Annotated in this window: 55 protein-coding genes; 25 read left to right on the top strand and 30 right to left on the bottom strand. The window is 71.0% G+C overall.

Features of this window, described 5'->3' with window-relative positions; all coding sequences use genetic code 11:
• Positions 1-936, bottom strand: a 936-nt coding sequence (locus tag QM595_RS08375) for an acyl-CoA dehydrogenase family protein (protein ID WP_415171090.1), incomplete at its 3' end; no start/stop codon positions are given.
• Between the two features lie 87 nt (positions 937-1023).
• Between QM595_RS08375 and def the strand changes: the two genes are divergently transcribed.
• A complete protein-coding gene (gene def, locus QM595_RS08380) occupies positions 1024-1617 on the top strand; it encodes a peptide deformylase (RefSeq protein WP_415171091.1) in 594 nt (197 codons plus the stop codon).
• A 173-nt stretch (positions 1618-1790) separates the two neighbouring features.
• The gene (locus QM595_RS08385) at positions 1791-2711 is read left to right on the top strand and encodes a DUF559 domain-containing protein (RefSeq protein WP_415171092.1); all 921 of its coding nucleotides are present in this window, start codon (positions 1791-1793) and stop codon (positions 2709-2711) included.
• 45 nt (positions 2712-2756) lie between these two features.
• Here QM595_RS08385 and QM595_RS08390 read toward each other — a convergent pair whose 3' ends face one another.
• Both QM595_RS08390 and cobA read right to left on the bottom strand, forming a co-directional pair.
• Entirely contained in the window at positions 2757-3581 is an 825-nt protein-coding gene (locus tag QM595_RS08390) for a TrmH family RNA methyltransferase (protein WP_415171093.1), read from the bottom strand.
• The gene (cobA, locus tag QM595_RS08395; protein ID WP_415171094.1) at positions 3581-4792 is read right to left on the bottom strand and encodes a uroporphyrinogen-III C-methyltransferase; all 1212 of its coding nucleotides are present in this window, start codon (positions 4790-4792) and stop codon (positions 3581-3583) included. Before cobA ends, QM595_RS08390 begins: the two co-directional genes overlap by 1 nt.
• Positions 4793-5030: 238 nt before the next feature.
• On the opposite strand from cobA, the gene QM595_RS08400 reads away from it, so the two are divergent.
• From QM595_RS08400 to QM595_RS08425, 6 genes are all read left to right on the top strand, one after another.
• Positions 5031-5558 (top strand): YbhB/YbcL family Raf kinase inhibitor-like protein, encoded by a 528-nt coding sequence (locus QM595_RS08400; RefSeq protein ID WP_415171095.1) that lies wholly within the window; start codon positions 5031-5033, stop codon positions 5556-5558.
• Between the two features lie 47 nt (positions 5559-5605).
• Positions 5606-7840, top strand: coding sequence for an EAL domain-containing protein (locus tag QM595_RS08405; RefSeq protein WP_415171096.1), 2235 nt, complete (start codon positions 5606-5608; stop codon positions 7838-7840).
• Between the two features lie 102 nt (positions 7841-7942).
• Positions 7943-9940 carry a hypothetical protein gene (locus QM595_RS08410; protein ID WP_415171097.1) on the top strand — a complete coding sequence of 666 codons (1998 nt, stop codon included), beginning with the start codon at positions 7943-7945 and terminating at the stop codon, positions 9938-9940.
• Positions 9941-9945: 5 nt separating this feature from the next.
• On the top strand, positions 9946-11619 hold the full coding sequence (locus QM595_RS08415) for an ArnT family glycosyltransferase (RefSeq protein WP_415171098.1): 1674 nt from the start codon (positions 9946-9948) through the stop codon (positions 11617-11619).
• Positions 11616-13577 (top strand): glycosyltransferase, encoded by a 1962-nt coding sequence (locus tag QM595_RS08420; RefSeq protein WP_415171099.1) that lies wholly within the window; start codon positions 11616-11618, stop codon positions 13575-13577. Before QM595_RS08415 ends, QM595_RS08420 begins: the two co-directional genes overlap by 4 nt.
• Before the next feature lie 36 nt (positions 13578-13613).
• A complete protein-coding gene (locus tag QM595_RS08425; protein WP_415171100.1) occupies positions 13614-14582 on the top strand; it encodes an alpha/beta hydrolase in 969 nt (322 codons plus the stop codon).
• Positions 14583-14588: 6 nt separating this feature from the next.
• Here the strand turns inward: QM595_RS08425 and QM595_RS08430 are convergent, their stop codons facing one another.
• From QM595_RS08430 to QM595_RS08450, 5 genes are read right to left on the bottom strand one after another with little or no spacing between them, the layout of a single operon-like run.
• Positions 14589-15017, bottom strand: a complete 429-nt coding sequence (locus tag QM595_RS08430; protein ID WP_415171101.1) for a TA system VapC family ribonuclease toxin — start codon at positions 15015-15017, stop codon at positions 14589-14591.
• A complete protein-coding gene (locus tag QM595_RS08435) occupies positions 15014-15265 on the bottom strand; it encodes a CopG family transcriptional regulator (protein ID WP_415171102.1) in 252 nt (83 codons plus the stop codon). Before QM595_RS08435 ends, QM595_RS08430 begins: the two co-directional genes overlap by 4 nt.
• A gap of 60 nt (positions 15266-15325) precedes the next feature.
• Positions 15326-16432 (bottom strand): SPFH domain-containing protein, encoded by a 1107-nt coding sequence (locus tag QM595_RS08440; RefSeq protein ID WP_415171103.1) that lies wholly within the window; start codon positions 16430-16432, stop codon positions 15326-15328.
• Position 16433: 1 nt separating this feature from the next.
• The gene (locus QM595_RS08445; protein ID WP_415171104.1) at positions 16434-16895 is read right to left on the bottom strand and encodes an NfeD family protein; all 462 of its coding nucleotides are present in this window, start codon (positions 16893-16895) and stop codon (positions 16434-16436) included.
• Between the two features lie 10 nt (positions 16896-16905).
• On the bottom strand, positions 16906-17736 hold the full coding sequence (locus QM595_RS08450; protein ID WP_415171105.1) for an ABC transporter ATP-binding protein: 831 nt from the start codon (positions 17734-17736) through the stop codon (positions 16906-16908).
• A 51-nt stretch (positions 17737-17787) separates the two neighbouring features.
• Here QM595_RS08450 and QM595_RS08455 point away from each other — a divergent pair, with 51 nt between their 5' ends.
• Together QM595_RS08455 and serB are read left to right on the top strand one after the other, a co-directional pair.
• The gene (locus QM595_RS08455) at positions 17788-18510 is read left to right on the top strand and encodes a hypothetical protein (protein ID WP_415171106.1); all 723 of its coding nucleotides are present in this window, start codon (positions 17788-17790) and stop codon (positions 18508-18510) included.
• Between the two features lie 13 nt (positions 18511-18523).
• Positions 18524-19744, top strand: coding sequence for a phosphoserine phosphatase SerB (gene serB / locus QM595_RS08460; protein ID WP_415171107.1), 1221 nt, complete (start codon positions 18524-18526; stop codon positions 19742-19744).
• Between the two features lie 73 nt (positions 19745-19817).
• Here the strand turns inward: serB and QM595_RS08465 are convergent, their stop codons facing one another.
• Positions 19818-21248, bottom strand: a complete 1431-nt coding sequence (locus tag QM595_RS08465) for an MFS transporter (protein ID WP_415171108.1) — start codon at positions 21246-21248, stop codon at positions 19818-19820.
• Positions 21249-21356: 108 nt separating this feature from the next.
• Between QM595_RS08465 and QM595_RS08470 the strand changes: the two genes are divergently transcribed.
• Positions 21357-21950, top strand: coding sequence for a TetR family transcriptional regulator (locus tag QM595_RS08470; protein WP_415171109.1), 594 nt, complete (start codon positions 21357-21359; stop codon positions 21948-21950).
• 10 nt (positions 21951-21960) lie between these two features.
• Here QM595_RS08470 and QM595_RS08475 read toward each other — a convergent pair whose 3' ends face one another.
• Genes QM595_RS08475 through fabG form a run of 3 tightly spaced genes read right to left on the bottom strand, consistent with a single transcriptional unit; the run spans position 21961 to position 23973 of the window.
• Entirely contained in the window at positions 21961-22449 is a 489-nt protein-coding gene (locus QM595_RS08475) for a SixA phosphatase family protein (RefSeq protein ID WP_415171110.1), read from the bottom strand.
• A 38-nt stretch (positions 22450-22487) separates the two neighbouring features.
• Positions 22488-23261, bottom strand: a complete 774-nt coding sequence (fabI, locus tag QM595_RS08480) for an enoyl-ACP reductase FabI (RefSeq protein ID WP_415171111.1) — start codon at positions 23259-23261, stop codon at positions 22488-22490.
• 1 nt (position 23262) lies between these two features.
• The gene (gene fabG, locus QM595_RS08485) at positions 23263-23973 is read right to left on the bottom strand and encodes a 3-oxoacyl-ACP reductase FabG (protein ID WP_415171112.1); all 711 of its coding nucleotides are present in this window, start codon (positions 23971-23973) and stop codon (positions 23263-23265) included.
• A 104-nt stretch (positions 23974-24077) separates the two neighbouring features.
• Here fabG and QM595_RS08490 point away from each other — a divergent pair, with 104 nt between their 5' ends.
• Both QM595_RS08490 and QM595_RS08495 read left to right on the top strand, forming a co-directional pair.
• Entirely contained in the window at positions 24078-24380 is a 303-nt protein-coding gene (locus QM595_RS08490; RefSeq protein WP_415171113.1) for a DUF3099 domain-containing protein, read from the top strand.
• Positions 24377-24580, top strand: coding sequence for an acetone carboxylase (locus QM595_RS08495; RefSeq protein ID WP_415171114.1), 204 nt, complete (start codon positions 24377-24379; stop codon positions 24578-24580). The genes QM595_RS08490 and QM595_RS08495 overlap by 4 nt, the downstream gene beginning before the upstream one ends.
• A gap of 157 nt (positions 24581-24737) precedes the next feature.
• Here the strand turns inward: QM595_RS08495 and moaA are convergent, their stop codons facing one another.
• Positions 24738-25730 carry a GTP 3',8-cyclase MoaA gene (gene moaA, locus QM595_RS08500; protein WP_415171115.1) on the bottom strand — a complete coding sequence of 331 codons (993 nt, stop codon included), beginning with the start codon at positions 25728-25730 and terminating at the stop codon, positions 24738-24740.
• Positions 25731-25857: 127 nt separating this feature from the next.
• On the opposite strand from moaA, the gene QM595_RS08505 reads away from it, so the two are divergent.
• On the top strand, positions 25858-26742 hold the full coding sequence (locus QM595_RS08505) for an SURF1 family protein (RefSeq protein ID WP_415171116.1): 885 nt from the start codon (positions 25858-25860) through the stop codon (positions 26740-26742).
• Here QM595_RS08505 and QM595_RS08510 read toward each other — a convergent pair.
• Entirely contained in the window at positions 26725-28323 is a 1599-nt protein-coding gene (locus tag QM595_RS08510; protein ID WP_415171117.1) for an ABC-F family ATP-binding cassette domain-containing protein, read from the bottom strand. The two genes, QM595_RS08505 and QM595_RS08510, sit on opposite strands and share 18 nt — an antisense overlap.
• Before the next feature lie 82 nt (positions 28324-28405).
• On the opposite strand from QM595_RS08510, the gene QM595_RS08515 reads away from it, so the two are divergent.
• On the top strand, positions 28406-29353 hold the full coding sequence (locus QM595_RS08515) for a neutral zinc metallopeptidase (protein ID WP_415171118.1): 948 nt from the start codon (positions 28406-28408) through the stop codon (positions 29351-29353).
• A gap of 3 nt (positions 29354-29356) precedes the next feature.
• Here QM595_RS08515 and QM595_RS08520 read toward each other — a convergent pair whose 3' ends face one another.
• The 3 genes from QM595_RS08520 to QM595_RS08530 are packed head-to-tail and all read right to left on the bottom strand — an operon-like array spanning position 29357 to position 31097.
• Positions 29357-29866 (bottom strand): hypothetical protein, encoded by a 510-nt coding sequence (locus QM595_RS08520; protein WP_415171119.1) that lies wholly within the window; start codon positions 29864-29866, stop codon positions 29357-29359.
• Complete coding sequence (locus QM595_RS08525; RefSeq protein WP_415171120.1) at positions 29850-30170, bottom strand: helix-turn-helix domain-containing protein; 321 nt, start codon at positions 30168-30170, stop codon at positions 29850-29852. Before QM595_RS08525 ends, QM595_RS08520 begins: the two co-directional genes overlap by 17 nt.
• A 21-nt stretch (positions 30171-30191) precedes the next feature.
• The gene (locus QM595_RS08530; protein ID WP_415171121.1) at positions 30192-31097 is read right to left on the bottom strand and encodes a phosphotransferase; all 906 of its coding nucleotides are present in this window, start codon (positions 31095-31097) and stop codon (positions 30192-30194) included.
• Positions 31098-31270: 173 nt separating this feature from the next.
• Between QM595_RS08530 and QM595_RS08535 the strand changes: the two genes are divergently transcribed.
• Both QM595_RS08535 and QM595_RS08540 read left to right on the top strand, forming a co-directional pair.
• Positions 31271-32491 (top strand): MFS transporter, encoded by a 1221-nt coding sequence (locus tag QM595_RS08535; RefSeq protein ID WP_415171122.1) that lies wholly within the window; start codon positions 31271-31273, stop codon positions 32489-32491.
• Between the two features lie 201 nt (positions 32492-32692).
• The gene (locus QM595_RS08540; protein WP_415171123.1) at positions 32693-33052 is read left to right on the top strand and encodes a hypothetical protein; all 360 of its coding nucleotides are present in this window, start codon (positions 32693-32695) and stop codon (positions 33050-33052) included.
• Between the two features lie 329 nt (positions 33053-33381).
• On the opposite strand, the gene QM595_RS08545 is transcribed toward QM595_RS08540, so the two are convergent.
• From QM595_RS08545 to QM595_RS08575, 7 genes are read right to left on the bottom strand one after another with little or no spacing between them, the layout of a single operon-like run.
• Complete coding sequence (locus QM595_RS08545) at positions 33382-33717, bottom strand: metal-sulfur cluster assembly factor (protein ID WP_415171142.1); 336 nt, start codon at positions 33715-33717, stop codon at positions 33382-33384.
• A gap of 59 nt (positions 33718-33776) precedes the next feature.
• Positions 33777-34235 carry a Fe-S cluster assembly sulfur transfer protein SufU gene (sufU, locus tag QM595_RS08550; RefSeq protein ID WP_415171124.1) on the bottom strand — a complete coding sequence of 153 codons (459 nt, stop codon included), beginning with the start codon at positions 34233-34235 and terminating at the stop codon, positions 33777-33779.
• Between the two features lie 4 nt (positions 34236-34239).
• Positions 34240-35511 carry a cysteine desulfurase gene (locus tag QM595_RS08555; RefSeq protein ID WP_415171125.1) on the bottom strand — a complete coding sequence of 424 codons (1272 nt, stop codon included), beginning with the start codon at positions 35509-35511 and terminating at the stop codon, positions 34240-34242.
• Positions 35511-36269, bottom strand: coding sequence for a Fe-S cluster assembly ATPase SufC (sufC, locus tag QM595_RS08560; protein WP_415171126.1), 759 nt, complete (start codon positions 36267-36269; stop codon positions 35511-35513). The genes QM595_RS08555 and sufC overlap by 1 nt, the downstream gene beginning before the upstream one ends.
• Entirely contained in the window at positions 36266-37447 is a 1182-nt protein-coding gene (gene sufD, locus QM595_RS08565; protein ID WP_415171127.1) for a Fe-S cluster assembly protein SufD, read from the bottom strand. Before sufD ends, sufC begins: the two co-directional genes overlap by 4 nt.
• Positions 37444-38862, bottom strand: coding sequence for a Fe-S cluster assembly protein SufB (gene sufB, locus QM595_RS08570; RefSeq protein WP_415171128.1), 1419 nt, complete (start codon positions 38860-38862; stop codon positions 37444-37446). The genes sufD and sufB overlap by 4 nt, the downstream gene beginning before the upstream one ends.
• A complete protein-coding gene (locus QM595_RS08575) occupies positions 38859-39545 on the bottom strand; it encodes a helix-turn-helix transcriptional regulator (RefSeq protein WP_415171129.1) in 687 nt (228 codons plus the stop codon). Before QM595_RS08575 ends, sufB begins: the two co-directional genes overlap by 4 nt.
• A gap of 156 nt (positions 39546-39701) precedes the next feature.
• Here QM595_RS08575 and QM595_RS08580 point away from each other — a divergent pair, with 156 nt between their 5' ends.
• Genes QM595_RS08580 through QM595_RS08590 form a run of 3 tightly spaced genes read left to right on the top strand, consistent with a single transcriptional unit; the run spans position 39702 to position 42233 of the window.
• Entirely contained in the window at positions 39702-40517 is an 816-nt protein-coding gene (locus QM595_RS08580; RefSeq protein WP_415171143.1) for an ABC transporter ATP-binding protein, read from the top strand.
• A 22-nt stretch (positions 40518-40539) separates the two neighbouring features.
• On the top strand, positions 40540-41325 hold the full coding sequence (locus QM595_RS08585; RefSeq protein WP_415171130.1) for an ABC transporter permease: 786 nt from the start codon (positions 40540-40542) through the stop codon (positions 41323-41325).
• A 5-nt stretch (positions 41326-41330) separates the two neighbouring features.
• A complete protein-coding gene (locus tag QM595_RS08590) occupies positions 41331-42233 on the top strand; it encodes a COX15/CtaA family protein (protein ID WP_415171131.1) in 903 nt (300 codons plus the stop codon).
• Between the two features lie 11 nt (positions 42234-42244).
• Here QM595_RS08590 and QM595_RS08595 read toward each other — a convergent pair whose 3' ends face one another.
• Positions 42245-43201, bottom strand: coding sequence for a heme o synthase (locus tag QM595_RS08595; RefSeq protein WP_415171132.1), 957 nt, complete (start codon positions 43199-43201; stop codon positions 42245-42247).
• A 118-nt stretch (positions 43202-43319) separates the two neighbouring features.
• On the opposite strand from QM595_RS08595, the gene tkt reads away from it, so the two are divergent.
• The 5 genes from tkt (at position 43320) to QM595_RS08620 (ending at position 51330) form a co-directional block, all read left to right on the top strand.
• Positions 43320-45467, top strand: a complete 2148-nt coding sequence (gene tkt / locus QM595_RS08600; RefSeq protein WP_415171133.1) for a transketolase — start codon at positions 43320-43322, stop codon at positions 45465-45467.
• A gap of 48 nt (positions 45468-45515) precedes the next feature.
• Positions 45516-46634 (top strand): transaldolase, encoded by a 1119-nt coding sequence (tal, locus tag QM595_RS08605; RefSeq protein WP_415171134.1) that lies wholly within the window; start codon positions 45516-45518, stop codon positions 46632-46634.
• A complete protein-coding gene (pgi, locus tag QM595_RS08610; RefSeq protein ID WP_415171135.1) occupies positions 46631-48301 on the top strand; it encodes a glucose-6-phosphate isomerase in 1671 nt (556 codons plus the stop codon). Before tal ends, pgi begins: the two co-directional genes overlap by 4 nt.
• Positions 48301-49035 carry a 6-phosphogluconolactonase gene (gene pgl / locus QM595_RS08615; RefSeq protein ID WP_415171136.1) on the top strand — a complete coding sequence of 245 codons (735 nt, stop codon included), beginning with the start codon at positions 48301-48303 and terminating at the stop codon, positions 49033-49035. The genes pgi and pgl overlap by 1 nt, the downstream gene beginning before the upstream one ends.
• A 141-nt stretch (positions 49036-49176) precedes the next feature.
• Positions 49177-51330: a sortase domain-bontaining protein gene (locus QM595_RS08620; RefSeq protein WP_415171137.1), complete on the top strand. Its 2154-nt coding sequence runs from the start codon at positions 49177-49179 to the stop codon at positions 51328-51330.
• Positions 51331-51377: 47 nt separating this feature from the next.
• Here the strand turns inward: QM595_RS08620 and QM595_RS08625 are convergent, their stop codons facing one another.
• From QM595_RS08625 to gap, 5 genes are all read right to left on the bottom strand, one after another.
• A complete protein-coding gene (locus QM595_RS08625; protein ID WP_415171138.1) occupies positions 51378-51737 on the bottom strand; it encodes an RNA polymerase-binding protein RbpA in 360 nt (119 codons plus the stop codon).
• 63 nt (positions 51738-51800) lie between these two features.
• Complete coding sequence (gene secG, locus QM595_RS08630; protein WP_415171144.1) at positions 51801-52031, bottom strand: preprotein translocase subunit SecG; 231 nt, start codon at positions 52029-52031, stop codon at positions 51801-51803.
• 31 nt (positions 52032-52062) lie between these two features.
• Positions 52063-52869: a triose-phosphate isomerase gene (tpiA, locus tag QM595_RS08635; protein ID WP_415171139.1), complete on the bottom strand. Its 807-nt coding sequence runs from the start codon at positions 52867-52869 to the stop codon at positions 52063-52065.
• Positions 52870-52871: 2 nt separating this feature from the next.
• On the bottom strand, positions 52872-54101 hold the full coding sequence (locus QM595_RS08640; RefSeq protein ID WP_415171140.1) for a phosphoglycerate kinase: 1230 nt from the start codon (positions 54099-54101) through the stop codon (positions 52872-52874).
• A gap of 4 nt (positions 54102-54105) precedes the next feature.
• A complete protein-coding gene (gene gap / locus QM595_RS08645) occupies positions 54106-55104 on the bottom strand; it encodes a type I glyceraldehyde-3-phosphate dehydrogenase (protein ID WP_415171141.1) in 999 nt (332 codons plus the stop codon).
• Positions 55105-55306: the final 202 nt, after the last annotated feature.

Genomic DNA, 55306 nt, shown 5'->3' on the forward strand with positions numbered 1-55306 from the left:
GCCGAGGACGGCGTCCTCGGCGACCTCGACGTCGGTCAGGGTCAGCGTCGTGAGGCCGGCCGCCCGCACCCCCATGGCGGGGTCGCCCTCGATGCTCAGCCCTGGCGTGGCCGACTCCACGAGGAAGAGCGCCGGTCGGCCGTCGAGGCTGGCGCCGACGACGAACAGCTCGGCGTCGGCGCCGCGGGCGACCAGCGACTTGGTGCCGGACAGGACGTAGCCACTCCCCTTCCGGGTTGCGGTGGTGGCCGGGCTCAGCACGTCGAAGAGGACCGTCGGCTCGTTGAGCGCCAGCGCCGCGGCGACGCCCTCGGCGAGGGCCGGCAGGTAGGTCTGCTGCTGCTCGTCGGTGCCCCACAGCCCGAGCGCGGTCGCGACCGCGCCGGGCGCCAGGGTGGCGACGGCCAGGCCCAGGTCGCCCTTCGCGAGCGCCTCGGCGACGAGGGTGCCGGCCATCGCGGAGCGCTCCTCGTAGACCCCGCCGAGCGACTCCGGCACGCCGAGGATGGGCAGGCCGATCTCCAGTGACGCCTTCAGCACGCTCTCGGGGGCGAGACAGCTCTCGTTGGCCTCGGCGGCGGCCGGGCGGACGATCTCCTCGGCGAACTCGCCGACGACGTCGACGAGCATCTGCTCGTCCTCGGTCGGGGTCAGGTCGAAGACCCCGCTCCGGCTGGCCGCCGGTGGCCGGGTGCCGGCCTTGCCGCGGTTGCCCGCCCGGGCGAAGGTGCGGCCCGCCCGGGTGGCGACCTTGAAGCCGCCGCGGGTCACGGTGAAGACGGTCTGCTCGGTCTGCCGGCGCACGCCGAGCCGGTCGAGCAGCGGACTCTGCGCGAGCTGGCTGAGCCCGGCGACCAGCACGCCGAGCGGGTCGCGCGACTCGGTCGAGGCCACGCCGAACCGGCCGCCGCCCTTGAGGCTGTTCAGGAGGGACATGAGGCAACTGTAACTCTGAGTTACACACCGCGCTACAGGGCTCCCGGTGTGGCGGGTCACAGCCTGCCGGGCCGGTAGGCTCCGGCCATGGCAGCACCCACGAAGGCACCCGAGCACGCGCCGTACGGCCCCCTCCCGGAGGGCGGCACGGTCCGCCCGATCACCCGTTGGGGCACGCCGGTGATGCATCATGCGCAGCAGCAGGTGACGGTCTTCGACGAGGCGCTGCGGTCGCTCGCGGCGGACATGACCGCCACCATGTACGCCGCCGAGGGCGTCGGCCTGGCCGCCTGCCAGATCGGCGAGGATCTGGCGATATTCGTCTTCGACTGCCCCGACGAGTCCGGCGAGCGCTGGGTCGGGGTGGTCTGCAACCCGGTGGTGACCCTGCCGGAGGGCCGCGACCGCCATCTCGATGACGACGACGAGGGCTGCCTGTCCTTCCCCGGCGCGTTCGTGGAGTGCGCCCGGCCCGACTGGGCTCGCGTCGACGGCGTCGGCCTGTCCGGCGAGCCGGTCACCTTCGAGGGCGGTGGCCTGCTCGCCCGCTGCTTGCAGCACGAGACCGACCACACCTATGGCACCGTCTTCGGCGACCGCATCTCCGCCCGCGCCTACAAGAGGCTCCAGAAGCAGCACGACAAGCTGGCCCCGGGCTATCCGCCCGACTGGCCCGCCTAGCCCGCCGAGAGGTCCCTATCTGCCCCTCGAAGGGTCTCTGATGGCCCGCCGAGACGTCTCGGTCCTCCCGAAATGTGCCAATTTCCATCCACAGGCGGCTCTGAGACGCGTGTTTTCCACAGCCGACCGGGCGATAGGAGCGGCCAGGGGTCGATTGCGTCCAGCCTGTGGGCATGACCGTGACAGACCTCCCCACCCGGCCCTTCTGCCTGGCCGAGCTCGCGACACTTGGACTCACCCGGAAGAGGCTGCGGCTGCTCGTCGCCGAGGGCGCCGTCCGCCGCGTGGCAGCCGGTGCCTTCGTGCCCGCCTCACTGCCCGACACGACCGCGACCAGAGCCGCCGCGCTCGGCCTGGTGGTGCCACGACACCACGTCGTCATCGACCGCACCGCCGCCATGCTCCACGGCATCGACACCTATGCCATCGGCGAACAGGTCGGCACGCCGGCCGTCGAGAGCTGCGCGCTACGCGGCAACGCCAGGCCACGTGCCGAAGCCGTCGACGGACACACCCGAGATCTGCGGCCGACCGACGTCATGCGGATCGACCGGGTCCGGGTGACCACGCCGCTGCGGACCTCGCTCGACCTCGGCTGCCAGCTCCGGCGGCGCGAGGCGTTCGCCGCGATGTGCCAGTTCGCGCGGGACCACCACGTCACCGCTGACCTGTTGACTCGGCAGCTGCCCCGGTTCAAGGGACGCCGCGGCGTCGTTCAGCTCAGGGAGCTGGCTCCTCTCGTCGAGCCGCGGGTCGAGTCTGCGCGGGAGGCGTGGACGCTGCTGGCCATCGTCGAGGCCGGGCTGCCGGTGCCGGAGCCACAGTTCTGGATCGTCCTCGGCGGCGTGGCGACGTACCGGCTGGACTTCGCCTATCCCCAGCGTCGAGTCTGCGTGGAGTACGACGGCATCGAGGCGCACGAGAAGACGTCGGCCCAGAAGGCACGGGATCGGCGACGTCGACACCGGCTGCGTGACCTCGGCTGGACGGTGATCGTCGTCAGGCGCGGTGACTTCACCGGCGACCGCCTCGATGCCTGGCTGCGCGAGCTTCGCTTGGCCCTCGTGGCGCCGTACTCGACGCGGCGGTGGTGAATTCGAGACGCCTCGGTGGGCCATCAGAGACCTCTCGGTGGGCCATCAGGGACCTCTCGGCGGGCGGCGGGTGGCATAGAAGGCGACGGCGGTCGCGGCGGCGACGTTGAGGGAGTCCACCCCGGGCGACATCGGGATCTTGACCCGCAGGTCAGCCGCGGCGGCGGTCCTGGGGTCGACGCCGGCGCCCTCCGTCCCGAAGACCAGCGCCATCCTGGGCAGGTCGTGCGCCACCAGCTCCTCGAGGCTGACGGAGTCCGCCGAGAGGGTCAGTGCCACGGTCGTGAACCCGCGCTCGCGCAGCACCGCCAGCGTGTCCGGTATCCGGGGAGTACGGGTCCAGGGCACCGAGAAGACATTGCCCATGCTGGTCTTGATCGCCCGGCGGTACAGCGGGTCGGCGCAGCGCGGGGTCACCAGCACGGCGTCGACGCCGAGCGCGGCGGCGTTGCGGAAGACGCTGCCCACATTGCCGTGGTCGACCAGGTCCTCCAGTACGACGACCCGGCCGGTGGTCACCGCGTCCAGCACCGCGGCCAGCGAGGGCAGCGGCCGGCGCTGCATCGAGGCGAGCGCGCCGCGGTGCAGGTGGAAGCCGGTGACGCTCTCGAGCAACGGCTCGGCCAGGATGTAGCAGGGCGCGTCGGAGTCGGCGAGCACGTCGGTCAGACCGTCGAGCCACCTCGGCGCCATCAGGAACGACCTGGCCGCGAAGCCGGCCTCGGCCGCACGTCGTACCACCTTCTCGCCCTCGGCCAGGAAGAGCCCGTGTTCGACCTCCAGGTGGCTACGCAGCTGCACATCGCGCAGGTCGCGGTAGTCGGCCAGCCGCGGGTCCGCGGCATCATCGACCGGGACGATCCGCGCCATCAGAACGCCTCGGGGAAGGCGATCCGGACCACCTCGCCGACGACGATGATCGCCGGCGGACGCACCGCCTCCTCGGCCAGCCGGTCGGCGAGCGTGCCGAGGGTGGCGAGCACGGTCTGCTGCGTGGGCATCGAGCCGTCGCGGACCACGGCGACCGGAGTGGCGGGCGGACGGCCGCCGGTCAGCAGCGCTGCGGCGATCGCCGGGGCGTTCTCGACGGCCATCAGCAGCACCAGCGTGCCGGCCAGCCCGGCGACGGCCGGCCAGCTGGTGAGCGAGTCGGGGTGGCCCGGCGGCAGGTGGCCGGAGATGACGGTGAACTCGTGGGCGATGCCGCGGTGGGTGACCGGGATCCCCGCCAGCCCGGGGACGCTGACCGGCGAGGTGAGCCCGGGGACCACCGTCACCGGAACGCCCGCCGCCCGGCAGGCGAGCACCTCCTCGTAGCCGCGGCCGAAGACGAACGAGTCGCCGCCCTTGAAGCGGACCACCGACTTGCCCTCGAGCGCTCGGGCGACGATCAGCGAGTTGATCGCCTCCTGGGAGGCCGCCGAGCCACGCGGCAGCTTCGCCACGTCGATGAGCTCCACGTCCGCCGACAGCTCCGAGAGCAGCTCACGCGGCGCCAGCCGGTCGGCGACGACGACGTCGGCCTCCATCAGTGCTCGGCGGCCGGCGACCGTCACCAGCGAGGGGTCGCCCGGGCCGCCGCCGACCAGGGTCACGCCGGCCACCCGGTCGCGATGGTGGCGGGCGACCAGCGACCCGTCGCGCAGCTCGGCGAGGATCGCATCGCGCACGGCGGCGGAGCGGCGCGGGTCGCGGTTGCCGAGCACTGCGACGGTCACGCCGGCCTCCCGGCCGACCGCCGGCGTCCATGCGGTGGCGGCGAGCGCGTCGTCGGAGCGCACGCAGAAGATCCGCCGCTGCTCCGCCGCTGCCGATACCGCCTCGTTGACCGCCCGGTCACGGGTCGCCGCCACGACGTACCACGCCTGGTCGAGGTCGCTCTCCTGGAAGCCGCGGGCCTCCCAGGCGATCTCGCCGGCACCGAGGAGTCCCTCGAGGGCCGGGGTGAGATGCGGCGAGACCACGGTCACGTCGGCACCGGCCGCGAGCAGCGCCGGGACGCGGCGCTGCGCCACCTGGCCGCCACCGACGACCACCACCCGGCGGCCGGTGAGGATCAGGCCCGAGGGATAGGGAGTCACCGGGACATTCTCCCGCGACGTCCTCGGGCCGGGTACGACGCCCAGCACCCGGACGATTGGAGACCTCTCGAGGGGCCATCAGGGACCCTTCGCGGGGCGATTGGAGACCTCTCGAGGGGCCATCAGGGACCTCTCGGCGGAATGGGGGGCAGCCGGGCGACGGCCTCCCGGGGTGGCAGCGAGGACGAGCCACTAGGTTGGCCTCGACAGCCCACGACCACGACCCCCAGGAGACCGCATGTCGCTCGACCGCCCCGTCGCCCCCGATCCCTACGAGCTGTTGCCGGCCGTGCCGTCGTTCGCGGTGACCAGCACCGACGTCAGCGACGGCCAGCCGCTGTCCGAGGCTCAGGTGCTCTCCGGCGGCAACACCTCCCCCCAGCTCTCCTGGGAGCCCGGCCCGGAGGGCACCAGGTCCTATGTGGTCACCTGCTTCGACCCCGATGCCCCGATCGTGAGCGGCTTCTGGCACTGGGTGGCCGTGGACATCCCCGCCGACGTCACCTCGCTGCCGACCGGCGCCGGTGCGAGCGACGACGCCCTTCCCGAGGGCGCGTTCCATGTCCGCAACGATCTCGGCACCCGCGACTTCGCTGGCGCGGCCCCGCCGGAGGGCGATCAGGTGCACCGCTACTACTTCGTCGTCCACGCGGTCACCGAGGATCAGCTCGGTGTCGAGGCCGACGCCACCCCGGCGGTGGTCGGCTTCAACCTGGCCTTCAAGACGGCGGCCCGCGGCATCCTGGTGGGCACCTACCAGCACTGAGGCGATTCCGGGCATGAGCCGCGGCCGCGGCGGATAGGCTCCTGACCATGCCTCAAGCCGCCCGGAGGCGTCTGTTCGACGCCGCCATGACTGTCGCTGCGCTGGTCATGGTGGCCCTCGGCCTCCTCGGCTGGCGCCACGGTGGCCCCGAGGTCGAGGGGTACGCGGTGATGACGCTGTGCCTGGTGGCGGCGGTCGCCCTGATGGCCGGCATCTTCCTGCAGGCCACGTCGGTGCGCGGGGCGGCGCCGGTCATCGCCGGGGTGGCCCTGGCGGTGCTCTCCACCGGGCACGTCGAGGAGAAGGTCGGCGTCTTCCCGCTCTGGGCGCTGGGCGTGCTGGCCGCCTACACAGCGCTGCTGCGCAGCCCCGGCGCCGGTGTGCCGCGTGGCGCGGTCGTGGTCGTGGCCGGCCAGGTGATGATGCTGGTCGCGCCGCTGCTGGACCTGGGCCTGCCGCCCTACGACCGGCTGATGGGCGGTTTGGCCGCCTACTTCGTGGCGTTCCGGCTGCTCGAGCGGCTGCGCTTCCTGCTGGGCGGCACCAGTGCCGCGCTGACCCGCCGGGTGGCCCTGCTGATGGTCCTCGGCCAGCTCTACACCGCCGGCTTGGACGCCATGGTGGTCTCGCTCGACGAGGCCAGCACCCGGCCCTGGCGGGCCGCGACCATCAGCACCGGGGTCGTGCTGGGCGGGCTCGCGGTGGTGCTCGCAGCCCGGATCCGGACACTGCGGCGGGTGGCCAACGCCCTCACCGAGGCTGCCGCGACGACCCCGTGGCCGAGGCAGCAGATCGACGAGGTGCTGCAGCGCCTGGTCAGCGGCAACGTCCGTGCCGACAGCCTGACGATCGAGCAGGGGCCTGGCCCGGCCGGCACCATCTCCGAGCAGATCACGCCGGGCAGCTATCTGGTGGCCCGGCGGGAGCCGGGCGACTTCGGCTTCAGTCATCATGACGCCCGGCTGGTCGCGGGCCTGGCCGCGATGGCCCGCGCCTCGCACATCCAGCAGGCGCGGGAGCACGCACTGTGGACCGAGACCGTCACCGACCAGCTCACCGGGCTCTGGTCCTACAACCACTGGCGCGCCGAACTGCGCGACCAGTGCCTGGGGCGTCAGGGCGGCGAGCGCATCGGCGTGGTCTTCCTCGACCTCGACCGGTTCAAGCAGGTCAACAGCGACTACGGCCACCTGCAGGCCGACAACGTGCTCGCCACGGTCGGGCTGCGACTGCTCGGCCAGGCGCCCACCTGGCAGTTCGGCCGGTTCGGCGGCGACGAGTTCGTCGGGATCGTGCGCCATGTCCACAACCGCGAGCACCTGGACACGCTCTGCCGGGCGCTGGCGGCCGCCATCGCCGAGCCGATCCAGACCGACGGGCAGACCATCTCCGTGGAGACCTCCGTAGGTCGCGCCCTCTCCGAGAGCGTCACCGACAACCCCGAGCTGGTCCTCGCCCACGCCGAACAGGACCTGCGGGAGCGCAAGCGCTCTCGCGACATCCGGCAGGCGATCAGCACCGAGGAACTGGTCCAGGGCCTGCTCCGGGAGGGGCTCGACGTCGCCTACCAGCCGCTCATCGACGCCCACACCTGGCAGGTCCTCGGCTGGGAGGCGCTGGTGCGTGGCAGCCTGCCCGAGATCGGCGCGCTGAACCCCGGCGTCGTCATCGACTCCGCCACCCGCACCGGGGCCCTCGACGTGGTGACCCACCGGGTCGCCGACCAGGCCATCGCCACCGTCGCGGAGGCCTCCCGCCGGCTCGGCAGCCGGATGACCGTCAGCGTCAACGTCGAACTCGACCAGGTGCACGACGGCGAGCTCGTCGACTGGCTCGTCGAGCAGGCCCGCACCGAGCCGGTGCACCTGCTGCTGGAGGTCACCGAGAATACCGACAGCGACCGGTGGACGGCGGCCCACGATCTGGCCGCGGCGAAGCTGGAGAGCGCCGGCATCGGGCTGGTGCTCGACGACCTGGGCTCGGGCAACTACCGCACCTCGCTGCTGGCCCGCCGCCATTGGGAGGCGGTCAAGCTCGACCGGGAGTTCCTGCTGTTGGGCGAGCGCGGCGAGGTGATGCTGCACCACACCGTCCAGATGCTGCACGGCCTCGGCCTCACCACCGTGCTGGAAGGCATCGAGACCGCCGCACAGGCGCGGCTGGCGCAGCGGTTCGGCATCTCGCTGGTGCAGGGCTTCTTCTTCTGCCGGCCGGTGCTGGCCGAGCAGATGCTCGCCATGGTCTCCGCGCACGGGGTCGACCTGCCCCGGGCCGCGAGCTGAGAGTACGACGCGAGTTCGGCCGACTGGCCGCGGGACGGTGCTCCCGCCGCTACCCTTGTCACGCGCCAATGTCTCGGTCGGGGGAAATCCAACATGTCATCTATGCCGCCTGCGCGGTTGCTGCTCGTCGTCTTCGTGCTGGCCGGTCTGCTGGCCTCGCTCGGCCAGCCGGCCGGGGCCGCCGAGGCCGACGGCGAGCAGCGCCTCGATCTCCAGACGACGTACACCACCGCCGCGAACTCGGCGGCCCAGCAGCTGCAGGTGCCGATCCCGAGCGGGATGACCCCGACCAAGGTCTCCGGCGACCTGCTCTTCGACGCCGAGGTCAGCGGCCGGGTGGAGGTGCTGACCGCGGCCGGGGTCGCCGCTACGGTGACCCGGGCCGCCGACGAGGCGACGCTGCCGGTCGAGTTCCCGGTCACCGCGGCCGATCTCGACGACGGCTACCTGGTCTTCTCCTGGCGCTTCCTCACCGACGACGTCACCGACCCGGCGCTGGTCTGCGTGGTCAGTGACGACGGCACCGTCCAGCTGCGCGACGTCCAGGTCGTGGTCAGCGGCGAGGAGACCCCGCCAACGACGCTCGCCGACTTCTTCGGCCCCGGTGTGCGCGCCATCTCCATCGTCGTCCCGGCCGACGCCGCGGCCGGCGTCCAGGAGGCCGCGCTGACCGCCGAGGCGGCGCTGACCCACCGCTACGACGCCGACACCGCCGTCACCGTCACCACCCCGAGCGGCGCCGACCGCGCCGCCGACGTCACCGGCGCCGCCGGCCGGCTGGTCGAGCTGGTGCCCGGCGAGGGTGCGCCGCGCACCGAGATCGGCGACCGCGACGGCGTCCACGTCCTGACCATCACCGGCGACCCGGACCGGCTCACCGAGGCGACCGCCGCGCTCGGGTCGGACCTGCTCGGCGTCGCCGACAGCACCTCGACCACCTCGCTGAGCGCCACCGGCACTAGTGCCGCGACCCCCGAGCTGAGCCTGGCCGACCTAGGCCAGCAGACCCCCACCCTGAAGGGCATCGGTCAGTCCGAGCTGGTCGTCAACGTCACGCAGTCCGACTTCGGGATGTCGGCCAGCAGCCTGAAGGTCCACCTCGTCGGCGACTACGCCGCGCTGCCGGACCAGCTCACCGCGGTGGTGTCCTACTACTGGAACGACAACCTGGTCGACTCCCAGGTGCTCGGCTCCGGCGAGGAGTCCGGTGACACCCACATCGACCGGACCATCGAGATCCCCCACACCCTGCTGCGGGCGGCCAACGCGCTGCGGCTCCGGCTGGACGCGGTGCCGGTCGGCTCCGGCTCCCGGCAAGGCATCGACTGCGGCGGGCCGCTCGCGCTGCTGCCGATCGAGGTGACCTTCGACGGCGCGGCCTCGACCCTCACCGCCACTCCGGGCGACGCGCTCGACCCCGGCTTCGCCCGCTTCCCGCAGGTGCTGGGCAATGTCGTCAGCGTCGCCTTCGGCGACGACGCCGAGGCCGACCAGGCGGTCACCAACGCCGCCACGGTGATCCGCTCGCTGCAGCTGCTCAACGCGGCGCCGCTGACCGTCCACGTGGTCACCGCCGACGAGTTCGTCGACTCCTCCCGCTCCGGCCTGGTCGTCGGCGCCTCCGCCGAGCAGGTCGACGCCCTGGACGCGCCACTGCGGATGGGCGAGATCCGCGCCATCGACAGCGAGGACGCCGACTTCGGCGCCGGCGTCACCGACCCGTACGCCGCCCTGCAGGCCTTCTCCCAGGACGGCCGCGACGTGCTGCTGCTGTCCTCGTGGGGCTCCGCCGAGGTCGGCAACCAGCTGCAGGACCGCCTGAGCGACGCGCTGGCCACCCAGGAGAACGGCTGGTACGACCTGGTCGGCGACCTGTTCGTCCAGCAGTCGCTGACCAAGGAGCCCGTGCTGTTCTCCACCAACGCCATCGTGCCGCAGGAGGAGCGGCTGAAGGGCTTCTCCAGCTACGGCTGGTGGGTCCTCGGCTTCCTGGTGCTCTGCGTGCTGCTGTTCCTGGGTCAGCTCTACTCGCGCCGGCGGCTGCACCGGCGGGCCGCGAGACTGGTCGACGCCCAGGAGCAGGAGGACCTCCGGGACTGACCCGCATGTCGACGACCTACCACGGCACCGTCCCGGTCGGCGCGGCCCGGACGCCGACCGGGCTGTGGCACGCGCTCGGATCACCGCCGCTGGGGCGCCGGGTGCCCGGCACCGTCCCGGTCGCCCTGGCGGCGATGGCGTTCATGACCGTCGTCTGCCTGGTCGTCGTACCGACGGGGGCGAACCTGTGGTACGCCGACGCGCTCTCCCACCTGACGGTGGCTCGCCGGCTCGCCGACTCCATGCTGCCGGGCTTCCAGCAGCTCGGCACGGTCTGGCTGCCGGTCCCGCACCTGCTGCTGATGCCGTTCGTGCAGACCATGTGGCTCTGGTCGACCGGCTGGGCCGGCGCGATCCTCGGCATCCTCTGCTTCGGCGGGTCCTGCGCCGCGCTCTACCGGATCTGCGCCCGGCTCGGCCTCTCCCGGGGTGGCCGGCTGACGGCGCTGCTGGTGCTGGCCTGCTGCCCCGACTTCGTCTACCTGCACACCACCGCCCTGACCGAACCGGTGTTGTTCGTCTCGATCCTGGGCACCGTGGCCGGCCTGGTCCACTGGGCGACGGCGGCGCGGCCGCTCAGCGGTGGCGAGCTAGCGGTCTTCGCCGGCATCCCGGCGGCCGCCGGGATCCTGACCCGCTACGAGGGCTGGGTGCTGACGATCGGCATGGTGATCTTCGTGACCGTCGTGGAATCGCGTCGCAGCCGCGGCCGAGTGACCCGGCTGTGGCGGTTCGTCGTACTGCGCCGGGTGCTGCCGGCGCTCGCCGCGCCGATCGCCGCGGGCAGCTGGTGGCTGGCCTACAACTACAACATGTTCGGCGACCCGCTGGATTTCATGTTCGGCCCCTATTCCGCCTACGCCCAGCAGCAGGTCGCCGTCGAGCAGGGCACGCTGACCACGGCCGACCACTTCGGGCTGAGCCTCTACGTCTACAACCGGGCGGTCTGGGACCTGCTCGGACCGGTGGTGACGCTCGGCGGGGTGCTCGGCCTGCTCGTCTGCATCGCCCGCCACGGCCTCGGCCTGATCACCCTCACCCTGGGGCTGCTCTTCGGCACCTACTGCTTCGAGATCGCCAGCCTCTACCTCGGCCAGACCATCATGCTCACGCCGCACTCGCTGCCGCCGGGGCTGTTCAACGTCCGCTACGGGCTGGCCGCCTTCCCGTTCTTCGCGCTCGGCACCGCCGTCGTCTTCGAGACCCTCCGGCAGGTGCGCCGGGGCCCGTTGACGGTGGCCGCGCTGGTGCCGGTGCTCCTTCTCGCCAGGCCGCTGTGGGTGCTGGCCGATCCGACGGAGCGCTCCCCGATGCTCGTCGAGGGCCGCTCGCTCGACGCCGGCCGCCCCAACCAGGCGGCGGCCTACCTGCGCGACCACTACGACGGCGGCGGCATCCTGATGGACGAGTCGGTCGCCAGCAATGGCATCATCCCGCTGGTCCGGGTGCCGGTGAAGGAGTGGTACCTCCGCGCCTCCGGCGACTATTACACCGCCGCCCTGGAGCAGCCCGCCAAGTACGCCCGGTGGATCCTGGTCGCCACCGATCGCGGCGGTCTCAGCCTCGACACCGCCGACCAGGTCTACGCCCAGATGCTGGAACATCCCGAGCTGTTCACCGCCTACGCCCCCGTCTACGAGGGCGAGGGCCACGCCATCTACCGCAGGAGCGACTCGTGATCGCCCCGATCGGTGACGGCAGGCGGATCGGCGAGATCCTGCTCGACGCCGGCCTGGTCACGCCACCGCAGCTCGACCAGGCGCTGGCCCGGCAGGCCGCCGAGGGCGGGCCGCTGGGACGCCACCTGATCCTGGGCGGCGTCGTGGACCGGCGCGCGCTCTACCAGGCGCTCGCCGAGCAATGGGGCGCGCCGCTGGTCGACCTCGTCGCCGAGCCGCCGACCGCCCAGGAGCTGCTGGAGATCGGCGACCCGCGGCGCTACGCCGACCTGGGCTGGCTGCCCTGGCGTTACCACGACGGGGTGCTGACCATCGCCACCTCGGTGGCGCCCACCGAGCGGGTCCTGGCCACCGCCCGGGCGCTGCCCGGGGTGCGCGAGGTCAGCGTGCGCACCACGACCGACTGGGACGTCTTCCGCACCGTGCAGGAGCTGGGCCGCTCCCGGCTGCTCTACGGCATCGCCGAGCTGATGGCCGACACCCGGCCCGACCTGTCGGCACGGATCTCGATGGCGACCTGGCAGAAGGTGGTGCCGCTGCTGGCGCTGCTGGCACTGGTCCCGGCGGTGTGGCGCTGGCCGAGCCAGACGGTGGTGGCCGCGTTCTGCGTGGCCAATGCGCTCTTCCTGGGCAATATCGTCTTCAAGGTCTACTTCGGCCTGCGCGCGCCGCTGCGCAACGGCGAGAAGGAGCGCTGGAGGCGGGCGGTCCGCGCCGAGCGGGCCCGCCGGGGGCACCCCGAGGAGTGGCCGGGCCGGGTCCCCGACCAGCTGCTGCCGACGTACACGATCCTGGTGCCGGTCTTCGACGAGGTCGCCGTGGTCCAGAAGGTGATCGCCAATATGGACCGGCTGGACTATCCCAAGTCGAAGCTCGACGTGATGATCCTGCTGGAGGAGAAGGACGCCAAGACCATCGAGGCGGCCAAGGCGTCCCGGCCGCCGGAGTACGTCCGGATCGTGGTGGTGCCGGAGGGCCAGCCGCAGACCAAGCCCCGCGCCTGCAACTACGGTCTGGAGTTCGCCAAGGGCGAGTACGTCGTCATCTACGACGCCGAGGACCGGCCCGAGCCCGACCAGCTGCGGGAGGCGCTGGCCGCCTTCGAGATGAACCGGCTGATCCGCCGGCGGCTCGACCCCACCACGCCGCTGCTGGCCTGCGTGCAGGCCTCGCTGATGTACTTCAACTCGGAGTACAACCTGCTGACCCGGATGTTCTCGATCGAGTACGCCCACTGGTTCGACGCGATGCTGCCGGGCATGGACGACTCCGGGCTGCCGCTGCCGCTGGGCGGCACCTCCAACCACTTCCGGACCGACATCCTGCGCCGGCTGGGCGGCTGGGACCCTTACAACGTCACCGAGGACGCCGATCTCGGCCTGCGGATCGCCTCCCAGGGCTACGCGGTCGGCACCATCGCCTCGGCGACCGGGGAGGAGGCGTGCTCGGAGACCTTCGCCTGGATCCGGCAGCGCACCCGCTGGATCAAGGGCTATATGGTCACCGCCGCGGTCAACACCCGGCACCCGATCCGCTGGCTCCGGCTCAACGGCGTCGGCGGGGTCATCTCGATGGGCGGCCTGGTGCTCGGCACGCCGCTGGCCTTCATGTCCTACCCGCTGGCGCTGCTGTTCACCGCGGCCACCTATGTCGGTGTGCGGACCGGCGCGGTCGGCTTCCCGCCGGCGATCCTGCAGGGCGGCGTGCTGATGCTGCTGCTCGGCAACAGCGTCATGATCCTGGCCTCCGGCATCGCCGCCTGGCGGCGTTACAACTGGCGGGTGGCCGCCTACGCGGTCTTCAACCCGATCTACTGGCTGCTGCACTCCCTGGCCGCCTGGCGAGCCGTCTACCAGCTGCTCTTCGACCCGCACCGGTGGGAGAAGACCCCGCACGGGCTCAGCGAGGACTTCGAGGACCCGGCGATGCGGCACCTCTCCGGGGCGCACTCGTTCTGAGCCCGCGGTGTCGGCGGCGGCTGGCACACTGGGGCCATGACGACCACCGAAGCGACCACCGGCCCGGTCGAGGACGTCCTCGGCACGCCGTACACCGCGGAGACGATCGCGCTGGCCGACGACGAGGAGGGCCGGGTCGTCGCCACCCTGGTCAAGCGGTCGGCCGCCGCGGTGGTCGACCGGGCGGTGCTCTACGTGCACGGCTTCTGCGACTACTTCTTCCAGACCGAGCTCGCCGAGTGGTGGAACGAGCGCGGCTACGACTTCTACGCACTCGACCTGCGGAAGTACGGCCGCTCCCTGCTCCCTCACCAGACGCCCAACTACGTCACCGACCTGACCACCTACTTCGAGGAGCTGGACGCCGCCTGGGCGCGGGTCACCGACCGCGACGGCCACACCAAGGTGCTCATCGCCGCGCACTCGACCGGCGGCCTGACCACGCCGCTGTGGGTGAACGAGCGCCGGCCCGCCGAGCTGACCGGCATGGTGCTCAACTCGCCATGGCTCGACATGCAGGGCTCGACCCTGCTGCGCCTCGTCGGCACCCCGCTGGTCAAGCAGCTCGGCGCACGCCGGCCCAAGTTCCACATCAAGCGCCACGTCAGCGGGGTCTACGGCCGCAGCCTGCACCAGGACCACGCCGGCGAGTGGGACTTCGACCTCAACCTCAAGCCGCTCTCGTCCTTCCCGGTGTACGCCGCCTGGCTGAGCGCCATCCGCGAGGGCCACGCCAAGCTGCAGGCCGGCCTGGAGGTGCCGGTGCCGGTGCTGGTGATGTCCTCGGACAAGACCCGCTGGACCGCGCACATGAGCCAGCACGCCCACACCGCCGATCTGGTGCTCGACGTCGACCAGATCCGGCGCTGGTCGATCGCCATCGGCCGGCACGTCAGCTATATCGCCATCCCGGACGCGCGCCACGACGTGGTGCTCTCGCTGCCCGACGTCCGGGCGCGGGCCTACGACGTGATCAGCCGCTGGCTGGATGCCTGGGTCGACTGACAGCGATCAGGCCAACGGGTTACGCCACGAGACGCCGACGAACCTGGCGAAGTCGGTGTCGTTGGAATAGACCGTGCCCTGAGTCAATCGGGCGTGGGCGGCGATCTGAGCATCGGTCGTGAGGTTGCCCCCTGCTCCGACCATCTCAAGCAGTTCCAGCGTGGTCGCGACATGCCTCACGCCGGAGACAAGCACGCGTACGCCGGGTCGCGCCAGCCAAGCCTCGACGCGCGCTGCCGGTTCACCGACGGCGAGCGGGCTGGTGATGACGCGGCGGTTCGTCGCCACTCGGACAAATCCGAACAAGACGACGTCCGGCACGCCCACGGGCGAACCGTCCGTCAGGACACCGTCCCACCAGGTTCGTGCCGTGTCATGCTGCGCGAACCCGTCGAATACCGAGTAGACGAGCAGGTTGACGTCGGGAACGATCACCGGCGCCGAAGCCTCGTCACGAGCTCCTCATCGAGCAGTTCGTCGGCAAGTCCGTTGATGTGGCCGGAATCGACGCCTGGCGTCGGGCCGCCGTGATGCGGCACTGTCCGGAACGGCTCGGAGTCCTTCGTCGACAGCGCCTTGCGCAAGGCGTCATTGACGACCTGCTTCATGGTGCTGCGCTGGTCGTGGACGGCGCGATCCACCAGTGCGGCGACGTCGTCGTCGAGAGAAAGAGTCGTGCGCATACCTACATCATGATGCGAGAAGGGTATGGCATCAAGATGTCCCGATCCCCTCGTAGGCGGCTACTCCTCGGCGGGCGGCTCGTCCGTCGGCGACTCCGGCGAGGTGAGCGGGTCGGCGGTGTGGCTCACCGGTGCGGTCTGCTGCGCCTCGGCGATGGCCGCGGCGACCGCCTCGTCGGCGGCCTTGCGGGACTCGTCGACGGCGCTGGGCAGCGGCGTCGACTCGAAGGAGACCCGCTTGGTCGGGGTGGCGTCGGCCGGGATGCCCTTGAGGTCGGACAGCGTCGAGCCGAGACCCTCCAGCGCCTTGCCGATCTCGCTGGGCACGATCCACACCTTGTTGGCGTCGCCCTCCGCGATCTTGGGCAGCATCTGGAGGTACTGGTAGGCCAGCAGCGACTGGTCCGGCGCGCCGTCGTGGATCGCCTGGAAGACGGTCTGGATCGCCTGCCCCTCACCCTGCGCCCGCAGGATCGAGGCCTCCCGGTCGGCCTGGGCCCGCAGGATGCGCGACTCCCGCTCGCCCTCGGCGTTGAGGATCGCGGACTGCTTGTTGCCCTCGGCGGTCAGGATGGCCGACTGTCGCTCGCCCTCGGCGGAGAGGATCATCGCCCGCTTGTCGCGGTCGGCGCGCATCTGCTTCTCCATGGCGTCCTTGATGGAGCCCGGCGGGTCGATGCTCTTGACCTCGACCCGCTTCACCTTGATGCCCCAGCGACCGGTCGCCTCGTCGAGCACCGCCGAGAGCCCGGAGTTGATCGCCTCGCGGCTGGTCAGCGTCTCCTCCAGGTCCATGCCGCCGGCGATATTGCGCAGCGTGGTCATGGTGAGCTGCTCGACGGCCTGGATGTAGTTGGCGATCTCGTAGGTCGCGGCGACCGGGTCGTTGACCTGGAAGTAGATGACGGTGTCGATGGAGACCGTCAGGTTGTCCTCGGTGATCACCGGCTGCGGCGGGAAGGTGACCACCTGCTCGCGCATGTCGATGATGTAGCGGAGCTTGTCGATGAACGGCACCACCACGTTGAGGCCCGGGGTCAGCGTGCCCTTGTACCTCCCGAAGCGCTCCACGATGCCGGTGCGTGCCTGCGGGATGATCTTGACGGTCTTCGCCAGCAGCACCACCGCGAAGATCACCAGGAGGGCGAGGACGATCAGGACTCCCATGTCAAGCCTCCAATGTCGGTGTGGGATGGACGTAGACGGTGGCACCGCGGACCTGCAGCACCTCGACGACGGTGTCGTCCTCGATGATCAGAGTGTCGTCATAGGGCCGGGCCGACCAGAGCACGCCCTCGAGACGAACCTGGCCGGGCTTGTCGGCGCTCAGCCGGCCGATGGCCACGGCGCGCACCCCGATGAGCGAGTCGGTCCCGAGGACGAGCTCCGGACCGGCGTGCAGCCGCCGTGCCAGGCCAGGGCGTACGACGCCCAGCATCGCCACCGCGACCACGACCGCGACGATCACCTGCACCGGCAGCGAGTCGGTGACCAGCGAGGTCACCACGCCGCCCAGCGCCCCGGTCGCGAGCATCGCCAGGACCAGGTCGAGACTCGCGATCTCGGCAATGCCGAGGAGGACCGCGATCGCGAGCCAGACGGCCCACGGATTGTCGCCCAGCCAGTGCATGGCTGTGAGCCTAGCCGGTGCTGGCGGCGGGTGCTGGCGGCTGCGGCTCGGCCCGCCGGGTGCGGCGACGTGCCGACCAGCGGCCCTCGTCGTACCGCAGCGTAAGCGGCATCCCGAAGGTGGCGGACAGGTTGGCCTCGTTGAGCTCGTCGTCGACCAGCCCCGCCGCGACCACGCCGCCCTGGCGCAGCATCAGCACGTGAGTGAAGCCCGGCGGGATCTCCTCCACGTGGTGCGAGACCAGCACCATCGCCGGCGCGGCGGCGTCGAGGGCGAGCGCCGAGAGCGCCGAGACCAGGTCCTCCCGGCCACCGAGGTCGAGGCCGGCGGCCGGCTCGTCGAGGATCAGCAGCTCGGGGTCGACCATCAGCGCCCGAGCGATCTGGACCCGCTTCTTCTCCCCCTCCGAGAGGGTGCCGAAGGTGCGGGCCGCGAGATGGCCGATGCGCAGCTCCTGCAGCAGTTCCTCGGCGCGGTCGTGGTCGAGGTCGTCGTAGGTCTCCCGCCACCGGCCCAGCACGCCGTACGCCGCGCTCACGACGACGTCGTGCACCGATTCGCCGCGCGGGATCCGCTCGGCCAGCGCCGCGCTGGTCAGCCCGATGCGGGGCCGCAGCTCGAAGACGTCGACCTTGCCCAACTGCTCACCCAGCACGTGGGCGGTGCCGGTCGTGGGGTGCCACTGGGCGGAGGCGATCTGCATCAGCGTGGTCTTCCCGGCGCCGTTCGGACCGAGGATCACCCAGCGCTCGTCCTCCTCGACCACCCAGCCGACCCGGTCCAGCAGGACGGCCTCTCCTCGGCGGACCGTGAGATCGCGGAACTCCAGGACGGCAGCCATGACGCACACCCTATCGAGGGCCGCTGCGCGCCCTGCGTAGACTCCCTCGCCGTGATCGAGACCGGCGAGGACGGCCTGCCGCTGGCCCTGCGCGTCGCCTGGTGGCTGACGGCATGGGCACGCGGGCTGGCGGCCACCGATCTGGTGGTCGACGCGATCGTGGCCACCGATGCGACCCATCTGATCGACACCGACCCGCTGGCGGTCGGCCTGGGCCGGCTGCGTGCTGCCGGCGCGACCGCCTTCGGGGTCGCGCTTCCCGTCGAGGGCGACCCGGCCGGGCTCGGCGGCCCGCCGGCCTTCAACGGCGCCGCGCTGGAGGAGGGTCAGGCGCTGGTGGTGCTGGGGGCCGGCCTCGGCCTGGTCCCCCATCGCACCGGCGCCGCGGTGGTCTGGACCAGTCTGCCCGTCGACCGTCGCCAGGTCACCGACCTCGGCGAGGCCGACCGGGAGTTGCGCCGTACCCTCCCCCAGGTGGCCGACGCCCTGGCCGACCTCGACGTGGCCAAATGGCGCCCCGAGGTGGCCGACCGGCTGCTCAACCTGCGTCACCGGCCCGTGCCCAAGGCTCCGGACGGCATCCCCGAGCGCGCCGTCGACCTGGCCGCCCGGGCGGTCCAGGCCGCCGAGATCGTGGCGCTGGCCCTGGAGGACGACGGCGGCGCGGTCTCCGCCCACGAGATCGACCGCCGCCGTGACCTGCTGCTCCCGCTGGAGCGGGCCGCCCGCCATGCCCTGGTCGCGGCCGGCTCTCCCGAGGCCTGGCCCGAGTAACCTACGTCCCGACATGGACCAGCGCCCCGACACCCTGCTCATCACGCTCACCGGGCGCGACCGGCCCGGCGTGACGTCCTCGCTGTTCTCGACGCTCTCCCTCGCCGGGGTCGAGGTCGTCGACATCGAGCAGATCGTGCTCCGGGGCCGGCTGATCCTGGGCCTGCTGGTGACCGTGCCTCGCGACGAGCGCCGGCTGCGTGACGCGGTGACTGCCACCGCCGACGACCTCGGCATGAGCGTCGAGATCGAGCGCGGCGAGGGCGACTCCGGCTCCCGGCCGAGGGGCCGGGCCCACGTGACCGTCATCGGCAGTCCGCTGCGCGCCTCGGCGATGGCCGCCATCGCCGGCCGGATCGCCGACAGTGGCGCCAATATCGACCGGATCCAGCGGATGGCCCGCTATCCCGTGACCGCCATCGAGCTGCAGCTCTCCGGCACCGATGCCGGCGACCTGGGCCGACTGCGGGCCCTGCTCGCCACCGAGGCCGCCGCCCAGGGCGTCGACGTCGCGGTGCAGCCGGCCAACATCCTGCGGCACGGTATGCGGCTCATCGTCATGGACGTCGACTCCACGCTGATCCAGGGCGAGGTCATCGAGATGCTCGCCGCCCACGCCGGCTGCGAGGCCGAGGTCGCGGAGGTCACCGAGCGCGCCATGCGCGGCGAGCTCGACTTCGAGGAGTCGCTGCGGGCACGGGTAGCGCTGCTCAAGGGGGTGCCCGCCACCGCCCTCGACGAGGTGTACGACGCCATCCAGCTCAACCCCGGGGCGCGCACCCTGGTCCGCACGCTGCGCCGGCTCGGCTACCGGTTCGCGATCGTCTCGGGCGGCTTCAGCCAGATCACCAGCCGGCTCGCCGAGGAGCTGGGCATCCACTACTCCCGCGCCAACGAGCTCGAGATCGTCGACGGGGTGCTCACCGGCGGCATCGTCGGCCAGGTCGTGGACCGGGCCGGGAAGGCCCGGGCGCTGCGGGAATTCGCCGCCGAGATCGGCATCCCCGAGTCGGCCACCGTCGCGATCGGCGACGGCGCCAACGACCTCGACATGCTCTCCGCGGCCGGCCTCGGCATCGCCTACAACGCCCGGCCCGTCGTACGGGCGCGTGCGCACACCTCGGTCAACGTCCCCTATCTCGACACGATCATGTATCTGCTGGGCATCACCCGCGAGGAGATCGAGGCGGCCGACGCCGAGGCGGGCTACATCACCCCCGCGCCCCCGGTCTGACACCTCCGGCCACGGCCGTCACCGTGACGGTCGTGGCCGGAGCGAGGCCCAGGCCGAGTTCTCAAACGCGCTCTCAGGCCGCGGCCCGATGCGGGATCGTCAGCGCCACCAGCGCGGCCAGCACGGAGGCGCCGCCGCACAGCGCGAACAGCTCCCGGTAGGCGGTCAGGGACGGCAACGCGACCTCGCCCAGGACCACCACGCTGCCGGCCAGCAGACTGGTGCCGATCGCGGAGGCCAGGGAGCTGCCCAGGCTGCGGAAGAGCGCGTTGAGGCCGTTGGCCGCGGCCAGCTCGTGCGGCGGCGTGTGCGCGTTGATGATCGAGGGCAGCGCCGCGTAGCCGATGCCGGTGCCCATGCCGATGATCGTGGAGCCCACGATGACCTGCCACAGGTGCTCGTGGACGGTGATCCGGGCGAGGAACCCGAGAGCGACGACGACCGCGCCGAGCGCCAGCGTCTGCGGGCCACCACGCGAGCTGATCAGCCGCGCGGCCACCGGGGCCAGCACCAGCATCATCAGGCCGCTGGGCAGCATCGCCAGGCCGCCGACCAGCAGGCTGGAGCCGAAGCCGTAGCCGGTGGCCTCCGGCGCCTCGACGTACGCCGCGGTTCCGATGAACGAGGCGAACAGGGCGAAGCCGAACAGGATCGAGGCGAGGTTGGCGAGCACGATCGGGCGGCGGCTCAGCGCGCTCAGGTCGACCAGCGGCTCGCGCACCCGGGTCTGGGTCCAGCCGAAGACGACCAGCAGCACCGCGGCGCCCGCCAGCAGGATCCACACCTTGGCCGAGCCCCAGCCCCAGTCCGAGCTCTGGCTCAGCGGCAGCATCAGGCACACCAGGCCGGCGCCCAGCAGCACTCCACCGAGCACGTCGACGCGACCACCGCTGCGGTCCGGAGACTCCGGCACGAGCATCAGGATGCCGACGAAGGCGACGAAGCTGGCGCCGGCCATGATCCAGAACAGCGCGTGGAAGTCCGCGTGCTCGGCCACGAAGCCGGCCAGCGGCAGGCCGAGGGCACCACCGACGCCGAGCATCGCGCTGATCAGCGCGACACCCGAGCCGACCCGCTCCCGGGGAAGCAGGCCCGCCAGCAGGCTGATGCCGAGCGGGATGGCCGCCGCCGAGGCGCCCTGGATCGCGCGGGCGGCGATGAGCAGGGCGACATTGCTGGTCACCGCGGCCACCAGCGAACCGGCCAGCAACGAGCCGATCGCCACGAGTAGCAGCAGTCGCTTGCCGAACATGTCGCCGAGTCGGCCCATGATCGGCACCGACACCGCCGCGACCAGCAGGGTGGAGGTCAACAGCCAGCCCACCGCGCTGGTGGAGGTGTCCAGAACCTCGGGCAGTTCGCCCAGGACCGGAATCAGCATCGACTGGGCCAGCGATACGACGAGGGCGCCGAGGCCGACGACGAGGAGTTGCAGCCGGGCGCGGCCGGGGCTGGTGTGCGCGGCGATCTCCTCGTCGGTGATGCCGAGCTGCTCGTGAGACATGGGTCTCCTTCATGAGTCCTGAATGGGTATGACCTGCACTGTAGGCCATACATGTCACCACGTGCCAGTCATGGCGCTCTATGTCACATGATGTTAATGTCGGTCCCGATGACGACGATCCGCGACAGCCCGACCTCCCTGCGCGAGACCGCCCGTGAGGCGGTCCGGGCGGAGGTGCAGCGTCACGCCTGGCGGCTCTTCTCCGAGCATGGCTTCGCGGCCACCACCGTCGACCAGATCGCGGCCGCGGCCGGGATGTCGCGGCGCACGTTCTTCCGCTATTTCGCGAGCAAGGACGACCTCGTCCTCAAGCGGATGCTGGAGTCGACCAGTGAGCTGGAGCGCGTGCTCGCGGCGCGGCCGGCCGACGAGCCGGCCTGGCCGGCGCTGCGGGCCGCCTTCGACGTGCTGGCGCGCCGCCAGTCCTCCCATGCGGCGGTGTCACGACGGCTGCAGCTCATGCTGTACGCCGAGGACCCGGTGCGGGCCATCGTCGAGGAGTGGCGGCGCCGCTGGACCCAGCAGCTCCTCCCGCACGTCGCCCAGCGGCTGCCGGAGGGCGCCTCGGAGATCGCCGCGCTTGCCGTGACCATCAGCGCACTGGGCTGCTTGGAGGTCGCCCAGCAGGAGTGGGCCGAGCATCCCGGTGCGGATCTGGCAGCGCTGCTCGACGAGGCAATGGGGGCCGTCGCGCCGCTGTGAGCCGGCGTCCTCAGCCGCGCGCGAGGTGGAAGTCCGCCAGCCGGCAGGAGCCCGCGTCGAGGTCGGCCCAGCCGCCGTCGTAGGAGAGGACGGCGATGGCGCTGGTGGCGAACTCCCCCATCAGCCGGCCCGACGTACCGTCGTCGAGCAGCTGGGCGAGGTAGGCCATCGTCGGGTTGTGACCGACGAGGACCACCGTCGCCGGCTCGTCGGGGAGCGCGCGCAGCAGGTCGAGCACGGTGTCGGGGTCGGCGGCGTACAGGCTGCTGTCGAGCCACGGCTCGAGGTCCCAGCCCGCCGCCTGCGCCAGCTGCGACCAGGTCTGCCTGGTCCGTAGCGCCGTGGACACCAGCGCGGTGGCGGGCGCGATGCCCTGCCCGGCCAGCCAGCGGCCGGCCGCGGCCGCGTCGGCGAGCCCCCGCTCGGTCAGTGCCCGCTCGTGGTCGGCGGGGCCGAACTGCTCGGCCTTGGCGTGGCGGACGACGACGAGCGTGCTCATCCGTCCAGCGTAGCGAGACGCGGCACGCGGCAGACTCGCTACGCGCCCATCGCGTGGAAGCCGCCGTCGACGTGGACGATCTCGCCGGTCGTCGCCGGGAAGAAGTCGCTCAACAGCGCGCAGATCGCCTTCGCGGTCGGCTCCTGGTCGGTGTTGTCCCAGCCCAGCGGCGCGCGGGTGGTCCACATGTCCTCGAGGTCGGAGAAGCCGGGAATCGCCTTCGCCGCGAGGGTGCGCAATGGGCCCGCCGAGACCAGGTTGACCCTGATGCCCTCGGGGCCCAGATCGCGGGCCAGATAGCGGGCGCAGGACTCCAGGCCGGCCTTCGCCACGCCCATCCAGTCGTACGCCGGCCAGGCCACCGTCGCGTCGAAGGTCAGCCCGACCACGCTGGCGCCGGGCGCGAGCAGCGGCCGGCATGCCTGAGTGAGGCTCTTCAGGGAATAGACCGAGACCTGCATCGCCGTGGCGACGTCCTCCCAGGGGCCGTCGAGGAACTTGCCGCCGAGCAGCGTCTCGGGGTTGCCGTAGGCGATCGAGTGCACCACCCCGTCGAGGCCGTCGACATGCTCGCGCACCTGGTCGGCCAGGCCGGCCAGGTGCTCCGGGTCGGTCACGTCGAGCTCCAGCACCGGCGGCTCGACGGGAAGCCGCTTGGCGATCCGCCGGGTGATCGACAGCGCCCGGCCGAAGTTGGAGATGAGCACCGTGGCGCCCTGCTCCTGGGCGACCTTGGCCGCCGCGAAGCCGATCGAGGAGTCCATCGTGACCCCCGCGACCAGGATGCGCTTGCCCTCGAGAAGTCCAGCCATGTCAGTGCCCCATTCCTAGTCCGCCGTCGACCGGGATGACCGCCCCGGTGACATAGCCCGCGTCCGCCAGCCAGACCACCGCGTCGGCGATCTCCGCCGGCTGGGCGTAGCGCCCCAACGGCACCTGGCTCCTGATGCCGTCCTTCTGCTCGTCGGTCAGCACGTCGGTCATGTCGGTCTCCACGAAGCCCGGCGCCACCACGTTGGCGGTGATGCCCCGGCTGCCGAGCTCGCGGGCCAGCGATCTGGCCATGCCCACCAGACCCGCCTTCGAGGCGGCATAGTTGACCTGCCCGGCGCTGCCCAGCAGGCCCACCACGCTGGAGATGAAGATGATCCGGCCTCGGCGGAGCCGCAGCATCCCCTTCGCCGCCCGCTTCGCCAGCCGGAAGGAGCCGGTCAGGTTGGTCGAGATGACCTCGTCCCAGTCGCTCTCGCTCATCCGCAGCAGCAGCGTGTCGTGGGTGATGCCGGCGTTCGCCACCAGGACCTCGACGGGCCCGTGGGCGGCCTCCACCTCGGCGTAGGCCGCCTCGACCTGAGCCGGGTCGGTGATGTCGCAGCGCACGTCCAGCGCACCCGCCGGGGCCCCACCGCTGCGGGTGGTGACCGCCACCTTGTCGCCGCGGGCGACGAACGCCTCCGCGATGGCACGACCGATGCCCCGGTTGCCGCCGGTGACCAGGACCGAGCGAGGTGAGTCTGTTGTCACGTCTGTGACCGTAGTGATTACTTGCAGGTAGGCCGAATGGCGCAGCGTCCGGCGAGTCGCGACCGGCCGACCAGGCCCACCGGGCCGCGACTAGAATGGAGACCATGACCAGGAAGGACGAGGCGATCCGGATCACCACCGCCTCGTCGAGCCTCGAGGACGACATCAGGACCCGGCAGCGCCGCTACCTGACCGCGATGCTGGTCCGCGTCGTCTGCTTCGCCGGCGCGGTGATCGCCGGCGTCGCGGGGCTGCACTGGCTCTGGCCGGTGCTCATCCTGCTGGCGCTGGTGCTCCCCTATGTCGCCGTCGTGATGGCCAACGCCGCCCACACCAAGGGCGACGGCTTCACGCTGATGGACAGCCCCTACGGCCGGCCGCAGCTCCCGCCCGGGCGCCACGAGTGAGCCTCGACGACAAGACCGAGCTCGACCTGTGCTCGGCGAAGGGCTGTCAGGCCGTCGCCGCCTGGGAGCTGCGGTGGAGCAACCCCAAGATCCACAACCCTGACCGCCGCAAGATCTGGCTGGCGTGCGAGGCGCACAAGCAGTCACTATCTGACTTCCTGGGCTCGCGCGGCTTCCTCAAGGAAGTCGAGCCCCACTGATCCCCCCTCCGCCGAGAGGTCCCTGATTGCCCCTCGAGAGGTCGCAAACTGCCCCGCGAGACGTCGCGGATTGCCCCGCCCCCGGATTGAACAGCCAGGGGTCCTAGGGCGATCTGGGACCTTTCGAGGGGCCATCAGGGACCTTTCGGCCGGCCTGTCAACCGCCGATGGCGCTCATCGGCCGGGAGGGCTGCAGGAAGGTCGGGTCGTCGATGCCGTGGCCGGCTCGCTTGCCGGCCATCGCGACGACCCAGCGCTCGGCGAGCTCCTCGTCGGAGGCGCCGGCCCGCATCGCGGTGCGCAGATCGGACTCCTCGCGGGCGAACAGGCAGTTGCGGACCTGACCGTCGGCGGTGAGCCGCACCCGGTCGCAGTCGCCGCAGAACGGCCGGGTCACCGAGGCGATGATGCCGACGGTGGCCGGGCCGCCGTCGACCAGGAACAGCTCCGCCGGCGCGCTCCCCCGCGGCTCCCCGGCCGGCTCGAGGCTGAACTCCTTCTCGAGCCGCACCTGGATCTCCTCGGCGGTGATCATCTCCGCCCGTGACCAGCCATGCTGGGCGTCGAGCGGCATCTGCTCGATGAAGCGCAGCTGATAGCCGGCGGCGATCGCCCAGTCCAGCAGCTCGGGCGCCTGGTCGTCGTTGACGCCGCGCAGCAGTACGGCGTTGAGCTTGACCGGGCCGAGCCCGGCCGCCTTGGCCGCCTCCAGGCCGTCGACCACGTCGTGCAGCCGGTCGCGCCGGGTCACCGCGGCGAACGTCTCGGGTCGGATGCTGTCGATGCTCACGTTGATCCGGTCGAGTCCGGCCTCGGCGAGCGCGCCCGCGGTACGGGCCAGACCGAGGCCGTTGGTGGTCAGCATGGTCTCGACGCCGAGCGCGTGAGTGCGGGCGACGATGTCGACCAGGCCACGCCGGACCAGCGGCTCGCCGCCGGTGAAGCGGACCTCGGTGATGCCGAGTCGCTCCACGCCGATAGTGATCAGCCGGACGACCTCGTCGTCGGTCAGCACGGTCTCGCCCGGGAGCCAGTCGAGCCCCTCGGCCGGCATACAGTAGCTGCACCGTAGGTTGCACCGGTCGGTCAGCGAGACCCGGAGATCGGTCGCGACCCGGCCGAAGCCGTCGGACAGCGGCGTCACCTGCATCGCTCCAGTCTAGGGAATCGCTGATCAATCCCGCCTGCTGCGCGCCACGGCGCCATTGATCAGCGCTTCCCTAGGCGGGCGGCGGGCCGACGGCGGGCCTTCCTCAGCAGACGGTTAGCCTCGTGTGGTGCGGTCGTTCCGGTTTCTGCTCAGCCGCCGCTGGGTGCTCTTCGCACTGGCCATCGTGCTGGTGGCCTGGGCGACCTGGTGGCTGGGCAGGTGGCAGTTCCACCGGCTGGAGGATCGCAAGGAGAGCAACGCGATCGTCGTGGCCAACGAGCACCAGACCCCCGAGCCCGTCGCCGAGGTGCTGGGTGTGGGGCAGCCGGCCGCGAAGGCCGACGAGTGGCGGCTGGTGACCGCCACCGGCGTCTACGACACCGAGCACACCATCATCTGGCGCTACCGGACCTCCGACCATGGCGACGCCGGCGTCGACGTCGTGGTGCCGCTGGTGACCGCCGACGGCTCGGCGCTGCTGGTCGACCGGGGCTGGCTGCACACCGAGGGCGACGACGAGCGGCCCGAGGTGCCGGCACCGCCGAGCGGCACGGTCACCATCACCGGCTACGTCCGGACCGACGGCAGCGGCGGCAGCACTCGCGTCGACGACCTCTCCACCCGGGCGCTCTCCTCGGTCACCGCCGGGCCGGCGATCGGCCGTCCGACGTACGGCGGCTGGGTGCATCTGCACTCCGAGGACCCGCCGGCCGATCAGCCGCTGGTGGCCGCCGAACTGCCCGACCTGAGCAACGGTCCGCACTTCTTCTACGGGCTCCAGTGGTGGTTCTTCGGGCTGCTGGCGATCTTCGGCTTCGGCTATCTGCTCTACGACGAGTGGCGCACCGGCCGTGGCGACCAGATCGCCACCGATCGGGCCCGGCAGGACCGAGACGACGTCCGCACCGCCAAGGCGAGCCGCAAGCGGGCGGTGAAGGCGGCCTACCGGGGAGCCTACGAGAAGGAGCGCGCTGAGAAGGAGCGCGCCGAGCGCTCAGGCCAACGAGACTAGGTCGGCGTAGGAGTCGTTCCAGAGGTCCTCGACGCCGTCGGGGAGGATCAGCACCCGGTCCGGCTCCAATGCCTGCACCGCGCCCTCGTCGTGGGTGACCAGCACGATCGCGCCCTCGTAGCGGCGGATCGCGTTGAGCACCTCCTCGCGGGAGGCCGGGTCGAGGTTGTTGGTCGGCTCGTCGAGCAGCAGCACGTTGGCCGCGCTGACCACCAGCGAGGCGAGCGCGAGCCGGGTCTTCTCCCCGCCGGAGAGCACCCCGGCCGGCTTGTGCACGTCGTCGCCGCTGAACAGGAACGCGCCGAGCACGGTGCGCGCCTCGGTGTCGGTCAGCTCCGGCGCCGCCGACTGCATGTTCTCCAGCACGGAGCGGCCGATGTCGAGGGTCTCGTGCTCCTGGGCGTAGTAGCCGATCTTGAGGCCGTGGCCGGGGACCACCTCACCGGTGTCGGGCTTGTCGACACCCGCCAGGATCCGCAGCATGGTGGTCTTGCCGGCACCGTTGAGACCCAGGATCACCACCCGCGAGCCGCGGTCGATGGCCAGGTCGACGGCGGTGAAGACCTCCAGTGCGCCATAGGACTTCGACAGGTCCTTCGCGGTCAGCGGGGTCTTGCCGGAGGCGGCCGGGGTCGGGAACTTGATCGCGGCCACCTTGTCGACCGCGCGCTCCCCCTCCACGCCCTCGAGCAGCCGCTCGGCGCGCTTGAGCATGTTCTGCGCGGCGGTCGCCTTGGTGGCCTTGGCGCGCATCTTGTTGGCCTGGTCGGTGAGGGTCTTGGCCTTGTTCTGGGCGTTCATCAGCTCGCGCTTGCGGCGGGCCTCGTCGGTCTCGCGCTGGGTGAGGTAGTTGCGCCAGCCCATGTTGTAGACGTCGATGACCGCGCGGTTGGCGTCGAGGTGGAAGACCTTGTTGACGGTCTCCTTGAGCAGCTCGTTGTCGTGGCTGATGACGATGAAGCCGCCCTTGTAGGACTTCATCCAGTCGCGCAGCCAGATGATCGAGTCGGCGTCGAGGTGGTTGGTGGGCTCGTCGAGGATGAGTACCTCGGCACCGGAGAAGAGGATGCGCACCAGCTCCACCCGTCGGCGCTGGCCGCCGGAGAGGGTGCCGAGCTGCTGCTCCATCAGCCGGTCGGGGATGCCGAGCGCGTGCGCCATCTGCAGCGCCTCGGCCTCGGCCGCGTAGCCGCCACCGGCGTCGAGCTCGTCGTGGGCACGCTGGTAGCGCCTCATCGCGCGGTCGCGGACGGCCGGGTCGTCGGAGGCCATCTCGACCTCGGCGGCCCGCATCCGTCGTACGGCGTCGTCAAGGCCGCGCGCGGACAGGATCCTGTCCTTGACCAGGATCGAGGGGTCGCCGACGCGCGGGTCCTGCGGCAGGTAGCCGATGTCGCCGGTGCGGTTGACGGAGCCGGAGGCGGGCAGCAGGTCCCCGGCGAGCACCTTGGTGAGTGTGGTCTTGCCGGCTCCGTTGCGGCCGACCAGGCCGACCTTGTCGCCCGGTCCGACCCGGAAGCTGACGCTCTCCATGAGGAGCCTGGCACCGACGCGAACTTCCAGGTTGTGGGCGGTGATCATCAGGGTCACTAGTCTATGGCTCGGGGTCCCCACCCCCGAATCTTCGATCAAGGCCCGGAGCGCCGGGCAGGGGGTAGTCCGGATGCGGTTCAATCCGAAGGCGCGGCTCGACACCAGCCGCACCAGCGACGCGGGCAGCGGCAGCGGAGGCGGTGGCCTCGGCGGCGGCATCCCGCTGCCGACCGGCAAGATGGGCGCGGGCGGCGTCGTCGTGCTGCTGGTGCTGGTGCTCCTCGGCCAGTGCACCGGCACCGTCGACCTCGGCAGCGTGCTGGGCGGCTCCACCTCGGGCGCCTCGCTCAACGCCAGCCGGTTCCAGACCGACGCCAGTGCCGGCGACGACCGCTACGCCAGCTGCACGACCGGCGAGGACGCCAACAACAGCTCCGACTGTGCGCTGGTGGCGGTCGAGAACTCGCTCTACGACTTCTGGTCCGAGAAGCTGGGCAGCAAGTTCCAGGCCGAGCAGGGCGTGGTGACCTTCACCGGCGGCGTGCAGACACAGGGCTGCGGCAGCGCCTCCTCGGACATGGGCCCGTTCTACTGCCCGGTCGACCAGACGATCTACCTCGACACCCAGTTCTACACCGACATCTTCGAGGGCCAGCTCGGCGGCGAGGACGCACCGTTCGTGCGGGCCTATGTCATCGCGCACGAGTACGGCCACCACATCCAGAACCTGCTCGGCTACATGAGCCAGGTGAAGACCCAGCAGGGCCCGACCAGCGACTCGGTGCGGCTCGAGCTGCAGGCCGACTGCTTCGCCGGCGTCTGGGCGGCCGCAGCCGAGTCCACCCCGGACGAGGACGGCAACACCCTCATCGAGGACATCACCGACGAGGACATCACCGAGGCGATCGGCGCGGCGACGACGGTCGGCGACGACTACATCCAGCAGCGGATGGGCGGCGCCACCAACCCCGAGGGCTGGACCCACGGCTCCTCCGAACAACGGGTGAAGTGGTTCAAGACCGGGATGAGCGCGCAGTCGCTGGACGAGTGCGACACCTTCAGCGCCACCTCGCTGTGAGACTCACTCCCGACCCGGCTGCGAGCGGCTCAGCGCGAGCAGGTCGCGCAGCGTCGGGAGGGCGCGCTGGTCCTTCGGCCGGTTCGCCGCCTGTTTGGACCGGATGACGTCGGCGAGCGAGGCGATCCGGACCGTCGCGCCGTAGAGGGTCATCGATTCGGCGTCACGCTTGAGGTCGTCGAACCCGGTCGTTCCGTCAGGCACGAAGCTGATGTCGAGGTCGCCCGCGTCGGTGGTGAGGTTCCAGACGCGCGCGGCGACCAGCGACTCCCCGTCGTGGTCGAAGGGCAGACCGTCCGGGGCCGCGTCGGTGCGGATGCGCGCTGCCAGCTCCCGCAGCGCCTCGGAGAGCCGGGACAGGTTGTCCGGCACCACCGCCGGCGTGATGTCGGCGTCCTCGGTGGGAAACGGAGACCCGTGTACGACGGCCGCCAGGCCGCCGATCAGCACGTAGTCCACCCCGTGCGACTCCAGCACCCCGAGCAGGCGGGCGAGATCAAGCTCTCCGGGCACCTCGCAACTCCCTCAGCTGTCGCGCGACCCGATCGTGGCGCTCGAGCCGCTGCTGCGGTGACAGCGATGCGAGCCGGCCGGCCTGCGCCCGGTCGCTGTCGTCGGCAGGCACCAGCATCACGTCGAGGTCGAACCCGCACAAGCGAATGAGCCGCATCACGTCGTCGAAGCTGATCGCCGTCCTCCCCGACTCCCACCGGGCGATGCCCGGCTGGGTGGTGCCCGCCCGCTCGGCCAGCGTGGTCTGCGAGAGGGAGGCGCGTCGCCGCGCCTCCCGGACCAGGTCGCCACCGTAACTGCTCACACGGATATCATAACAGATCTGTTATAGTTCGAGCAGGGCCTCGACCGCGGCCTGCTGCCGCTGCAGCGCCCGCAGGTGCGGCGCCACCGACGGGTGGCGGAACTTGCCGGCCAGCGCGCCCTCGCCGCCGGCGACCCGGGCCAGCGCCCAGTCGGCGCGGGTGAAGACCGTGTAGACGGCCGTGATCTGGGCGCCGAGGACGACCTGCTCCCGGGTCGCGAGCCCGTCGGGGAGGCCGAGGAGGTAGGCGTCCAGCAGCGGCTCGAACTCCTCGCGCGCCATCAGCAGGTAGTAGCCGAGGTCGGCGCCGACCGGTCCGTAGCCGAGCGAGCCCCAGTCGACGGCGATCAGGTCGTCGCCGGCGCGACCGGGCAGATTGCCGGGCACCGGGTCACCGTGCTGGGCGACCTGAGGCAGCTCGTCGAGCGCGTCGAGCAGCCGCCGGCGCTTGCGCCACAGCGCGTCGGCGATGTCGGAGGCCGTCGTACGCCCGATGGTCTCCCAGCCGCCGCGCCGCTCGACCCGGGCGAGCCGGTCGCGGAGCTGGCCCCGGGCCAGCCAGCGGACATGGCCGAGGTCGGCCGCGGCGAACCGACCCATCGCCAGAGCGACGAAGAGACCGCTGTTGGCGGCGTCCTCGACCCAGTCCTGGGTGATGGTGATGCCGTCGCCGTCCTCCTCGACGCCGGTCAGCGGTGCGCGCAGGCCGGGCGTGGCGGCGACGAGGCCGTACGTCGCCACGTCGGCCTCCCGCCGCCAGTAGGCGAAGTGTCGGGGGTCGGAGAGCTCCGGCGGGTCGTGCTCGGCAGGTGCCGCGAGCCGCTTGACCACGACCGCGCGGTCGCCGACCGCGGCGCGCCAGACGCCTACGGTCGACGCGCCGGTGCCTCCAGGGAACGCCAACCACCCCGGCTCGGGCTGCCACATGAACGGCAAACTAGCCGATATCGCGCCGCGAGAAGCGGAACCACGCGAGCGCGAGGATCACCGCGGCAACGGCGGTGAGCCCCAGCTCAGGTGGCCAGGACCAGTTCTCGGCGGGCAGTTGCGGCGCGTGGGAGTACGGCGCCCGGTTGCCCAGGTGGGGTCGACCGTGCAGGATGCCGCGAGTGCCGATCGGAGCCTTTTCACCGCTGCGGCACCGCGACTTCCGGCTGCTGGTGACGGGAGCGACCGCCAGCCAGTTCGGCAATGCGATCACGCCGATCGCGCTCGCCTTCGCGGTCCTCGACCTGGGCGGCTCGGCGACCGAGCTGGGTCTGGTCGTCGCCGTGTTCGCACTCGCCCAGGTGGTCACCTCGCTTTTCGGCGGTGTCCTCGGCGACCGCATCGCCCGGAAGCTGATGATGGCGGGCTCGGCGCTCGCCTGCTCGGGCGTGCAGGTCGCCGTCGTCGCCATCCTGGTGACGGGTCATGGCAGCATCGCCGTACTGACCGTGGGCGGCACGCTCACCGCCTGCCTCGGCGCACTGAGCCAGCCCAGCTCCCAGGCGATGACCCGGCTGACGGTCCCGCCGGGGCAAATGCCGGGCGCGGTCGCCATCCGGCAGTTCCTGCAGACCGCGGCCGGCGTACTCGGCTATGCCGTTGCCGGCGTACTCGTCAGCCTGATCGGCCCCGGCTGGTCGATCGCGATCGACGCCGCGACCTTCCTGGTCGCGGCGCTCAGTTACGGCCTGCTCCGGGTCGAGCAGCAGGCTCCCGAGCGCCGGGGGGCGATGATCGCCGACATCGGCGACGGCTTCCGCGAGGTGCTGCACCGCTCCTGGATGTGGTCCTACATCCTGATGGCGCTCGTCTATCACCTCGTGTACGGCGGCGCCCAGTCGGTCCTCGGCCCGATCGTCGTCGGCGAGGGCATCGGCCGCGCCGCCTGGGGCATTGCCATGGGCGCGCTGATGGCCGGCTTCATGGTGGGCAGCCTGGCCTGCCTGCGGCTCACCTCGGTACGACGGCCGATGCTGGTCTCGATCTGCTTCCTCTGCCTGACACCGCTGTTCCCGGCCGCGATGGCCCTCTCCGACTCACTGTGGCCGATCGTCGTTGCCGGTCTGCTGCACGGCTTCGGACTGCAGATCTCCGACTATCTGTGGGACCTCTCGATCCAACAGCACGTCGATCCGGCGAAGCTGTCACGGGTCTACTCCATCGACATCGTCGGCTCCTTCGTCTGCCGCCCGCTTGGCCTGGCCCTCACCGGCCCGGTCGCGGGCCTGGCCGGCACTCACACCTGGCTGCTCGTCGTCGCCGCTGTGATGCTGGTGAGCGAGCTCGCCGTCCTGCTGGTTCCCGGCGTTCGACGGCTGACGCCAAGCTCGTGACCGGCGGCTCGGCACAATCTAGTTGGCATATTGTTCGAACTGGCGTACGGTTATCGGTAGGTGGTTCATCTGAGGTGGCGGGACCTGCGGGCCCGTCGAAAGACGTCCGTCAGTCGCGAGGGTAGGTAATAGTCCGGGTGCCGGGCCTCCAGGAGCGATGCAGAGGTGTTGTTGCTGCGTGCTTGGAGGAGGTGTCTGCTCGTGTCCCATCCGATCTTGGAGTGTGTCGGCGCGGTGGGCGCCGCTTTGAAGGACGTCGCTGACGTGAACCCGACCTTCATGACCACCAGTGAGAAGGCCACCGCGCTGACCCGGCTGGCGGCACTCAAGTCCCAGATGGCCGAGCTCGAGCTGCGGGTCCTCGCCGCCGCGGCCGATGTCGCCGAGACCACCGCCGCCCGAGATGTCACCGCCTGGCTGCACGCCCACACCCACGGCCGGCCCGAGGACGCCCGGGCCGACCTCGCCCTCGCGATAGCCCTCGACCGCGACCACCACGCCGTAGCCGCCGCGATCCGCCCACCGGCCTGCTCCCCGACCCCATCGCCCACCGACTCGTGACCTACCTCCACGCCTACACCAACCCCCGCCAGGGATTCGGCCAGACCGGCGATCGAGCCGGTGAGACCGACCAGGCCGGCGAGAGTCACGCCGGTCGGCTGCCCTATCCCCGCCGACTCGGCCAGGCCCTCTGCCAACTCCTGGAGACACTCGACCCCACCCGGCTCCCCCTCCACGGCGGCGACGCCACCACCATCACCATCACCATCTCCCTGGACTCCCTACGCCACGACCTCGGCCACGGCGCCATCATCGGCGGCGATAGCGCAGAGACGGCGCGGAACCGGCACCGGCTACCGCCTATGGAGATGCGACTTCGCGGCTCAAGGTCACACGTTGAAGCCGAGCGCCCGGAGCTGGTCGCGGCCATCGGGGGTGATCTTGTCGGGGCCCCACGGCGGCATCCAGACCCAGTTGATCGCGATGTCGGCGGCCATGCCCTCCAGGGCGGCGTTGGTCTGGTCCTGGATCATGTCCGTCAGCGGGCAGGCCGCCGAGGTGAGCGTCATGTCGAGGACCACGTCGGAGGACTCCGAGATGTGTACGCCGTAGACCAGACCGAGGTCGACGACGTTGATGCCGAGCTCGGGGTCGACGACGTCCTTCATCGCCTCGGTGACGTCCTCGACGCTCAGGCTGGCGCCGTCGGCCACGGTGACGGCCATGCCGACGCCGTGCCCATGGTCATGAGCGTGATCATGCGAGTGGTCGTGGGTGTGCTCGGTCATCGGCTCTCCTTCGCCAGCACCTGACTGGTGGCGTCCTTCCAGGCCATCCAGGACAGCAGCGCGCACTTCACCCGGGCGGGGAACTTCGCCACCCCGGCGAACGCGATGCCGTCCTCCAACACGTCCTCGTCGGGCTCGACGGCGCCCTTGCCCTGCATCAGGCGGAGGAACTCCTCCTGGATCGCCAGGGCCTCCTCGACCGGCTTACCGACGACGAGGTCGTAGAGCACCGACGCGGCGGCCTGCGAGATCGAGCAGCCGAGCGCGTCGTACGACACGTCCGCGACGACGCCGTGATCGAGGTGCACGCGCAGCGTGATCTCGTCGCCGCAGGTCGGGTTGACGTGATGGACCTCGGCCTCGTAGTCCGCGCGCAGGCCCTTGCCGTGCGGGTGCTTGTAGTGGTCGAGGATGATCTCCTGATACATCCCGTCGAGGTCGGCTTGAGTCGTCATGGCCTCAGTCCAACCGGAAGTAGGAGCGGGTGTATTCCAGCGCCTCGACGAGGGCGTCGATCTCCTCCGGCGTCGTGTAGAGGTAGGACGACATCCGGGTCGAGGCCTGGACGCCGAACCGCGCGTGCGCCGGCTTGGCACAGTGGTGGCCGGCCCGTACGGCGACGCCACGGGAGTCGACGATCTGCGCGATGTCGTGCGGGTGGACGCCCTCGAGCTCGAAGGAGATGGCGCCGCCGCGCTGGGCGGCGTCGAGCGGCCCGAGGATCCTCAGGCCCTTGACCGTGCGCAGCCCGTCGAGGGCGTAGCCGGTGATCGCCTGCTCGTGGGTGTGGATGGCGTCGAGCCCGATGTGGCCGAGGTACTCCACCGCGGCGCCGAGGCCGATCGCCTCCGCGATGGGCGGGGTGCCGGCCTCGAACTTGTGCGGGATCCCGGCGTAGGTCGACAGCTCCATGGTGACCGTCTCGATCATCTCGCCGCCGCCGAGGAAGGGCGGCAGGCCCTCCAGGAGGCCACGGCGGCCCCACAGCACGCCGATGCCGGTAGGGCCGACGACCTTGTGGCCGGTGAAGACCACGGCGTCGGGGCGGTCCGTCTCCGGCATCGCGGCCAGGTCGATCGGCAGTTGCGGCGCCGCCTGTGAGGCGTCGACGATCGCCAGGGCGCCCACGGCGTGCGCGCGGCGGGTGAGCTCGGCCACCGGGTTGATGGTGCCCAGCATGTTCGACACCCAGGTGAAGGCCACGACCGCGGTGCGCTCGTTGATCAGCTCGTCGGCGTTGCTCAGGTCGAGCTGGCCCTCGTCGGTCAGCCCGAACCAGCGCAGCGTCGCGCCGGTCCGGTCGGTGAGGAGCTGCCACGGCACGATATTGGAGTGGTGCTCCATCTCGGTGATGACCACCTCGTCGCCCTCGCCGACCTGGTGCTCGCCCCGCCACGCCATCGTGTTGGCGATCAGGTTGAGCGCCTCGGAGGCGTTCTTGGTGAAGATCACCTCGCTGCGCTCGGGAGCACCGATGAATGCGGCCACCTTGTCGCGCGCCGTCTCGAACGCCTCGGTCGACTCCGCCCCGAGGGTGTGCATCGCCCGGGCCACGTTGGCGTTGTGGTGCTCCAGGTGATCGACCATGGTGTCGATGACGATCTGCGGCTTCTGCGAGGTGTTCGCCGAGTCCAGGTAGACCAGCGGGAGCCCGTCGTGGACGGTGCGCTCCAGGATCGGGAAGTCCTTGCGGACCACCTCGAGCTCGGGCAGCAGGCCCTCGAGAGTCATCAGGCCGGCGCCCCGGCGTACTTGACGTAGCCGTTGGCCTCGAGCTCCTCGGCCAGCTCGGGGCCGCCCGACTCGGCGATCCGGCCGTCGACGAAGACGTGGACGAAGTCCGGCTTCACGTAGCGCAGGATCCGGGTGTAGTGGGTGATCAGCAGCAGGCCCCTGTCCTCGCGGCCGGAGAACCGGTTGATGCCGTCGGAGACCACCTTGAGCGCGTCGATGTCGAGACCGGAGTCGATCTCGTCGAGGATCGCGACCTTCGGGTCGAGCAGGTCCAGCTGAGCGATCTCGGCACGCTTCTTCTCACCACCGGAGAAGCCCTCGTTGACCGAGCGCTGCGAGAACGCCGGGTCGAGGTGCATCCGGTCCAGCGCGCCGTTGACGTCCTTGACCCAGGTGCGCAGCTTCGGCGCCTCGCCGTCGAGCGCGGTCTTGGCGGTGCGCAGGAAGTTGGCCATCGAGACGCCCGGGACCTCGACGGGGTACTGCATGGCGAGGAAGAGACCGGCGCGAGCGCGCTCGTCGACGGACATCTCCAGGACGTTCTCCCCGTCGAGGAGCACCTCGCCACCGGTCACGACGTACTTCGGGTGTCCGGCGATGGAGTAGGCGGTCGTCGACTTGCCGGAGCCGTTGGGCCCCATGATGGCGTGAGTCTCGCCGCTGCCGATGGTCAGCGTCACCCCCTTGAGGATCGCCTTCGGACCGTCTTCGGTCTCCACCGAGACGTGCAGGTCCTTGATCTCCAGGGTGGTCATGCGCTCTCTCCAGTCTGCGAAACGTTCTTGTCGAGTTCGGCCTCGACCGTGGCGGCCAGCCTCTCCTCGAGCTCGGGGATGTCGATCTGCCGGATCAGGTCGTTGAAGAAGCCGTGCACGACCAGGCGCCGGGCGTCGGCCTCGGCGATGCCGCGCGAGCGCAGGTAGAACAGCTGCTCGTCGTCGAACCGGCCGGTCGCCGAGGCGTGGCCGGCGCCCTCGATCTCGCCGGTCTCGATCTCCAGGTTGGGGACCGAGTCGGCGAAGGCGCCGTCGGTGAGGATCAGGTTGCGGTTCTCCTCGTAGGTCTCGATGCCCTCGGCCACCTTGCGGATCAGCACGTTGCCGATCCAGACCGCGTGGGCGCCGTCGCCCTGCAACGCTCCCTTGTAGACGACGTGGGACTTCGTCCGCGGCGCGGTGTGGTCGACGAAGAGCCGGTGCTCGATGTGCTGGCCTGCGTCGGCGAAGTAGAGGCCGAGCATCTCGACCTCGCCGCCGGGGCCGGCGTACTCGGCCGTGGTGTCGTTGCGGACCAGGTCGCCGCCGAAGGTGATGTCGACGTGCTTGAAGGTCGCGTCGCGGCCGACGCGGATGTGCCGGTGACCGATGTGGACGGCGTCGTCGGCCCAGTCGTCGATGGAGACGACGGTGAGCTGGGCGCCGTCGCCGACCACGATCTCGACGTCGTCGGCCAGCGTGGCGGAGCCCTCGAACCGGAAGACGACCGTCGCGCGAGCGTGGGCGCCGACGCTCAGCACGACATGGGTCGCCGTCGCGACGCCGGCCTCGGTGCCGGTCACGGTGAGGTATGTCGGCGCGTCGAGCACCGCCTCGGCGGCCACGTCGATCGCCCAGATCGTCGAGGCGTCGTTCCAGACGCGGGCGGCGATGCGGTCGGTCGGCACGAAGCCGCTGCTGCCCCGGCGGGCGTCGGCGGCACCGATCCGCTCGATCGTCACCCCGGCGGGCAGCTCGGCCTTGGTCTCGACGCCGTCACCGTCCAGCGGCGCGCCGTCGTGCAGTCCGCGCAGCCGGCGCAGCGGGGTGAAGCGCCAGATCTCCTCGCGACCGGTCGGGACCGGGTGGTCCTCGACCGAGAAGGAGCCCTCCGGGTGGAGGTGGGAGTCGACCTTGTCCAGCTCGAGACTGTCCTTGATGCTGTCCAGCACCGTCACCCGACGGCTCCTTCCATCTGCAGCTCGATGAGCCGGTTGAGCTCCAGGGCGTACTCCATCGGCAGCTCCTTGGCGATCGGCTCGACGAAGCCGCGCACGATCATCGCCATCGCCTCGTCCTCGGACAGGCCGCGCTGCATGAGATAGAAGAGCTGGTCGTCGCTCACCTTGGAGACCGACGCCTCGTGGCCCATGGAGACGTCGTCCTCGCGGATGTCGACGTAGGGGTAGGTGTCGGAGCGGCTGATCTGGTCGACCAGCAGCGCGTCGCACAGCACATTGGACTTGCTGCCGTAGGCGCCCTCGTTGACCTGGATCAGCCCGCGGTACGACGTCCGGCCACCGCCACGGGCGACGGACTTGGACAGGATGGAGCTGGAGGTGTGCGGCGCCGCGTGCACCATCTTGGCGCCGGCGTCCTGGTGCTGGCCCTCGCCGGCGAACGCGATGGAGAGCGTCTCGCCCTTGGCGTGCTCGCCCATCAGGTAGACCGCGGGGTACTTCATGGTGACCTTGGAGCCGATATTGCCGTCGACCCACTCCATGGTGGCGCCGGCCTCGCAGACGGCGCGCTTGGTCACCAGGTTGTAGACGTTGTTGGACCAGTTCTGGATGGTCGTGTAGCGGACCCGAGCGTTCTTCTTGACGATGATCTCGACGACGGCGGAGTGCAGCGAGTCCGAGGAGTAGATCGGCGCGGTGCAGCCCTCGACGTAGTGAACGTAGGAGTCCTCGTCGGCGATGATCAGGGTCCGCTCGAACTGACCCATGTTCTCGGTGTTGATCCGGAAGTAGGCCTGCAGCGGGATGTCCACGTGGACGCCCTTGGGCACGTAGATGAACGAGCCGCCCGACCACACCGCGGAGTTGAGCGCGGAGAACTTGTTGTCGCCGACCGGGATCACCGTGGCGAAGTGCTCCTTGAAGATGTCCTCGTGCTCCTTGAGCGCGGTGTCGGTGTCGAGGAAGATCACGCCCTGCTGCTCCAGGTCCTCGCGGATCTGGTGGTAGACGACCTCCGACTCGTACTGTGCGGCGACGCCGGCCACCAGGCGCTGCTTCTCCGCCTCCGGGATGCCGAGCTTGTCGTAGGTGTTCTTGATGTCCTCGGGCAGCTCGTCCCAGCTGGCCGCCTGCTTCTCGGTGGAGCGGACGAAGTACTTGATGTTGTCGAAGTCGATCCCGGACAGGTCCGAGCCCCAGGTCGGCATCGGCTTGCGACCGAAGAGCTTGAGCCCCTTCAGCCGCAGGTCGAGCATCCACGCGGGCTCGGACTTCTTGGCGCTGATGTCGCGCACCACGGCCTCGTTGAGGCCGCGCTTCGCCTCGGCCCCCGCGAGGTCCTTGTCGGCCCAGCCGAACTCGTAGCGGCCGATGCCCTTCAGCTCCGGGTTGAGCTCCTCGATGGATGTCATCGAGTGACCTTCTCTCTTGTCTCGGGGTTGGGAATGCAGGTGGTGCACACGCCGTCGCCGTGCGCGATGGTGGCGAGCCGCTGCACGTGGGTGCCCAGCACCTCGCCGATGGCGGCGGTCTCCGCCTCGCACAGCTGCGGGAACTCGCTGGCGACATGGGAGACCGGACAGTGCTGCTGGCACAGCTGCTCGCCGACGGCGCCGCCCGCCAGCGGCAGCTCGCGGACCGAGGCGGCGTAGCCCTCCTCGGTGAAGACCCGGGCCAGCACCTGGGCCGGACTCAGCGTCGGGTCGGCCGCGGCGACCGCCACGAACCGCTCCCGGATGAAGCCGGCACGCTTCTCGGCGAAGGCCACCAGGCCCTGCTCGCCCACCGTCTCCTGCAGGAACCGCAGCGCCGAGGCGGCCAGGTCGTCGTACCGCTGCTCGAACTTGGTCTCCCGGCCGTGCTCGGTGAGCGCGAACTCCTTGGCCGGACGACCGCGACCGCGGTGACCGGCCTGGCGCTGGTCGCGTGGCTCGACGACGCCGTCGGCCACCAGCTGGTCGAGATGCCGGCGCACGGCCGCCGCGGTCAGGTCGAGCCGCTCGGCGAGCACTGCCGCCGTGGACGGCCCATTGACGAGGATGGACCTGGCGACACGCTCACGCGTCCGCCGGTCGGGCACCTCGTCGATTTTCACAACAACAGTGTGCTCTTATTCAGAGGGTCGGTTCAAGCAAGGTGAGGCTTACCTCCCCGAGCCGGCGCACCCGATGCCCGGCCCGCCCGGCCGGCTTCCTAGACTGCTCGGGTGCCCGACGCCCCGCCCCTCGCCGTCGAGGTCGACGGCCTGGTGATGGCCTACGGCGACAAGACCGCCGTCGACGGGCTCTCGCTGACCGTCGCACCGGCGACCATCACCGCCGTGCTGGGCCCCAACGGCGCCGGCAAGACGACCACCCTGGAGACCTGCGAGGGCTACCGCCGGCCGCAGGCGGGCCGGGTGCGGGTGCTCGGCCTCGACCCGGTCGCCGACCGGCACGAGCTGCTGCCCCGCATCGGGGTGATGCTGCAGGGGCAGGGCGCCTGGAGCGGGGTGCGCGCACTGGAGATGCTGCGGCACATCGCCCGGCTGCACGCCCACCCGCTCTCGGTCGACCTGCTCGCCGAGCGGCTCGGGCTGGCCGACTGCGGCCGGACGCCGTACCGGCGGCTCTCCGGCGGCCAACAGCAGCGGCTCGGGCTGGCCATGGCGCTGGTCGGGCGCCCCGAGATCGTCTTCGTGGACGAGCCGACGGCGGGGATGGACCCGGCCGGCCGACGTACCACCTGGGAGCTGCTGCGCGAGCTCCGCGAGGACGGCGTCACGGTCGTGCTCACCACGCACTACCTGGAGGAGGCCGAGCACCTCGCCGACCAGGTGCACATCATCGACCGAGGCCGGCTGATCGCCTCGGGCACGCCCGAGGAGCTCACCCGCGGCTCCTCGGCGACGGTCCGGCTGGTGGTCGACCAGGAGCTCGGCGCTGAGGCAGAGGCCGACCTGCGTGCCAGCGTCGCCGCCTGGGGCGAGCGACACCGGGTCGGCGTCGAGTCGATGACGTTCGGCTCGCGTACCCTCGAGGACGTCTTCCTGGAGCTCACCGGTCGCGGCCTGGAGACGGATTCGTGAGCGAGCTTGTAGGAGGGCGGTCGTGAGTGGGACCTTCACGCCGCGCCCGGGCGGCGCGCCGCTGCTTCGGCAGGTGCTCAGCCAGGCGTCGATGGAGGCCAGGCTGATGCTGCGCAACGGCGAGCAACTGCTGCTCGCCGTCGTCATCCCGGTGATCGTGCTGGTCGCCGGCGTTCGCGGTGGCGAGGACCTCGACCTCGATCTCAGCACGAAGCTCGGCATCAGCGACCGGCCGCTGGTCGACATCCTCACCCCCGGCGTGCTCGCGCTGGCGATCATGTCGACGTCGTTCACCTCGCTGGCGATTGCCACCGGGTTCGAGCGGCGCTACGGCGTCATCAAGCGGCTCGGCGCCTCGCCACTCCCCCGCGTCGGCCTGCTGGCCGGCAAGGTGCTGGCGCTGCTGGTCGTCGAGGTGGTCCAGCTCTTCGTCATCGGCGGCGTCGGGCAGCTACTCGGCTGGACGCCGCGGTTCGGGCTGCTCGGCTTCCTGCTCGCCATCATGCTGGGCACCGCGGCGTTCGCCTCGCTCGGCCTCTTCGTGGCCGGTGCGCTACGTGCCGAGGCGACCCTCGCGGCGGCGAATCTGATCTACCTGCTGCTGCTCGCCGGCGGCGCCGTGGTGCTGCCCGCCGCCGCCTACGACGGCTTCGGCTCCTTCGCCCGGCTGCTGCCCTCCGGCGCGCTCGGCGAGACGGTCAGGACCGCCTTCCTGGACGGCGCGGTGGCCTGGCGCGACCTGCTCGTGCTGGCGGTGTGGGCAGCGTTCGGTGCCGGACTCACGGCAAGGACCTTCAAGTGGGAGTGAATCCAGTGGGAGCCAGTCCAGCCCGGGCAGCGGCCGCCGGCCTGCGCCGGCTGCCCGATCTCTCCGGCTACCTGCGTGGCCTCGCCTGGGCGACGCTGGCGGCCAATATCGGGATCGTGGTCACCGGCGGCGTGGTGCGACTGACCGGCTCCGGCCTCGGCTGCCCGACCTGGCCCCAGTGCACCGACGAGTCGTTCACCCCGCACGGCGCCATGGGGGTCCATGCCGCCATCGAGTTCGGCAACCGGCTGCTGACCTATGTGCTGCTGGCGATCGCCGTGCTCACCGCGATCGCGGTCTGGCAGAGCGTCCGGCGCGACCTGAGGGCGCTGGCGCTGATCCTGCTGGCCGGCATCCCCGCCCAGGGGATCATCGGCGGCGTCACCGTGCTGACCGACCTCAACCCCTGGGTGGTCGCCTTCCACCTGCTCTGCTCGATGGCGATGATCGGCCTGGCGGTGCTGCTGCTGTGGCGGCTCCAGGTGCCCGACGCCCCGGTCGCCACCGGTCCCGCCGTGTGGCTGGCCTGGGCGACCTTCGCGGCCGCCTGGCTGGTGCTCTACGCCGGCACCGTGGTGACCGGCGCCGGGCCGCACGCCGGCGACGCCGACGCCCCCCGCAACGGCCTCTCCCCGCTCCAGATGTCACAGCTCCACGCCGACCTGGTGTTCCTCTTCATCGGCCTGACGATCGGGCTGATCTTCCTCGCCCTCGCGGTCCGGGCGCCACGCGCGACCGTTCGGGCGGGCGTCGTACTCCTCGTCGTGGAGGCGTCGCAGAGCCTGATCGGCTTCGTGCAGTACTTCACCGACCTGCCCATCGTGCTGGTCGGCTTCCACATGCTCGGCGCGGCCGTCATCTCCGCGGCCGTCACCTGGGTCCTGCTCCGGGTGCGGCAGCCCGCCTGACGGGGCCGCGGTCAGCGCGAGATCAGCGGGTCGAGGGCGACCGCGACGAACAGCAGCGAGAGGTAGAGGTTACTGCTGTGGAACAGGTGCATCGGACGGATCAGCGAGAGGTCCTCGGTGTCACGCGCCCGGGCCAGCATCCGGTGCGCCTGCACCAGGAAGACCGCGCCGAGCACGACCGCACCCGCCGTGTAGAACACGCCGGTGCCGGCTACCGGCCACAGCAGCAGCGAGGTGGCGACCATCACCCAGGAGTAGACGACGATCTGCCGGGCCACCTCGCGAGCGGGCTTGACGACGGGCAGCATCGGCACGTCGACGTTCGCGTAGTCCTCGCGGTAGCGCAGCGCCAGCGCCCAGGTGTGCGGCGGAGTCCAGAAGAAGACCACGGCGAAGAGGACCACCGGCGCCCAGGAGAGCGAGCCGGTCACGGCCGTCCAGCCGATCAGCGCCGGGAAGCAGCCGGCGATGCCGCCCCAGACGATGTTCTGGGCGGTACGGCGCTTGAGCAGCATGGTGTAGACGAAGACGTAGAACGCGTTCGCCGTCACCGACAGCACCGCCGAGAGCGGGTTGACCCACAGCCACAGCACCACCGTCGACACGATGCCCAGCACGGTCCCGAAAACGAGCGCCGCGGCCGGCGAGACGATGTGGCGCGGCAGCGCCCGGCGCCTGGTCCGGCGCATCTGCTCGTCGATGTCGCGGTCGTAGACGCAGTTGAACACCGACGCCGAGCCGGCCGAGAGCGTGCCGCCCACGACGGTCGCCACGACCAGCCACAGCCCGGGCACCCCGCGCGCCGCGAAGAACATCACCGGCACGGTCGTCAGCAGCAGCAGCTCGATGACGCGGGGCTTGGTCAGCCCGACGTACGCCGCCGCCACGTCCTTCCACGTCGCTGGCGGGGCCGGCTGAGCCGACGCGGAGCCCTCCGAGAGGGTCACCGGCTCCTCGACGTAGGTCACGGCGGGAGTCTAGTGCTCCGCCAGCCGGCGGCGCGAAGGCGGGGCCGGGTGGATGACCGTGCCGCCACTGCATGAGTAGGCTCGGACTTGGCCGTTAGCCCCGGATGGGACACCAGCGATGGAAACCGAGAGGAACCACGTGAACACGATCCCCGAACTCGAGTGGACCGACCTGGACAAGCGGGCGGTCGACACCGTCCGGGTGCTGGCCATGGACGCCGTCCAGAAGGTCGGCAACGGCCACCCGGGCACGGCGATGAGCCTTGCTCCAGCGGCGTACCTGCTGTTCCAGAAGGTGATGCGCCACAATCCCGCCGACCCCGACTGGATCGGCCGCGACCGGTTCGTGCTCAGCGCCGGCCACTCCTCCATCACGCTCTACATCCAGCTCTACCTCGGCGGTTTCGGGCTGGAGCTGGATGACCTCAAGGCGCTGCGCACCTGGGGCAGCCTGACCCCCGGTCACCCGGAGTACGGCCACACCAAGGGTGTCGAGGTCACCACCGGCCCGCTCGGCCAGGGCGTCGCCAACGCGGTCGGCATGGCGATCGCGGCCCGTCGCGAGCGCGGCCTCCTGGACCCGGCCGCGCCGGAGGGCGAGAGCCTCTTCGACCACAACATCTACGTCATCGCCGGCGACGGCGACCTGCAGGAGGGCGTCAGCGGCGAGGCCTCCTCGCTCGCCGGCACCCAGCAGCTCGGCAATCTGACGGTGATCTACGACAGCAACCAGATCTCCATCGAGGGCGACACCGACATCGCGTTCACCGAGGACGTGGCCAAGCGCTACGAGGCCTACGGCTGGCACATCCAGACCGTCGACTGGACCGACGGCAGCCGCGCCGACGGCGACCGCTACCACGAGGACGTCCCCGCCCTCTTCGACGCCATCCGAGCCGCCGAGGCGGTCACCGACCAGCCCAGCCTGATCGTGCTCAAGACGATCATCGCCTGGCCCGCGCCGACCAAGCAGAACACCGAGGCCGCGCACGGCAGCGCGCTCGGCGCGGAGGAGGTCGCCGCCACCAAGTCGATCCTCGGGTTCGACCCGGAGCAGACCTTCGAGGTGCCCGAGGACGTGATCGCCCACACCCGAGGCCTCCTCCAGCGCGGCCAGGCCTGGGGTGCCGCCTGGGACGCCGCGTACGACGCGTGGGCAGCCGCCCAGCCCGAGCGCGCCGCACTGCTGGACCGGCTCAAGGAGCGGGCGCTGCCCGAGGGCCTGGAGGAGGCCCTGCCGGTCTTCCCGGCCGACCCCAAGGGCATCGCTACCCGCGCCGCGTCCGGCAAGGTGATCAACGCCATCGCGCCGGTCATGCCGGAGCTGTGGGGCGGCTCGGCCGACCTCGCCGGCTCCAACAACACCACCATCTCCGGCGTGCCCTCGGCCGTCCCGAAGAGCCGCACCACCCACGACTGGGAGGGCGACCCGCTGCTGGGCCGGGTGCTCCACTTCGGCATCCGCGAGCACGCCATGGGCGCAATCATGAACGGCATCGCCGTTCACGGCGGCACCCGCGTGTTCGGCGGCACGTTCCTGCAGTTCGCCGACTACATGCGCGGCGCCGTCCGCGTCGGTGCCCTGCAGAAGGCGCCGGTCATCCACGTGTGGACCCACGACTCCGTCGGCCTGGGCGAGGACGGCCCGACCCACCAGCCGGTCGAGCATCTCTGGGCGCTGCGCGCCATCCCCGGCCTCGACATCGTCCGGCCGGCCGACGCCAACGAGACCGCCGCGGCGTGGCTGCAGATCCTGAAGAACTCCGACCGTCCGGCCGGCCTCATCCTCAGCCGGCAGAACCTGCCGGTCTTCCCCCGTGGCGAGGACGCCGATGGCGAGCACTGGGCGACGACCGAGGGCGTCGCCCAGGGCGGCTACGTCCTGCTCGACACCGACGGCACTCCCGACGTGATCCTGATCGGCACCGGCTCCGAGGTGCAGCTGGCGGTCGCCGCCCGCGAGCAGCTCGCCGCCGAGGGCATCGGCGCCCGGGTGGTCTCGATGCCGTCGATCGAGTGGTTCGAGGCCCAGGACCAGGCCTACCGCGACTCGGTCCTGCTGCCTGACGTCAAGGCCCGAGTCAGCGTCGAGGCGGGCATCAAGCAGGGCTGGCGGGAGTACGTCGGCGACGCCGGCCGGATGATCAGCCTGGAGCACTACGGCGCCTCCGCGGACGGAGCCCTGCTGTTCAAGGAGTTCGGCTTCACCCCCGAGGCGGTCGCCCAGGCCGCCAAGGACAGCATTGCCGCGGCCGCGCGAGCATGATCCGCGCCCCGTTCGGCATCCACCACCGATTGCGTTAAGGAGAACCCGATGACTGACCGACTCAAGGCGCTGGCCGACGCTGGCGTGTCCATCTGGCTCGATGACCTGTCCCGCGAGCGCATCGAGACCGGCAACCTGGCCGACCTCGTCGCCACCAGCTCGGTCACGGGGGTCACCACGAACCCGACGATCTTCCAGGGGGCGATCAGCAACGGCGAGCGCTACGACGCGCAGGTCGCCGAGCTGGTCGCGGCCGACAAGGACGTCGACGAAGTCATCTTCGCGCTGACCACCACCGACGTACGCAACGCCTGCGACATCCTCGCCCCCGTCGCCGCCGCGACCAAGGACGACGGCCGGGTCTCCATCGAGGTCGAGCCCACCCTCGCCAACGACACCGAGGCCACCATCGCCTCGGCGAAGGCGCTGTGGGCGGCGGTCGACCGGCCCAACGCCCTGATCAAGATCCCGGCCACCCTGGAGGGCCTGCCCGCCATCACGGAGGCGATCGGCTCCGGCATCAGCGTCAACGTGACGCTGATCTTCTCCACCGAGCGCTACCTCCAGGTGATGGACGCCTATCTGGCCGGCCTGGAGCAGGCCAAGGCGGCGGGCCTGGACCTCTCGACGATCCGCTCCGTGGCGTCCTTCTTCGTCTCCCGTGTCGACACCGAGATCGACGCCCGGCTGGAGAAGATCGGCTCCGACGAGGCGCTCGCGCTGCGCGGCAAGGCCGCGGTGGCCAACGCCCGGATCGCGTACGCCGCCTACGAGTCGGTCTTCTCCTCCGACCGCTGGCAGGCGCTGGCCTCCGTCGGCGCCAACAAGCAGCGGCCGCTGTGGGCCTCGACCGGCGTCAAGAACCCGGCCTACCCCGACACCCTCTACGTCACCGACCTCGTCGTCGCCGACACCGTCAACACGATGCCGGAGAAGACCCTGGAGGCCTTCGCCGACCATGGCGAGGTGACCGGCGACGAGGTCACCGGCAAGGGCGAGGAGGCCCGCGAGGTCTTCGGTGCGCTGGAGGCCGTCGGCATCGACCTCGACGACGTCTTCCGGGTCCTCGAAGTCGAAGGCGTCGACAAGTTCAAGGCGTCCTGGATCGAGCTGGTCGAGACGGTCCAGGGCCAGATGGGGAGTGCCCAGGAGAAGGCTGAGTCGTGACCGACGCGCCGGTCGACCCCACCACGACGCCGGCCTGGACCCGGCTGACGACTCTCGCGGCTGACTTCGCCCCGGATCTGCGCGGCTGGTTCGACGCCGACCCCACCCGGGCCACCCGGCTCACCTTCGACGCGGCCGACCTCCATGTCGACCTGTCCAAGGGACTGGTGACCGACGAGATCCTTGCAGCCCTGCTGGAACTGGCGGAGGAGGTCGGCGTCGCGACGCGTCGCGACGCCATGCTGTGCGGGGAGCACATCAACGTGACCGAGGACCGCGCGGTGCTGCACACCGCGCTGCGGCTCCCGGCCGACGCCTCGCTGGTGGTCGACGGCCAGGACGTGGTGCCCGAGGTCCACGAGACGCTGCGCAAGGTCTACGACTTCGCCGACCGGGTCCGCTCCGGCGCCTGGACCGGCGTCACCGGAGAGCGCATCCGGACCGTGGTCAATATCGGCATCGGCGGCTCCGACCTCGGTCCGGTGATGGCCTACGAGGCGCTGGCACCCTACCGTGCTCTGCCGGACGGGCAGGGCGAGATCGAGTGCCGGTTCATCAGCAATATCGACCCGACCGACGCCGCCCAGAAGCTGGCCGGCCTCGACCCGGCGACCACGCTGTTCATCGTCTCCAGCAAGACCTTCGGCACCCTGGAGACGCTCACCAATGCCCGGCTGTGCCGGGCCTGGCTGTTGTCCGGGCTCGCCGAGGCCGACGCCGCCGAGGCGGTCGCGAAGCACTTCGTCGCGGTCTCGACCGCGCTGGACAAGGTCGCAGCCTTCGGCATCGACCCCGCCAACGCCTTCGGGTTCTGGGACTGGGTCGGCGGCCGCTACTCCGTCGACTCTGCGATCGGCACTTCCCTGGCGGTCGCGATCGGGCCGGAGCGGTTCGCCGAGCTCCTGGCCGGCTTCCACGCCCTCGACGAGCACTTCCGCACCGCTCCCCTGGCGAGCAACGTGCCGATCCTGATGGGCCTGCTCAACGTCTGGTACGTCAACTTCCTCGGCGCCGGCACCCACGCCGTACTCCCCTACTCCCAGCTGATGCACCGATTCCCGGCCTACCTCCAGCAGCTCACCATGGAGTCCAACGGCAAGGGCGTGCGCTGGGACGGCACGCCCGTCACCACCGAGACCGGCGAGGTGTTCTGGGGCGAGCCCGGCACCAACGGCCAGCACGCCTTCTACCAGCTCATCCACCAGGGCACCCGGATCCTCCCGGCCGACTTCATCGCCTTCGCCAATCCGCCGTACCCGCTCAAGGACGGCGACATCGACGTCCACGAGCTCTTCCTGGCCAACTTCTTCGCGCAGACCCGCGCGCTGGCCTTCGGCAAGACCGCGGACGAGGTGCGCGCCGAGGGCACCGCGGAGGCGATCGTGCCCGCCCGGGTCTTCACCGGCAACCGGCCGACCGCCTCGATCATGGCGCCCGCGCTGACCCCGTCGGTGCTCGGCCAGCTGATCGCCCTCTACGAGCACATCACCTTCACCCAGGGCGTCGTGTGGGGCATCGACTCCTTCGACCAGTGGGGCGTCGAGCTCGGCAAGCAGCTCGCGCTGCAGATCAGTCCGGCGGTCTCCGGCGATGCAGAGGCAGCTGCCGCCCAGGACGCCTCCACCCGGGCCCTGATCGACTACTACCGCTCGCACCGGGAGCCCTGATGTCGCCGCAGTCCGATGCTCGCGTCGAGGTCCACGAGTCCGCCGCCGACCTCGCTACCGCGGTCGCCGGGGAGCTGCTCAGCCGCGTCGCCGATCTCCAGGCAGCCGGCGACGTGCCCCAGATCTGCCTCACCGGCGGCACCATCGCCGATGCCATCCACCGCGAGATCGCCCGGCTGGCCGACGACTCCGGCGTCGACTGGGGTGCGGTGGTGTTCTGGTGGGGCGACGAGCGGTACGTCGCCGCCGACTCCCCCGATCGCAACGCGCTCCAGGCCCGGCAGGCGTTCCTGGACGCTCTCGGGGTCCCGGCCCACAACATCCACGAATTCCCGGCGACCGACACCGGCCTCTCCGTCGACGAGGCGGCCCGCGCCTTCGAGCCGGTCGTGCGGGAGTTCGGCTCCGGCGCCTTCGACATCCTGATGCTCGGCGTCGGCCCGGACGGCCACATCGCCTCGCTGTTCCCGGGCTTCGCCCAGCTCGACGTCGTCGACGAGATCGCCGTCGGCGTGACCGGCTCGCCCAAGCCGCCGCCGGAGCGGCTGACCTTCACCTTCGCAGTTCTCAACCGCAGCAGGTCGGTGTGGTTCGTGGCCTCCGGCGGGTCCAAGGCCGCGGCCGTCGCCTCGGCGCTGGGTGGCGCCGACCTGCACGAGACGCCCGCCGCCGGCGTGACCGGCACCGAAGAGACGATCTGGTTCCTCGACCGGGAGAGCGCCGCGGAGCTCTAGTAGGCTACTAGTAGCTCTCAACAGCCACATCCGTCACAAGATGTGACGATTTCCGTCCACAGGACGGCCCTCGGCCCCGGTCATCCACAGCCGATCGCCGGGCGGTGGCGGCCAGCCGGCCCGCCGCCGACGATCGGCGTCATGAACCACTCCTCTCGGACCGCTCCCCTGCTCGCGCTGCTCTTCGTGATCGCTCTCCTGGTCGCGACTCTCGCCGTCGTCGGCGTCGCCCGGCCGGCACCCGCCGCGCCCGGACGCCAGCGCGTGCCGGTGCTCGGCCACGGCACCCCCACGATGCCCGGCTTCTCGGGCTATGTCACCGCCGCCGGCCACGAGCTGGGCGTGGCCCGGCTGCCGGATGGCCGCTACGGCGTCTGTCTCGACACCGGCCCGGACTACGCCTGGCCGACCCTCGTCGGCCTGCAGCACCAGCTCACCGAGCCGCGGATCGGCTATCTCACCTCGGTCTACCTCGGCCGGGCGCGAGGCAACGGGATCGTCGCCGCAGCACTGTGGTGGGCGGTCGGTCGCGACCTGGGGCTCAACTCCCAGCCGGGCCGGATGGCCGGCTACCTCGATGAGCTGCGCGAGGAGGATCCGCTCACCTATCGCCGGGTGGCTCGGGTCCACGACCGGATGCTGCGCCGGGCGCATCGATTCGCCCCGCCGCGGGGTGGCTATGCCAGACCCCGGCTCACCATGCTCGTCGACCCCACTCCCAACTCGTTCGCCGGCAGCGTCGGCCGGATCGGGCTCCGCTCCGCTACCGGACGCTGGGTGCCGGGCGTGGCGATCACCGCAAAGATCACCGGCGCGAGGTTCGCCGACGGCAGCACCACCTGGCGCGGCACCACCACCCGCCGGCCGCTCACCCTCGACTGGCGGCAGACCGAGCCCGGCCGGGTCCGAGTGCGGCTGCGGCTGGGTCACGTCCCCAATCATCGCTATCGGCACTACGACGCCAGCCCCGACCAGCAGCGCATCGCTGCCTCCGCGGGTCCGCTGGCCACGGCGGCCACCGCGGCAGCGCGCACCACCCGGGTCTGGCAGCCGCACCTCACCACCTTGGTCAATCAGCAGCAGGCCACCGTCGGCGCGACCCTGGTCGACTCGGTCTCGGTGACCGACAGCGGCGGCACCACGCTCGCCGGCGAGTGGCGGCTGCTCGGTCCGCTCGCACCCGGCGGCTCCGGCTGCGCCGGTCTCGACTGGACCACGGCGACGGTCGCCGCCGGCGGCGCCTTCACCGCGGTTGGCGACTCCCGGCTCGACGTCGGCGCCACCCAGGTGGCGAGCGCCGGCTGCTACACCTATCAGGAGCGTCTCGACGGCAGCGGCGACACCCTGCCCGCCCCCTGGACCACTGCGGGCATCGTCGAGGAGACCAGCCTGGTGGTCGCGACCCCGAGCCTGGTCACCCAGGTCAGCTCGCAGCGCGCCACTGCGGGCTCCTCGGTCCTCGACCATGTCATGGTCTCGGGTCTGGCCGACGGCGTCGCCATGACCCAGGTGAATGGCGAGTGGCAGCTGTTCGGACCGGTGGCCCCGGACGGAGCCGGCGGCTGCGACGGCACCGACTGGAGCCTGGCGCCGTTGGCCGCCGCCGGCGCCTTCGTCGTCGACCGCGACGGCGACTACCAGGTCGGCGGGTTCACGCCGACGGAGGGCGGCTGCTACACCTACCGCGAGCGGCTGGCGGCCACCCCGGTCTCCACCGCCGTCGACTGGACTCGGCTGGGCATTCCTGCCGAGACGGTCCTGGTCACCCCCGCCCAGCCCCCGGTGCCGCGCACGCCGCGCATCGACACCGGCGGAGAGTGGTCACCCGAGCCGCAGACCGATCAGCGGATGACGCTGCCGGAGGTCCGCATCCCCCGCGTCGGGCTGCGCGCCCCGTTAGGCCAGGTGGACTTCCGTGGCAACACCCTGCGACCCCCGATGAGCCTGACCTCAGGGGCGATCTGGCGCTCGGGCGCCGAGCTGAGCGCCCTGGTCGGCACGACCCTGGTGATGGGCCATGTCTCCGACAACCACGACCGGCCGGGCGTCTTCAAGCGGCTGCACGACGTGCACAGCGGCGACGTCCTCACCACCGTCGCAGGCAACGGCACCACGCTTCGCTGGCAGGTCACCGGCGTGCGGTCGGTCTCTCGCGAGGAGTTGCCGACCGGGATCTTCCGTCAGGGCGTCGAGCGCCGACTGGTCCTGGTCACCTGCGTCGACAAGGTGACCTACCCCAATGGCGCCTTCCACTACCGCAAGAACCTCATCGTCGAGGCGAGGCCGCTGCGATGACCGGTCGCGCGGATCGGCGTCACCGATCCGCCCGACCCCGGATCGGCTCAGAAGATGATGTCGCCGGACTTGCGACGCGAGCGGAGCAGCTGGATGGCCTCGTCGAGGATGTCGGCCGCCTCGGCGTCGGTGCGGCGCTCCTTCACGTAGGCGAGGTGCGTCTTGTAGGGCTCGATCTTCGGCGCCGGCGGCGGGTTGTCGGAGTCGAGCGAGGCCGGCAGGCCGCACTTGGGGCAGTCCCAGGAGTCGGGCGCCACGGCCTCGGCCGCGAAGGTGACCACCGAGCGGTGGTCGTGAGCGCAGAAGTAGGTCACCGCCTTGCGCGGTGCCGCCTCACCTCGCTCGGCCTCACCCATGGGACCGGCTCCGACCCGACTGCCGCGGATCGCGTTTCCACCACCAGCCACGACTCTTACGCGTCCTCTCGAGTTGTCGTCCCGGACCGGTCGGACCGGGACCGGTTGATCGGCTCAGTAAGCCTTGAGCAAGCCGAGTGCGATCACGCACGCGAACCAGATGACCCCGATGCCGATGGTCATCCGGTCGAGGTTGCGCTCAGCAACCGAAGATCCCCCGAGTGAGCTGGAGACACCGCCGCCGAACATGTCGGACAGCCCACCGCCACGCCCCTTGTGGAGCAGCACGAGGAGGATCATCAGCAGGCTCGCGATGATCAGGATGACGGTGAAGAGCGTTTCCAGCACGGAGGAATCCTACGTCACGGTTCCGGGATCACAGCACCGGCATGGCGTAGTGGCGGCAGATCGCGCCGAACTCGTCGGCCTGCAGGCTCGCGCCACCCACGAGTGCGCCGTCCACGTCGGGCTGGGCCATGATCCCGGCGATGTTCGCCGCCTTGACCGAGCCGCCGTAGAGGATCCGCACGCTGGCCGCGGCCGCCTCGCCGTGAGACTCCTTCACCTGGGCCCGGATCGCCTGGGCGACCTCCTGGGCGTCCTCCGGCGTCGCCACCTCACCGGTGCCGATCGCCCAGACCGGCTCGTAGGCGATGACCAGTCCAGCGACCTCCTCGGCGGTGAGGCCGACCAGTGCGCCGTCGGTCTGTGCGGTGCAGTAGGGCACCTGCTCACCGGCCTGCCGTATGTCGAGCTGCTCGCCGACGCAGACGATGGGCGTCATGCCCGCCTTGACGGTGGCGCGGGCCTTGGCGTTGACGATCTCGTCGGTCTCGCCGTGATACTGCCGGCGCTCGGAGTGCCCCACCACGACATAAGAGCAGCCGAGCTTGGCGAGCATCCCGGCCGAGACCTCACCGGTGTAGGCGCCGGACTCGTGCACCGACACGTCCTGGGCGCCGTACCTGATCGAGAGCCGGTCGCCGTCGACCAGCGTCTGCACCGATCGCAGGTCGGTGAACGGCGGCACCACCACGACCTCGGCCAGGCCGTAGTCGTGCTTCTTGTCCGACAGCGTCCAGGCGAGCTTCTGGACCAGCACCACCGCTTCTTGGTGGTTGAGGTTCATCTTCCAGTTCCCCGCCATCAGCGGGGTGCGGGAGGTCCGCTTCGATGTCGCCATGATCAGCTCTCCAGCACCGTGATCCCGGGGAGCTCCTTGCCCTCCAGGTACTCCAGCGACGCGCCGCCACCGGTGGAGATGTGACCGAACTGGTCCTCGGCGAAGCCGAGCGCCCGTACGGCGGCGGCGGAGTCGCCGCCACCGACGACCGAGAGGCCGCCGGCCGTGGTGACCTCGGTCAGCGCCTGGGCCACGGCCCGAGTGCCCGCAGCGAAGGCGGGCTGCTCGAAGACGCCCATCGGACCGTTCCAGAACACCGTGCGCGCTGGCCGGATCGCGGCGGCGAAGGCGGCGCCCGACTCGGGGCCGATGTCGAGGCCGAGCGCGTCGGCCGGGATCTGGTCGGCGGGCACGACCCGGGCCGACGCCTCGTCTCCGAAGGAGTCGGCGACGACGATGTCGGTGGGGAGCAGGATCTCCACGCCGGAGGCGGCCGCCCGTTCGAGGTAGCCGAGCACGGTCGGGATCTGGTCCTCCTCCAGCAGGCTCTTGCCGACCTCGTGGCCTTGCGCCTTGAGGAAGGTGAACACCATGCCGCCACCGATGAGCAAGGTGTCGGCCTTGCCGAGCAGGTTGTCGATGACGCCGAGCTTGTCGGAGACCTTCGACCCGCCGAGGACCACGGCATAGGGCCGCTCGGGGCTGTCGGTGAGCCGGCGCAGCACGCCGATCTCGGTGGCGACCAGGCCGCCCATGGCGTGGGGCAGCCGCAGCGCGACGTCGTAGACCGAGGCCTGCTTGCGGTGGACCACGCCGAAGCCGTCGGAGACGAAGGCGTCGGCTAGGGCCGCAAGCTCGTCGGCGAAGGCGCCGCGGACGGCGTCGTCCTTGGCCGTCTCGCCGGCGTTGAAGCGGACGTTCTCCAGCAGCGCGACCTGGCCGTCGGCCAGTCCTGACACCGTTGCCTGCGCCGACTCGCCGACCGTGTCGGTGGCGAAGGCGACCGGGGCGCCGAGCAGCTCGCCGAGCCGGGCCGCGACGGGCCTCAGGCTGTACTTCGGGTCCGGCGTACCGTCGGGGCGACCCAGGTGGGCGGTGACGATCACCCGGGCGCCCGCGTCGGCCAGCGCCTTGATGGTCGGCACCGAGGCGCGGATGCGGCCGTCGTCGGCGATGCCGCGCCCGCCGTCCGGGCCGTCCTTGAGCGGAACGTTCAGATCGGATCGGACGAGGACCCGCTTGCCAGCAATGCTGCGCAGGAAGTCCGGGGCGAGACCGGCGTACTCCCCCATGACCTCAGAGGCTCTTGCCCATGTAGTCGATCAGGTCGGCGAGGCGGTTGGAGTAGCCCCACTCGTTGTCGTACCACGACGCGACCTTGACCTGGTTGCCGATCACCTTGGTGAGCGGGGCGTCGAAGATCGAGGAGGCCGGGTTGGTCACGATGTCGGAGGAGACGATCGGGTCGGTGGAGTAGACCAGGAAGCGGCCGTCGGCAGCGGCCTTGACGATCCCGTTGATCTCCTCGACGGAGGTCTCGCGGGAGGCCTCGAAGGAGAGGTCGGTCAGCGAACCGGTCGGGGTGGGCACCCGCAGCGCGTAGCCGTCGAGCTTGCCCTTCAGCTCGGGCAGCACCAGGCCGATCGCCTTGGCGGCGCCGGTCGAGGTCGGCACGATGTTGAGGGCGGCGGCGCGGGCGCGGCGCAGGTCCTTGTGGATGTTGTCCTGCAGGTTCTGGTCGGCGGTGTAGGCGTGCACCGTCGTCATCAGGCCCTTCTCGATGCCGATGCCCTCGTGCAGAGCCTTGGCCAACGGGGCGAGGCAGTTGGTGGTGCAGGAGGCGTTGGAGACCACGGTGTGGTTGGCCGGGTCGTAGATGCCCTCGTTGACGCCCATCACGATGGTGGCGTCCTCGTTGCTGGCGGGCGCGGAGATGATGACCTTCTTGGCGCCGCCGGCGTCGACGTGCGCGCGGGCCTTGGTGGCGTCGGTGAAGAAGCCGGTGGACTCCACGACGATGTCGACGCCCAGGTCGCCCCACTTCAGGTTGGCCGGGTCACGCTCCTCGAAGGCCTTGATGACCTGGTCGCCGACCTTGATCTGGTCGCCCTCGGCGACCACGTCGGCGTCGAGCGTGCCGAGGATGGTGTCGTACTTGAGCAGATGGGCGAGGACAGCGTTGTCGGACAGGTCGTTGATGCCGACGATCTCGATGTCCAGGCCTGAAGCGCGGACGGCGCGGAAGAAGTTGCGGCCGATCCGGCCGAATCCGTTGATGCCTACACGAACGGTCACTGTGGCTCCTGCTCTGGACGGGGTACGTCCTCTGGACGGCGTACGTCGGATGTGAAGTCGGTGTCCCCTGTCGGACACGACTAGTGGGACCGGGGCGACCCTACCTCGCCGAGTCGGCAGAAGTGCAGGTCCCCCAGGCGCCGAGTCGGCAGAAGTGTGAGTCTCTCAGGTGCCGAGTCGGCAGAAGTGCTGGTGGCGAGCC

The sequence above is a fragment of the Nocardioides sp. genome, from assembly GCF_047607185.1.
Classification (GTDB): Bacteria; Actinomycetota; Actinomycetes; order Propionibacteriales; family Nocardioidaceae; genus Nocardioides.

What these genes read in the sequence shown, in the direction of transcription:
- QM595_RS08390 (WP_415171093.1), bottom strand. Translation starts at nt 3,581, where the DNA reads ATGGCGCGGATCGTCCCGGTCGATGATGCCGCGGACCCGCGGCTGGCC.
- QM595_RS08425 (WP_415171100.1), top strand. Translation starts at nt 13,614, where the DNA reads ATGACGACCACCGAAGCGACCACCGGCCCGGTCGAGGACGTCCTCGGC.
- QM595_RS08510 (WP_415171117.1), bottom strand. Translation starts at nt 28,323, where the DNA reads ATGATCACCGCCCACAACCTGGAAGTTCGCGTCGGTGCCAGGCTCCTC.
- QM595_RS08415 (WP_415171098.1), top strand. Translation starts at nt 9,946, where the DNA reads ATGTCGACGACCTACCACGGCACCGTCCCGGTCGGCGCGGCCCGGACG.
- QM595_RS08515 (WP_415171118.1), top strand. Translation starts at nt 28,406, where the DNA reads ATGCGGTTCAATCCGAAGGCGCGGCTCGACACCAGCCGCACCAGCGAC.
- QM595_RS08400 (WP_415171095.1), top strand. Translation starts at nt 5,031, where the DNA reads ATGTCGCTCGACCGCCCCGTCGCCCCCGATCCCTACGAGCTGTTGCCG.
- QM595_RS08530 (WP_415171121.1), bottom strand. Translation starts at nt 31,097, where the DNA reads ATGTGGCAGCCCGAGCCGGGGTGGTTGGCGTTCCCTGGAGGCACCGGC.
- QM595_RS08620 (WP_415171137.1), top strand. Translation starts at nt 49,177, where the DNA reads ATGAACCACTCCTCTCGGACCGCTCCCCTGCTCGCGCTGCTCTTCGTG.
- tal (WP_415171134.1), top strand. Translation starts at nt 45,516, where the DNA reads ATGACTGACCGACTCAAGGCGCTGGCCGACGCTGGCGTGTCCATCTGG.
- QM595_RS08580 (WP_415171143.1), top strand. Translation starts at nt 39,702, where the DNA reads ATGGCCTACGGCGACAAGACCGCCGTCGACGGGCTCTCGCTGACCGTC.
- QM595_RS08450 (WP_415171105.1), bottom strand. Translation starts at nt 17,736, where the DNA reads ATGGCTGCCGTCCTGGAGTTCCGCGATCTCACGGTCCGCCGAGGAGAG.
- sufC (WP_415171126.1), bottom strand. Translation starts at nt 36,269, where the DNA reads ATGACCACCCTGGAGATCAAGGACCTGCACGTCTCGGTGGAGACCGAA.
- moaA (WP_415171115.1), bottom strand. Translation starts at nt 25,730, where the DNA reads ATGCAGGTGACGCCGCTGTCCGACGGCTTCGGCCGGGTCGCGACCGAT.
- sufB (WP_415171128.1), bottom strand. Translation starts at nt 38,862, where the DNA reads ATGACATCCATCGAGGAGCTCAACCCGGAGCTGAAGGGCATCGGCCGC.
- QM595_RS08385 (WP_415171092.1), top strand. Translation starts at nt 1,791, where the DNA reads ATGACCGTGACAGACCTCCCCACCCGGCCCTTCTGCCTGGCCGAGCTC.
- fabI (WP_415171111.1), bottom strand. Translation starts at nt 23,261, where the DNA reads ATGGCTGGACTTCTCGAGGGCAAGCGCATCCTGGTCGCGGGGGTCACG.
- QM595_RS08555 (WP_415171125.1), bottom strand. Translation starts at nt 35,511, where the DNA reads ATGACTCTCGAGGGCCTGCTGCCCGAGCTCGAGGTGGTCCGCAAGGAC.
- QM595_RS08405 (WP_415171096.1), top strand. Translation starts at nt 5,606, where the DNA reads ATGCCTCAAGCCGCCCGGAGGCGTCTGTTCGACGCCGCCATGACTGTC.
- QM595_RS08440 (WP_415171103.1), bottom strand. Translation starts at nt 16,432, where the DNA reads ATGGGAGTCCTGATCGTCCTCGCCCTCCTGGTGATCTTCGCGGTGGTG.
- QM595_RS08475 (WP_415171110.1), bottom strand. Translation starts at nt 22,449, where the DNA reads ATGAGCACGCTCGTCGTCGTCCGCCACGCCAAGGCCGAGCAGTTCGGC.
- QM595_RS08410 (WP_415171097.1), top strand. Translation starts at nt 7,943, where the DNA reads ATGCCGCCTGCGCGGTTGCTGCTCGTCGTCTTCGTGCTGGCCGGTCTG.
- tpiA (WP_415171139.1), bottom strand. Translation starts at nt 52,869, where the DNA reads ATGGCGACATCGAAGCGGACCTCCCGCACCCCGCTGATGGCGGGGAAC.
- pgl (WP_415171136.1), top strand. Translation starts at nt 48,301, where the DNA reads ATGTCGCCGCAGTCCGATGCTCGCGTCGAGGTCCACGAGTCCGCCGCC.
- QM595_RS08545 (WP_415171142.1), bottom strand. Translation starts at nt 33,717, where the DNA reads ATGGCCGTCACCGTGGCCGACGGCGCCAGCCTGAGCGTCGAGGACGTC.
- tkt (WP_415171133.1), top strand. Translation starts at nt 43,320, where the DNA reads ATGGAAACCGAGAGGAACCACGTGAACACGATCCCCGAACTCGAGTGG.
- QM595_RS08640 (WP_415171140.1), bottom strand. Translation starts at nt 54,101, where the DNA reads ATGGGGGAGTACGCCGGTCTCGCCCCGGACTTCCTGCGCAGCATTGCT.
- serB (WP_415171107.1), top strand. Translation starts at nt 18,524, where the DNA reads ATGGACCAGCGCCCCGACACCCTGCTCATCACGCTCACCGGGCGCGAC.
- QM595_RS08465 (WP_415171108.1), bottom strand. Translation starts at nt 21,248, where the DNA reads ATGTCTCACGAGCAGCTCGGCATCACCGACGAGGAGATCGCCGCGCAC.
- QM595_RS08435 (WP_415171102.1), bottom strand. Translation starts at nt 15,265, where the DNA reads ATGCGCACGACTCTTTCTCTCGACGACGACGTCGCCGCACTGGTGGAT.
- QM595_RS08445 (WP_415171104.1), bottom strand. Translation starts at nt 16,895, where the DNA reads ATGCACTGGCTGGGCGACAATCCGTGGGCCGTCTGGCTCGCGATCGCG.
- QM595_RS08490 (WP_415171113.1), top strand. Translation starts at nt 24,078, where the DNA reads ATGACCAGGAAGGACGAGGCGATCCGGATCACCACCGCCTCGTCGAGC.
- sufU (WP_415171124.1), bottom strand. Translation starts at nt 34,235, where the DNA reads ATGACGACTCAAGCCGACCTCGACGGGATGTATCAGGAGATCATCCTC.
- def (WP_415171091.1), top strand. Translation starts at nt 1,024, where the DNA reads ATGGCAGCACCCACGAAGGCACCCGAGCACGCGCCGTACGGCCCCCTC.
- QM595_RS08470 (WP_415171109.1), top strand. Translation starts at nt 21,357, where the DNA reads ATGACGACGATCCGCGACAGCCCGACCTCCCTGCGCGAGACCGCCCGT.
- QM595_RS08535 (WP_415171122.1), top strand. Translation starts at nt 31,271, where the DNA reads ATGCCGCGAGTGCCGATCGGAGCCTTTTCACCGCTGCGGCACCGCGAC.